The following is a 57,671-nucleotide window of genomic DNA, read 5'->3' on the forward strand; positions in this document are numbered from 1 at the left end:
GCGAGCCTGCTCGCGATCGGTTGCGCAGCGACCGCAAACAAACAACAAAGATCCACGCCAAGCGGAACGCACCTGATGAAACAACCCAAACCGAATTTCTACAACCTGGCCTGGCGCTGGCATTTTTATGCCGGGCTGTTCGTTGCGCCATTCATGGTGATGCTGGCCCTGACCGGCATCGTTTACCTGTTCAAACCGCAACTCGACCCGCTGATGTATGGCAGCCTGCTCAATGTGCCGGCCGGTCATCACACAGTCAGTGCCGACGAGTTGCTGCAGCGTGTCAAAGAGGCTTATCCACAGGGCCGGATCAAGCAGTACCTGCCACCGGTCAATGCCGAGCGCAGTGCGCAGTTTGTCGTTCAAAACGCGGGCAGCGAGTTCAACGTCTTCATCGACCCGTATCACGCCGATGTGCTCGGCGAACAGGATGCGAAGAACAACCTGCAAGCCATCGCCCGAGCGCTTCACGGCGAGTTGATGATCGGCACCGTCGGGGATCGATTGGTCGAGTTGGCTGCCGGATGGGGCATCGTCTTGGTGGTTTCCGGGGTATTCCTGTGGTGGCCACGCGGGAGAACCGGTGCGGGGATCTTGTGGCCGCGATTCAGCCGTCGCGGACGTGTGCTCTGGCGTGACCTGCACGCCGTGACCGGGTTCTGGGGCGCGGCGTTTCTGCTGGTGATGCTGCTCAGCGGTATGACCTGGACCGGCTTCTGGGGCAAGCAATACGCCGAAGTCTGGAACCGCTTCCCGGCGGCCATGTGGGACAACGTGCCCACGTCCGATCAAGAGGCCCGCAGCCTCAACACCGCTACCCGCCAGACCGTGCCCTGGGCCATGGAAAATACGCCGATGCCGATGTCCGGCGAGCACGCCGAACACATGGCCCACAACGGCGGCAGTACCGCCCCGGCCGCGCCGACCATCAGCCTGCAAGACGTGCAGGACATTGCCGCTCAACGCCAGGTCGAGCCCGGTTACAGCATCACCTTCCCGACCACCGCCAGCGGCGTATTCACCATCGCCGTGTTCGCCGATGACCCGCGCAACGACGCCACCCTGCATGTCGACCAGTACAGCGGCGAAGTCCTCGCCGACGTGCGCTGGCAGCAATACGGCAATGTCGCCCGTGCCACAGAAATGGGCGTGATGCTGCACGAGGGCAAGCTGTTCGGGCCGCTCAATCAGATTGTCGTGTTGCTGATTTGCCTGATGATCCTGCTCAGCGCCGTGAGCGGCGTGGTGATCTGGTGGAAGCGCCGCCCGCAGGGCAAGCTCGGTGTTCCGCCGTTGCGCCATGACCTGCCGACCTGGAAAACCGGGGTGGTGATCATCCTCGCATTGGCGGTGATATTCCCGTTGGTGGGTGCTTCGCTGATCGTGGTGTGGCTGCTGGACCGAGTGCTGCTGTCGCGTTTGAACCGCCAGCCTGAATCGGCCTCATCTTCATCCTGAATACAGCGAGATGCGTGCGGTGTCCGGCACTGTAGAATGCCCGGCCACCGCGTGATTGCGGCTCTCGGGTTGTTGTGGCGAGGGAGCTTGCTCCCGCCGGGGCGCGTAGCGGCCCTGAAATCAACGAGCCGGCTCAGTCAGAAAGACCGCGAGTGATGGTTTTTACGGTTGCTGCGCAACCGAGCGGGAGCAAGCTCCCTCGCCACAGGGAACGATCTTAAGGAATTGAATGACCTCGCTGAACCTCACCCACCTTGCCTGGACACCGCTGGGCCATGGCCACTGTCATCACCAGTTCCAGCTGCGTGACGCCAGCCTGCACGTGGCGGCCGGGGAGTTTGTCGGCTTGATCGGGCCTAACGGCAGCGGCAAGACCAGCCTGCTGCGTTGCGCCTACCGCTTCAGCAAACCGGAATCCGGCGAGGTTCATCTTGCCCATCACAACGTCTGGAAGCAGTCGTCGCGCTGGTGCGCACAACGCATTGCCGTGGTGTTGCAGGAGTTTCCCGATGCCTTCGGCCTGACGGTCGAAGAGGTGGTCGCCATGGGTCGCACCCCGCACAAAGGCCTGTTCGATGGCGATACCCTGGAAGACCGGCGCATCGCCGGGCAGGCACTGGAGTCGGTGGGCCTCAAAGGCTTCGAAGATCACGCTTTTGCGACGCTGTCGGGCGGCGAAAAACAACGCGTTATTCTCGCCCGCGCCCTGACGCAACAGCCCCAATTGCTGATCCTCGATGAGCCGACCAACCACCTTGATCCACGCTATCAGCTCGAACTGCTGCAACTGGTCAAGCGCTTGCAGATCGGCACCCTGGCGAGCATCCACGACCTCAACCTGGCCGCTGCATTCTGCGATCGGCTGTACGTGATCAACCACGGACGCATCGTTGCCAGCGGCACGCCAAAAGAAGTGCTGACCACCACGCTGCTGCGTGAGGTGTTCGGCGTCGAAGCGCTGATCGATGAACACCCGCTGTCCGGCTACCCCCGAATTACCTGGATAACCCAACATGACCTTGCGCACCCTGCTCCGCTCCAGCCTGTCCATCGCCCTGCTGCTGGGCAGCGCCCAGGCGCTCGCCGAAGCGACCCGTTACCCGTTGACGATTCAGAGCTGCAACCGTGAAGTGACGTTCAAGGAGGCGCCAAAACACGCCCTCAGTCACGACATCAACATGACCCAGATGATGCTCGCCCTCGGCCTCAAACCCCGGATGGTCGGCTACAGCGGCATCAGTGGCTGGAAAGCCGTGACGCCCCAGATGCAGAGCATTCTCGACGGTCTGCCGGAACTGGCGGCCAAGTACCCGTCGGTGGAAACCCTGCTCAACGCCAACGTCGACTTCTTCTTCGCCGGCTGGGATTACGGCATGCGCATTGGCGGCGACCTGACTCCGCAAACCCTCGGGCCACTGGGGATCAACGTCTATGAACTGAGCGAGTCCTGCGCCTTCGTGATGAAGCGCCCGGCGGCCAGCCTCGATGACACCTACAACGACCTGCGCAACCTCGGCAAGATCTTCGACGTGCAGGATCGCGCCAACCGGTTGATCAGCGACATGCAGGCGCAAGTGGCCGAAGTTCGCAAAGACTTGCCAACGGAAAAACCGCGCGTGTTCCTCTACGACAGCGGCGAAGACCGGGCCATGACCTCGGGCCGTCTGGGTATGCCGCAAGCACTGATCGATGCCGCCGGCGGGCGCAATATTCTCGACGATGTCGAGGCGAGCTGGACCCGGGTCAACTGGGAGAACGTCGTCGAGCGCAACCCGCAGGTGATCGTGATCGTCGACTACGGCGAAGTCAGCGCCGAGCAAAAGGAGCAATTTTTGCTCAACAACAAAGCCCTGCAATCGGTGGACGCGATCAAGAACCAGCGCTTCATCGTCATCCCTTACGTGCAAGCCACGCCAGGGATCGACAACGTGCTGGCGGTTGAAACCCTGGCCAAGGGTTTCCACGGCGAATGATCAATCGTCGCTATGCCTTGTTGCTGATTGCCCTCGGCGCGCTGTTGCTGGTGTCTTGTGTGGTATCGCTGGGCTTTGGCTCGGCACGGGTGCCGGTGGACGTGGTCTGGCAGATTCTGCTGCACAAGGCATTCGGTGCTGGCGAAGTGAACTGGAGCGCCGGACAGGAACATATCGTCTGGCTGATCCGCGTACCGCGCATGTTGCTCGGTGCGTTGGTGGGCGCCGGGCTGGCATTGATCGGTGCGGTGCTGCAAGCGGTGACACGCAATCCACTGGCTGACCCGCATTTGCTCGGGGTCACTTCCGGCGCGACGCTGGGCGCGGTGATCGTGGTGCTGCATGTGGGCGAGATTGTCGGCCTGCTGACCTTGCCGATCGCAGCATTCATCGGCGCCTTGCTGAGCATGCTGATCGTGCTGATGATCGCCAACCGCAATGGCCGACTGGACAGTGATCGCCTGCTGCTGTGCGGAGTGGCAGTGTCCTTCGTGATGATGGCGATCGCTAACCTGCTGCTGTTTCTCGGCGATCACCGCGCCAGTTCTGCAGTGATGTTCTGGATGCTCGGCGGCCTCGGGCTGGCGCGTTGGGAATTGCTGGCAGTGCCGGCCGCCAGCGTGCTGCTCGGGTTGGTGTTGCTGCTGGGCATGGCCCGGCCACTGAACGCCTTGATGGCCGGCGAGCAGACCGCTGTGACCCTCGGTCTGAACGCCCGCACCGTGCGCTTGCGGGTGTTCTTGATTGCTTCGTTGATGACCGGAGTATTGGTCTCCATCAGCGGGTCCATCGGTTTTGTCGGACTGATGGTGCCGCACATTGCCCGGCGTCTGGTGGGTGCGGAACACCGCAGATTGCTGCCGGTGTGCGTGTTGCTCGGCAGTGTTTTCCTCGTTTGGGTCGACGTAGCAGCACGAACCTTGATTGCACCGGAAGATCTGCCGATAGGTGTGGCCACCGCAGCCATCGGTGGCCTGTTCTTCATCGGCCTGATGCGCAGGCGCTGAGCCAGCACCGAACCTGTGGGAGCGAGCCTGCTCGCGATGGCGACGGCACCTCCAACATCACCGCGGCTGACACACCGCTATCGTCGGAACGCCGCCCGGAGCAGGCTCGCTCCCACATTGAGTCAGTGTTGTCTGTCAGTTCCGCGCCCTAATGTGGCGCACCTCCCCGCACCAACGCGCCAGACACGTCCCTTCATGGTGCGCCACCTTCCGACGCAACCGCTCTAACACGACATTTCCTTGCCTTTCCCCGACCGGGCACAGCCCTTGCTAAAGACCCTTCAGTCGTCCGCATCTGCCAACCAGAAAAATTAAACGTTCATGGAGATCGCACAATGAAGCGTCGCAGCTTGATCAAGGCTTTCACACTATCGGCAAGCATTGCCGCGATGGGCATGACCTGGAGTCTCCAGGCCGCCGAGACCATCAAGGTCGGGATCCTGCATTCGTTGTCAGGGACCATGGCGATCTCCGAAACCTCGCTCAAAGACATGGCGCTGATGACCATCGACGAGATCAATGCCAAGGGTGGGGTCAACGGCAAGATGTTGGAACCTGTGGTGGTCGACCCGGCGTCGAACTGGCCGCTGTTTGCGGAAAAGGGCCGGCAGTTGCTGACCCAGGACAAGGTCGCGGTGGTGTTCGGCTGCTGGACCTCGGTGTCGCGTAAATCGGTACTGCCGGTGTTCGAGGAACTCAACGGCCTGCTGTTCTACCCGGTGCAATACGAAGGCGAAGAGATGTCGCCGAACGTCTTCTACACCGGCGCCGCGCCGAACCAGCAAGCGATCCCGGCGGTGGAATACCTGATGAGCGAAGAAGGTGGCAGCGCCAAGCGCTACTTCCTGCTCGGTACCGACTACGTCTACCCACGCACCACCAACAAGATCCTGCGCTCGTTCCTGCACTCCAAAGGCGTGACCGACAAGGACATCGAAGAGGTCTACACGCCGTTCGGTCACAGCGACTATCAAACCATCGTTGCCAACATCAAAAAGTTCTCGGCTGGCGGCAAGACTGCAGTCATTTCCACCGTCAACGGCGACTCCAATGTGCCGTTCTATAAAGAACTGGCCAACCAGGGTCTGAAAGCCACCGACGTTCCGGTCGTGGCCTTCTCGGTCGGTGAAGAAGAACTGCGCGGTATCGACACCAAACCACTGGTGGGCAATCTCGCCGCGTGGAACTACTTCGAATCGGTGGATAACCCGGTGAATCAGAAGTTCGTCGCAGACTGGAAAGCCTACGCCAAGAAACACAACCTGCCGGGCGCGGATAAAGCCGTGACCAACGACCCGATGGAAGCCACCTACGTTGGTATCCACATGTGGGCGCAGGCAGCAGAAAAGGCCAAATCCACCGATGTCGACAAAGTCCGCGAAGCCCTGGCCGGCCAGACTTTCGCCGCGCCGTCGGGCTTCACGCTGACCATGGACAAGACCAACCACCACCTGCACAAACCGGTGATGATCGGCGAGATCCAGGCCGACGGTCAGTTCAACGTGGTGTGGCAGACCGAAGGGCCGATCCGCGCCGAGCCATGGAGCCCGTTCATCGCGGGTAACGACAAGAAGCCGGATTATGCGGTGAAGAGCAACTAAGCCACTGGATGCCGGGCCCGAGCACGGAGCTCAGGGCTGGCATAACTCCTGTGGGAGCGAGCCTGCTCGCGATAGCGGACTGACATTCAGCATCAATGTCGACTGTCATGCCCTCATCGCGAGCAGGCTCGCTCCCACATTTAGTCCGCGTAAGGCCAATGACATGCCCACTGCCCTTTACCGTCTGTTTCTCGCCCTGGCGCTGCTGTTGCCGATGGCCGCCCATGCCGGGGACGCCGAAGACTTCGTCGCCGCCAATCCGGTGCAGCAAGCCAAGCTATTGGAAACCTGGGCCGCGCAGCCCGTACCTGCACGCATCGAACTGATCAACGCCCTGCAACAGGGAACGCTGACCGTCGACGGAGAAACCAAAACCCTGCGCCTGAACAACCGCCTGCGGGGTCTGATCGACACCGCACTGGCCAGTCATCAACTGCTCGCCGCTGACAGCAAACTGCGTTTGAACGCCGCGCAACAACTGCAAAAAAGTGCCAAACCTGCGCAGCTTGCATTCCTCGACCAGCAACTCGCCAACGAAAAAAATGAAGCGGTTCACGCAGCCTTGAGCCTGGCGCTGGCCAACCTGCAACTGGTGGACAGTAACCCGAGCGTGCGCCTGGCGGCCGTGCGCTTGCTCGGTGAAACCGGCGACCCACTGGCCCGCACCCGTCTCGAAGGCCTGCTCCAACCCGGTGTCGAAACCGACGCCGCGGTGCACACGGCGGCCGAAACCAGCCTGGCCCAGGTCAAACGCAAACTGCTGGTCGGCGAACTGCTCGGCCAGGCCTTCAGCGGCATGTCCCTGGGTTCGATCCTGCTGTTGGCGGCCCTCGGTCTGGCGATCACCTTCGGCCTGCTCGGGGTGATCAACATGGCCCATGGCGAGATGCTGATGCTCGGTGCCTACTCCACGTATGTGGTGCAGTTGCTGTTCCAGCGCTTCCTGCCGCAGGCCATCGAGTTCTACCCGCTGGTGGCGTTGCCAGTGGCGTTTTTTGTCACCGCCGGCATCGGCATGGCGCTGGAGCGCACGGTAATTCGCCACCTCTACGGGCGGCCACTGGAAACCCTGCTGGCCACCTGGGGCATCAGCCTGATGCTGATTCAACTGGTCCGGTTGCTGTTCGGTGCACAGAACGTCGAAGTGGCGAACCCGGCCTGGCTCTCGGGCGGGATTCAGGTACTGCCCAATCTGGTGCTGCCGTACAACCGCATCGTGATCATCGCGTTCGCACTGTTTGTGGTGGTGCTGACCTGGTTGCTGCTGAACAAGACCCGCCTCGGCTTGAACGTGCGTGCGGTCACCCAGAACCGCAACATGGCCGCCTGCTGCGGCGTACCCACCGGGCGCGTCGACATGCTCGCCTTTGGGCTCGGTTCGGGTATCGCCGGGCTTGGCGGCGTGGCCCTGAGTCAGGTCGGCAACGTCGGCCCGGATCTGGGCCAGAGCTACATCATCGACTCGTTCCTGGTGGTGGTGCTCGGCGGCGTTGGCCAACTGGCCGGCAGCGTGCTCGCCGCGTTCGGCCTGGGGATCGCCAACAAGATTCTTGAACCACAAATCGGCGCCGTGCTCGGCAAGATCCTGATCCTCGCGCTGATCATTCTGTTCATTCAGAAACGCCCGCAAGGACTCTTCGCACTCAAAGGACGGGTGATCGACTGATGAACCAGCCCCTGATGCTCACGGCCACGCAAAAGGCCGGTCCAAAAATCACGATCGCAGTGGGCGCGGTGATTCTCGCGCTGCTGCTGGCGCTGCCACTACTGTCGCTGTTGTCGCCGGACAATGCGCTACACGTTTCCGCCTATACGCTGACGCTGGTCGGCAAGATCCTTTGCTACGCCATCGTCGCCCTTGCGCTGGACCTGGTCTGGGGTTACGCCGGGTTGTTGTCCCTGGGTCATGGCCTGTTCTTCGCCCTCGGTGGCTATGCCATGGGCATGTACCTGATGCGCCAGGCTTCGGGAGATGGTTTACCGGCGTTCATGACCTTCCTCTCATGGACCGAACTGCCGTGGTACTGGACCGGCACCAGCAGCTTTATCTGGGCCATGTGCCTGGTGGTGCTGGCGCCGGGTTTGCTGGCACTGGTGTTCGGCTTCTTCGCCTTCCGCTCGCGGATCAAGGGCGTGTACTTCTCGATCATGACCCAGGCCCTGACGTTCGCCGGGATGCTGCTGTTTTTCCGCAACGAGACCGGGTTTGGCGGTAACAACGGCTTCACCAATTTCCGCACGATTCTGGGCTTCGGCATCACAGAACCGGGCACTCGCGCGGTGCTGTTCGTCGCCACCGTGCTGTTGCTGGTCGCCAGCCTGTTCATCGGCTGGCGCCTGGCGCAAAGCAAGTTCGGTCGGGTATTGACCGCCCTGCGCGACGCGGAAAACCGGCTGATGTTCTGCGGCTACGACCCACGCGGTTTCAAGCTGTTTGTCTGGGTCTTGAGTGCGGTGTTGTGCGGGCTCGCCGGTGCGCTCTACGTGCCGCAAGTGGGGATCATCAACCCCAGCGAAATGTCGCCGACCAACTCCATCGAAGCCGCCGTGTGGGTCGCGCTCGGCGGGCGCGGCACCTTGATCGGGCCGCTGCTCGGCGCGGGCGTGGTCAATGGCATGAAGAGCTGGTTCACCGTGGCCTTTCCCGAATACTGGCTGTTCTTCCTCGGCGCACTGTTCATCGTCGTGACCCTATACCTGCCTAAAGGCGTGATCGGTTTGCTGAAGAAAAGGGGCGAGCAATGAGAATTACCCCTACCGCTGAATTCATGCTCGAGCCGATTCTTGAGCCAAATAAAGACCAGGGCAGCAGCCGCGATGCCATCGGTCTGGGGCAACGTGTCGAGAAAGGCCTGAACACCCGCCACGGCACCATCCTCACGCTTGAAGACATCAGCGTCAGCTTCGATGGTTTCAAGGCACTCAATGCGCTGAACCTGTACATCGGCGTTGGCGAACTGCGCTGCATCATCGGCCCCAACGGTGCTGGCAAAACCACATTGATGGACGTGATCACCGGCAAGACCCGGCCCAGCCACGGCAAGGCCTGGTTCGGTGAAACCCTGGACCTTGCTTCGATGAGTGAAGTGCAGATCGCCCAGGCCGGGATCGGCCGCAAGTTCCAGAAACCGACGGTGTTCGAGGCCTTGAGCGTGTTTGAAAACCTCGAACTGGCGCAAAAAACCGACAAGTCGGTGTGGGCCAGTCTGCGGGCGAAATTGAACGGCGAACAGAAAGACCGTATCAGCGAAGTGCTGGAGACCATTCGCCTGACCGGCTCGCTCAATCTCCCGGCTGGCCTTCTGTCGCACGGGCAGAAGCAGTTTCTGGAAATCGGCATGTTGCTGATGCAGGACCCGCAATTGCTGCTGCTCGATGAACCGGTGGCGGGCATGACCGACGCTGAAACCGAATTCACCGCCGAGCTGTTCAAAAGCCTGGCCGGCCAGCATTCGCTGATGGTGGTGGAGCACGACATGGGCTTTGTCGGCTCGATTGCCGACCACGTCACGGTGTTGCACCAGGGCAGCGTGCTGGCCGAAGGGTCGCTTGCGCAGGTGCAGGATAACGAGCGGGTGATCGAGGTGTATCTCGGTCGCTAGAGCTGCAAACACATCCCCCTGTGGGAGCGAGCCTGCTCGCGAAGACGGCGTCACATCCAACATCGATGTGGCTGATACATCGCATTCGCGAGCAGGCTCGCTCCCACAGGGAATTAAGGAGAATTCAGGAATGCTGCAAGTCGACAAACTGCACCAGTACTACGGCGGTAGCCACATCCTGCGGGGCCTGAGTTTTGAGGTGAAGGTCGGTGAAGTCACCTGCCTGCTCGGGCGCAACGGCGTCGGCAAAACCACCTTGCTCAAATGCCTGATGGGCCTGTTGCCGACCAAAGAAGGGACGGTGAACTGGGAAGGTAAAGCCATCACCGGGTTCAAGCCGCATCAACGGGTTCACACCGGCATCGCTTACGTGCCGCAGGGCCGGGAGATTTTCGGGCGGTTGACGGTGGAGGAAAATCTGCTGATGGGCCTGTCCCGCTTCCCGGGCTCCGAGGCCAGGGAAGTCCCGGCATTCATCTACGAGCTGTTCCCGGTGTTGCTGCAAATGAAGCAACGGCGCGGTGGCGATCTGTCGGGCGGCCAGCAACAACAGTTGGCCATTGGCCGAGCGCTGGCCAGTCGACCACGCTTGCTGATCCTCGATGAGCCTACCGAAGGCATTCAGCCGTCGGTGATCAAGGAGATTGGCGCAGTAATCAAAAAACTCGCAGCCCGTGGTGACATGGCGATCCTGCTGGTCGAGCAGTTCTACGATTTCGCCGCCGAGCTGGCCGATCAATACCTGGTGATGTCCCGGGGTGAGATCGTCCAGCAAGGTCGCGGAGAAAATATGGAAGCAGGGGGTGTGCGCGGGCTGGTTACGATCTAGGCTCTGTACGAAAACTGCCTGCGCGTCGACCAGACTGCGTTAAAAACAGGCTCGGACGAACGGAGTGAGAACGTCCGAAGGACGGCCCGAAGGGGCTGCGCAGCGGATAATGCTCATTTAGGACCCTAAACTCCGCTTCCTCGCCTGTTTTTGCCTTGCCTGATCGCCGCTCGGCGAGTTTTCGTACAGACCCTAGTCTGAAGCGTCCTGACGATAATTAGAATTTATGACTGCCCCTGCCCCTATTTCAATCACTGCAGCACTGTTCACCCCTAGCTGGCATGCCGAGCTGGAACTCGGCTACGCCCGATTCGGCGACAGCACCCGCCCGGTCCAGCGCCGCCACAAAGGTCCGCTGCGGGTGCAAAAGCACCTGTACGCCGAAGGCCCCGAGGTGTGCCAGCACATCATCGTCCACCCGCCCGGCGGCATTGCCGGTGGTGATCGGCTGGACATCAGCGCCCGTGTCGGTGCCGACGCCTGGGCGCAGTTGACCAGCCCCGGAGCCGCCAAGTGGTATCGCGCCGCCGCGCCGGCCTATCAGCAGCTTGAGTTGAATGTCGCGGCCGGCGCCACGCTGGAGTGGCTGCCACAAGAAACCATCGTTTTCAGCGCCGCCCAGGCTCAACTCAGTACCTCCATCGACCTTGAAGGCGATGCTCGACTGTTCTATTGGGACGTCGTGGCGCTGGGGCGCCCGGCCAGCGGCGAACGCTTCGAGCACGGGCACTTTCAGTCACAACTGGACATCCGCCGCGACGGCCAGTTGCTCTGGCACGAACGCCAGCGCATTGTCGGGGAGGACGGTTTGCTTGATTCACCGATTGGCCTGGACGGTCAGCCGGTGTTTGCAACGTTGCTGGTGACGGGTGAAGTCGACAGCGAACTGCTGGAGGCCTGCCGCTCGTTACCCAATGACGTACGCGGGGACCTGACTCAGTTGCCGGGTCTGCTGGTGGCTCGATGCCTGGCCAGTGAAGCGTTGCTGGCGCGAGGCTGGTTGATTGATTTGTGGAAACTGCTGCGCCCGGTGCTACTCGGCCGCGAAGCCGTACCACCCAGAATCTGGAGCACCTGAATGATGCTTTTCCCTGTGGGAGCGAGCCTGCTCGCGATAGCGGTGTATCAGTCACCAATGATGTCGGATGTGACGGCCTCATCGCGAGCAGGCTCGCTCCCACAAGGGATCTGCGCAAGCAACCCGATAACTTTCAATCTGCCCTGATGGACTCCAAATGGACCTGACCCCACGCGAAAAAGACAAGCTGCTGATCTTCACCGCCGGCCTCGTGGCCGAGCGGCGTTTGGCGCGCGGTGTGAAACTCAACTACCCGGAAGCCATGGCCTACATCAGCGCGGCGCTACTCGAAGGCGCGCGTGACGGCCAGACGGTGGCCGAACTGATGCACTACGGCACCACCCTGCTGAGCCGCGAACACGTGATGGAAGGCATCCCGGAAATGATTCCGGAGATCCAGGTCGAGGCGACCTTTCCCGACGGCACCAAACTGGTCACCGTCCACCAACCCATCGTCTGAGGCCGCACCATGATTTATCACATCCGTGATGCGCTGCACGCCGACCTGCCGGCGATCCGCGACATCTACAACGACGCGGTCCTTAATACGACGGCGATCTGGAACGAACAGGCCGTGGACCTCGGTAACCGCCAGGCCTGGTTCAGCGCTCGACAAGCCCAGAGCTATCCTGTTCTGGTGATCGTCGACGCCGACAACTGCGTGCTCGGCTACGCCTCGTTTGGCGACTGGCGGCCGTTCGACGGTTTCCGCCACACCGTCGAACACTCGGTGTACGTGCGCAGCGATCAACGCGGTAATGGCCTCGGCCCACAGCTGATGGACGCGCTGATCGAGCGCGCCAGGGGCTGCAACAAACACGTGATGGTCGCTGCCATCGAAAGCGCTAACGCCGCCTCGATTCGCCTGCACGAACGGGTCGGTTTCACCACCACCGGGCACATGCCGCAAGTGGGTACCAAGTTCGGTCGCTGGCTCGACCTGACCTTCATGCAGCTGATCCTCAATCCGGGCGCGGAGCCGCCTGTCGCCAACAAGGAGTGATACACCATGAACACTGCCCAACTGCGACGTGTGAACACCGAAAGCTTTGCGCACTACCGTCTGGGGTTGATTGATTTGCTGTTTGACACGGTGCAACACGGCGCCTCGATCAGCTTCATGGCCGACCTCGATGACGCCCAGGCCCGCGCCTACATCAACAGTGTCCAGGCCGGCCTTGAGGACGGCAGGCTGTTGCTATGGGTAGTGGTTCAGGATGAAAAGGTCCTGGCCAGCGTACAACTGGGCCTGTGCCAGGAAGCCAACGGTCGCAATCGTGCCGAAGTAAAAAAACTGCAGGTGCTGCACAGGGCGCGGCGACGCGGCCTTGCTCAGCAACTGATGGAGGCGCTGGAACTTACCGCGCGCCAGTACAAACGTGGTCTGCTGTACCTCGACACCGAAGCCGGGTCGCCAGCCGAAGCGTTCTATCAGTCCCTGGGCTACACCCGTCTCGGTGAGCTGCCCAACTACTGCCAAAGCCCGGACGGCCGTTACACCCCGACCGCCATTTACTTCAAGACTCTGGGACAACCCGAATGATTCCTGGCGAATATCAGATCAAGCCCGGCGACATCGAGCTCAACGCCGGCCGCCGCACCCTGAGCCTGACCGTGGCCAACAGCGGCGACCGGCCGATTCAGGTGGGCTCGCATTACCACTTTTTCGAAACCAACGACGCCCTGACCTTCGACCGTGCCGCCAGCCGTGGCATGCGCCTGAACATCCCGGCCGGCACCGCCGTGCGCTTCGAACCGGGGCAGAGGCGCGAGGTCGAGCTGGTGGACCTGGCCGGGCATCGCCGGGTGTTCGGGTTTGCCGGCAGGATCATGGGCGACCTGTAAGTAATGCACTGTCTGGACTGCCCTCATCGCGAGCAGGCTCGCTCCCACAGGGAGAATGCGATCACCTGTGGGAGCGAGCCTGCTCGCGATAGCGATCTCACATCCAATTGAATCCCAAGGCATGCCCATGAAAATATCAAGACAAGCCTACGCCGACATGTTCGGCCCCACCGTTGGTGACAAGGTCCGTCTGGCCGACACCGAGCTGTGGATCGAGGTCGAAAGAGACTTCACCACCTACGGCGAAGAAGTGAAATTCGGCGGTGGCAAGGTGATCCGCGATGGCCAGGGCCAAAGCCAGTTGCTGGCGGCCGAGGTCGTTGACACGTTGATCACCAACGCACTGATCATCGACCATTGGGGCATCGTCAAAGCCGACGTTGGCCTCAAGGATGGGCGCATCGCTGCCATCGGCAAGGCTGGCAACCCGGACATCCAGCCGAACGTGACCATCGCGGTCGGCGCCAGCACCGAAGTGATTGCCGGCGAAGGCATGATCCTCACAGCGGGCGGCATCGACACGCACATTCACTTCATCTGCCCGCAGCAGATTGAAGAAGCACTGATGAGCGGCGTCACCACCATGATCGGCGGCGGCACGGGACCGGCGACCGGCACCAACGCCACCACCTGCACCTCCGGCCCGTGGCACCTGGCGCGCATGCTCCAGGCGGCCGACGCCTTCCCGATGAACATCGGCTTCACCGGCAAAGGCAACGCCAGCCTGCCGGAGCCGTTGATCGAGCAAGTCAAGGCCGGCGCCATCGGCCTCAAACTGCATGAAGACTGGGGCACCACGCCGGCGAGCATCGATAACTGCCTGAACGTGGCCGACCAGTTCGACGTGCAGGTGGCGATCCACACTGACACCCTCAACGAGTCCGGGTTCGTCGAAACCACCCTCGCCGCCTTCAAGGGCCGGACGATTCACACCTACCACACCGAAGGCGCCGGTGGCGGCCACGCACCGGACATTATCAAGGCCTGCGGTTTCGCCAACGTGCTGCCGAGTTCGACCAACCCGACCCGGCCGTTTACCCGCAACACCATCGACGAACACCTCGACATGCTGATGGTCTGCCACCACCTGGACCCGAGCATTGCCGAAGACGTGGCCTTCGCCGAAAGCCGCATTCGCCGCGAAACCATCGCCGCCGAAGACATCCTCCACGACCTCGGCGCGTTCTCGATGATCAGCTCTGACAGCCAGGCCATGGGCCGCGTCGGTGAGGTCATCACGCGCACCTGGCAGACCGCCGACAAGATGAAAAAACAGCGCGGTCCGCTGGCAGGTGACGGCGAAGGCAACGATAACTTCCGCGCCAAACGCTACATCGCCAAGTACACCATCAACCCGGCCATCACCCACGGCATCAGTCATGAGGTGGGCTCTATCGAAGTGGGTAAATGGGCCGATCTGGTGCTCTGGCGCCCGGCGTTTTTCGGCGTCAAACCGACGCTGATCCTCAAGGGCGGCGCGATTGCCGCCAGCCTGATGGGCGACGCCAACGCTTCGATCCCGACGCCGCAACCGGTGCACTACCGGCCGATGTTTGCCAGCTATGGCGGCTCGCTGCACGCCACCAGCCTGACCTTCATCAGCCAGGCGGCTCAGGAGGCTGGCCTCGCCGAAGCGCTGGGCCTGAAAAAGAAAATTGCTGTGGTCAAAGGTTGCCGCAACGTGCAGAAAACCGATCTGATCCACAACGACTACCTGCCGAACATCGACGTTGATCCGCAGACCTATCAGGTCAAGGCCGACGGTGTGTTGCTGTGGTGCGAACCGGCGGATGTGCTGCCGATGGCGCAGCGGTATTTTCTGTTCTGAGTCTGTTAGCCGCACAAAGAAAAAGGCCTCGATGCCAGAACGCATCGAGGCCTGAGTCGCGGCTTACATCGAGAAGTCCGGGTCAATCGTGAAGGGAATTTCAACCCGTTGCAGACCGGCTCGGTCAATCGCTCGCTGAGTCAGCGTGCTCATCAGTGCCTTCATCTGCTCATCAATCAGATTCAACGCTTGCACGTATTGATCATCGCTCATGCTGCGCCCATCAGCGAATTCGTCTGGCTGCTGGCCCAGCTCTTGCGCCAGCGTGCTTATCTCTGCCTCCAGCCGGGCCTTTTGCGCCGCGGGAAGCTCAGCGCCCTCAGCTCGTCGTTGCAAGGCGTCCTGTAATTCGGTGGTCGCGTCGATTCGCCGTTTGAAGGTGTTAAGGTCCTCTGTGTACGACGCCTCCAGCCAGTCTTTCCAGAACGACTGCTTGAGGATTTGCTTGCGTAACAGATCACCTTCCTCCAGCGCCATGACCCGCTCAAAGGCCGCGTCGATCATCTCTTTCGTCACCCCGGCGATCTTGCGGAACTGCATGCCCCGCGCTTGCCACGGCAAGTCCAGGCGCTCGGCCAGGTCCGTCATATACGCCAGGTGTACTTCGACCTCGTCGATGGTCCCGGTGACATTGCCCTCGGCGTCGAGGCGCCGGAACTGCTCACCCGCCGCCAACCGCGTGGCGACTCGCTGTCGGGCGATGGCCCCTAGCTCATCGAGACGGGACTTGCCTCTGGCCAGTTCAATCAAGTGCAACTCGACCAGATCCTTGCGAAGCAAACCATAAGCTTCATGGAGCAACACCTGCACCCCCATGGCATTGAACAGCTGCGTACCGCCATCCACGCATTCGGTGGGCGTTATGGCTTCGCTGAACAATTTTGCTCGCAACTCGCTGTTCTCGGCCATGGCCTCAAGCATGCGCCAGACCTTGGCGGTCAGGTCCAATCGATATGTGCCGCCGGCCTGGAAGTCGGCCGATTGGGTCAGCCGCCAGATCAAATTGAAGAACGCTTCGGAATGGAACTCATCCTCTACCACGTCCCAGACCTCCTGCCTGACCTGCCATTGCGGCTCCGACATGCCCTGCGCCCAATTGACACTGTCCAGCGTCCCCCGGGGTGGATACGGGCGCTCGGGGTCCATGCCCACTGACTCGATGTAGCGCCTGAGGGTGTTCAAACTATCGGCCGGCATCCACGTCGGCTCTCGGCTGATCCAGGTGCGTGCCAGCAGTTCAGCGCGAAATGAACCCGGAGCAACCTCCGGGATTGCAAAGATCGGATTGTTTCGCAGGTCGAGAAAAAAATTGCGTGGCCGCGGCTGGGAAAACAGCCCGACCGGCCAGCTTTCGATACCCGTTGCGCAAAGATCCAGCACCTGCAACCTCGGCATCCGGCTGATATCCGGAGCCAGCCGCAATGGATTTCCACGCAACCCCAGTGACCTGAGACCGGTGAGTGTCTTCAAGCGGGCCACCGCAACGTCATCCAATTGAATCTTGTTGAGGCTCAGCGACAAGTCGGTGAGAAATCGCATGTCGCTGAGCACTGCAGGGACACGCGTCAACAGATTTCCCTCCAGATTCAGTAAACGCACCCGGCGAAACGGTTCCAGAAAACGCTCCTGCCCCGGCAAGAGATCGGCGTTGCGCAGACTCAGTCGGGTGACATGATCGAAATTGGCCGCAAGCCTGGGCAGTGACGCCAGGTGTCGGTTCAACGGCAGGTTATCCAGAATCAGCGCCTGCGGCCGCAGCACACCCGGTACAGGAATCCCCTCTGGCCCGGTTCTCTGCCAGCACTGGCGCAGCACCTTGCACAGTTGCTCACGCGACTTCCACTCCAGCAGGCCTGCGGGGCTGAAACGATTAGAAACCGTCGGTGTGCTCTGCCAGTTGCGCAACGTCAGGTTCAACTGGTCGAACTCCGTCTCCAGTGCGCGGACGCGCAGTTCTGCCGTGCCTCCACCCTGACTGAACTCTGTGAGCAGCGTGTCGATCTGTTCTTCGCTCAATAAGCAATACAGCGACCCCAGGCGGCGACGCAACTGCGGCCAGTCCGACGTGTGCTGCACATACCCTTGCATGCCGCCACGCAGGCGCATGATCTGCGGATCGTATGCGGGTTTGCGGATGGGGTTTTCCAGCAAAATCGGCTTAAGCAGGTGATGGGCCAACGGCTGTGCCTGTACCGCCTTTTCCAGCCGTGTTGCGTCATGGATGCCAAACCCCAGCGCCGCACGTTGTGTGTCGGGCAAGGCATGCAGTACAGCGGCATACAGATTGTCCGCGCCATGCAGCTGCTGATCGAGGTCATCACGAGCCTGGTATTGCCCGCCCTCGCCGACAATCAGCACTTTGCGGATCGGCGCGTCGAGCGGCCCGATGCTGTCGTGTAACGTGCCTTCAAATGAATACTCACGAATCTCTATACGCACATCCACTGGCCAGCCCGCCAGAGTTTCCAGCGAGTGCAGTGCCAGCCGAGGGGTGTCGGCGTTATGGATGTCTTCGAGGTAAAGCCCTTCATAGGCGCGTGTCAGCCGCACCTGCTGTTCGGCCTCCTCGGCTCGTCGAGCCATGGTCAACGGCACGCGTTTTTTCTCGGTCATGTGTTGCAAATCCGCAGGCTCGGCAGGGTGCAGCAGCTCTTCGGCCATGCGGGTCGACAGCGCGGAATAGTCACGCTTGAGCAGATTCACCAACGGGTTCGCCGAGCGTTCACGAGCCGAGTACAACTTGTCGAATATCCACCGATTGCGTTTTTGCGCCTGCAGGGCCAATTGCGTTCGCAAGGCCTCGACACGCGCCCGTCGATCACCTGACATCCACTGGCCGATCACCTCGCGCAAATCCTGTTCATCAAGAAACTGCACGACACGCTCGGGCAGTATCCCTGCGACGAGTTGCTCCTGAGTCATCCTCAACGTGTGCGCGGGTGAAGCCTGCACATAGCCCTCCTTGATCGACGGCCCCGAGAAATCTGCTCGCTCAAAGACCTCAATAGCCTTGCCGTCGGGCCATCCCCGCAACTCGGTCATGAACCGGGGTAAAAAGCCGGCCCACTCTTCGCTGACCTGACCGGCGAGGATCCGCTCAGCGCACCCCTGGGCATCGGCATACGCCTTGAAACGCCTGACAGTATCGGCCAGTGCGGCGGGCGGCGTTCCATGCTCCACCTGCATCCTGCGTAGAACGCCCTCGTGCACACCGCTCACCGTATGGATCTGCATCAGCGTCTCATCGGAAAACCCATCCACCGATGGCCCGAGTCGCCGTAGAAGCCTGCGTGTCTCCCATTCCAGCGGACGATCAAGTTCGGTCTTCCAACTGCCGGCGCCGTTATGCTCCAACCGAGGTTGATAAGCCTGCGGTCGGCGAGGGTGCACGAGGCGATGCTCACCGGTGTTCGGGTCCTGAGTGACCCCATAGTGCTTGTCGTCAAGAAGCAACAGGGCGCGCCCTTCATGCTGGTAAACGCCGATGGCGTCGGCTTGTGCATCTGCCGGCAGAATGGTCGGTTGCTCATAAGGCCCAAGGTCCGGGCGCCAGAGTCGCTCCTTGCCGTTGACCTCCACCGGTTTGAGGCTATCGATCAACGGTGAACGCGTGAGCGGTGTCACCGCCCCCTTAGGCAACACATGCCCTGCCCCCATCAACGTCAGTTGCGCGAAGTTGAGCAGCACCCCGGTGAAATGGGCTGACGCCTGTTCTCTATCCCCCAGGCTCCAGTCTTCAATACCCTCCACCACCTCCGCCAGCATCTGCGCGACCATCACCCCCAGCATGGCTTCGCCCAATCCGGGCACCAGCATCGCCGCGAAGTTGAAGACGTTCCAGCCGATGTCCAGATAGCTGGTCAGGCGCTTGAAACGGGTGGTCGCGTCTTCATCGCCCGTCGGCACCGCAATGCGTCGGGCATCGGCGATGGCCTTGGCGAGTCGCTCACGGTACAGCGTGTTCCACAGATCACCCGCGATGATATTGGTGACCGGTTCGGCGTTCGGGTTCTCGATCGCCGTTTCCCGCCACCAGGGCCCCATGTCCAAGGGCTCGCGTTGCTGCCAGGTAAAGGTCTTGAGTCGCTCATTGACCCGCGCAAAAAAAACGCCCTTGTCTTTCTGAGCGACAAAACGACTGAAGAACGCCTGGTACTCGGTTGAGCGCAGCTGACTGATCAGCGCATTCATGAAATCGCTGAAGGAGTCGTATTCTTTGAGAGGGTGTTGCGGATCATCGGGAATATAAACAATCAACTTGCCGCTTAAACGGCTCTGTCGATAGATGTCGTCCTTGCGCAGCATCTGCTCGGTGACCGCTTGCGAGCCGTTTTCGAAAAATGCCTTGATCAACTGATACTGTTCATACACCTGTCCGGGCAAGAACGGTACGCGCTGCGAGAGGTCGAGCCAGGGTTTCAATGCTTCGGGGGTCAGCTCATCGACCGCGCGCTTGAGCGCTGTTGGATCAGCCAGCGCACTGAACAGCACAACACCCGTCAACCGGAACCCCATCAGCGACAATCGGTGACTGAGCAGCGGCCGGCCATAAAAATCGATGCCCTGCCTATCGTCACGTATGTGCAGCAGGCGACCATAACCATAACTCGTGATATCACCCTTGAGCAGTGCCGTCAGTGCCGCCACACTGAACGCCGCTTTTTCACTGGCCAGTGCCTGTCGCGCCAGCGTTTCACGGGCTGACCGCTCGGCTGGCGCCAGGACGGATTCGAGGTGACTCTGGTAGCGACTCCCGAGGTCCAGTTTGCGGCACAGGGCAGCGAACTCGCCAACCGTCACCCGTTCCTGACGCAGCCCACCTTGCGCATCCGTGGTGTACAGACCGGAGCCAGTGCGAAAGGCGTCTTCATGGGTTTCCGGCGCTTCGAAGTTATGCAAGGCGGCCTCCAGCAACGTGGAGTGCCGCAAGTGGCTGGCCCCTGTGTCGATGCCGAAGCTCAGGGGGGCGGGCACATAGAGGTGCAACCGGGTGGCGTGGACATCGAACTCACTACCGCACTCATCCTTAAGGGCTTGTTTGAGCAAGGGCTCGGCAAAGGCGTTGATGTCCTGTTGCAGGTTACCCAGTGTCTGATCCAGCGATCCTTGCAAACGCCAACGCTCGTCGATGAGTGCCTTGAGAAACTGACGGTCTGTTTCCCTGGCATTCAAATACCAGCTCGGCACAGAGGGTTGCATGGACGTCAGGGTTGCCAGCCGTGACGCGGGAGCCGTGCGAATAGCCGATGGGATGGCTTGGGTTATACGCTCGAAATGCGGCCCTTTATTAGGGGTGACTGGTCCATCAGCCTTTATATCTATTCCTTGATCATCCAACATAGTTCAACAGCCTTTAGAACAACAATAAGTTCTACCAGCCTAACCAATCACTTAGAAAATTAAAGAGCAAAAACTTGCTTATATATGCATTAAAAACCCAAACAAATATTCATTATCAAAGCGTTATAACTATATAAATACCACCATACTGAAAAACAAACGCCTGCGTCTGGATCAGCTGTCGTCTTGACCCGATCACTCTGACGCCACGCGACGACACACCGCCTCCATCGTTCGGGATCCACGGTCATGCGCCTCGCCGAATTCATCGTGATACACGTCGACCGCATCGTTGATGAATGGGAACAGTTCGCTCAATCCATTGCCCCTGAGCCTGAATCCATGGACCGGGCACTCTTGCGCGACCACGCCACCTCGATCCTGTTGGCCGCTTCCCGTGACATGCAGACCGCCCAGACCGCCCGTGAGCAAGCGGCCAAGGCCAGGGGCGAAGGCCCGGAAAAAACCCCAAGCCTGGACAAGGCTGCGGCCAGCCATGGCGAGCTTCGGCATAACGTGGGGTTTGATCTGGTACAGATGACCTCTGAATTCCGCCACTTGCGGGCCAGCGTGATTCGCCTGTGGGTCAACAGCCTGGAGTCGCCGGACATGGCGTACTTGCAGGACATGATTCGCTTCAACGAAGCCATCGACGAAGCCCTGGCCGAGTCCACCGCGGCCTACGCCGAGCGGGTCAATCGCTCACGAGACATCTTCCTGGCCATTCTGGGCCACGACCTGCGCACGCCTTTGCAGGCGGTGAACATGTCGGCCGAGAGGCTGCTGCGCAAGGCCAGGCTGGACACCGACGCCCACCTCTACGTGACAAGCATCAAGAGCAGCACCCGGCACATGGCGGCGATGGTGAGCGACTTGCTGGAACTGGTGCGCAGCCGCTTGGGCAGCAGCCTACCGATAGAACCGGCACCGATGGACCTGGCCGCCGCTGCAAAAGCGGCGCTGAACGAAGCTGGCGCCGGGCAACCGGACTGCCCTTCACAACTGAAAATCGAAGGCGACACCCACGGTGTCTGGGACCGGACTCGCCTCGACCAACTGCTGCAAAACCTCGTCGGTAACGCCTTGCAGCACGGTACCAATCACCGCCCGGTGACCCTGAGCATCATCGGTGACAAAGACCAGGTCACACTGACCATGCACAACCACGGCGCCCCGATTCCCGCCGGCGCACTGCCAACGATTTTCGACCCGCTGGTACGCAGCGCCAACGAAGAACTCGCCAGCCCTTCCACCAGCCTTGGGCTCGGCTTGTTCATCGTCAAACAGGTGGTGGACGCCCACCAGGGCACTATCGAGGTCAGCTCCAGCGAGGCCGAAGGCACGACGTTCAGCGTGGTGTTGCCGAGGGTGTCGCGGGCGGTTTCGTAGCGACGGTCGGCGATGTTTAAAAATTTAGCTAAAACCGGGAATAGTCCGACGCGTTTTGACGGTTGCGGGTCGGAAGGTCGATCACTAACCTCCAAGGGTCGCTACCAATTCAGCGAACGGGCGTCGCGGCCCGGATCAATCAAGGCGCACAGCGCCATCATATCCTTCCAGTTGGCGCTTTTTTATCGTCTACTGTTTTGCGTTATGGCAGCTGTGCGCGGGATACCTTCGGGTATGCCGGGTTCCTTGATTCCCGGTCCGCGAACCTGCGTACAGCTGCCACCTCCCATCGCGTCGCGGCGATCAGTGGCGGCTCCACTTATCAAGGAGCGTCACCATGCACAAAATCACCCCCAATCCCCCTGAAACCCCAAGCACCTCGCCCTACGCCACCACTGACTCAAAAAAACTCCACGACGCCGCCGAGCGGGCGCTGGATCATTACCTGCGACCCGCCTTCCCCCAAGCCAACCTGCCCGACAAACGTCCGTCCAACATTTTTACGGTGCTCCCCGACCTGGACAACGAAACCCTGTTGGCTCACGCCTCGGAAACCCTGGCGGCGGTCAATGTGATGGCCAGCGACCTGGCGTTCGAACTCGAAGGCACGCGCCGGCATGTGGCGCTGGCGATTCAGCAGATGATTTCGTTGGGGCTGTTGTTGGTGGATCGGGCGCTGGACAACCTCGACCCGCCCGAATAGCGGTAACACCGCAGGTTAGGCGCTGCACACTCTTCGTAGCAGCTGGCGTAGCCTGCGTTCGGCTGCGAAGCGGCCGTAAATCCTGCCTCCGCGGTTAACCTGAAAAAACGTGGTGCCTGATTTTACGACTGCTGCGCAGCCGAACGCAGGCTACGCCAGCTGCTACGGGGAGTGTTGCGCATGTGCTGGCTGCGTGACGACGGCTACTCGACCACCAACCGCCCCAACCGCTGCCGGAGCATCCGGTTCTCGGCGCGCAATTGCTGCACTTCTTCAAGCAGGTCGAGCGCCAGGGCGACGCCTTCCCATTCCAGTTCCAGGTCACGGCGCAACTTCGCGGCGCGCTTGGCGACCGTCAGTTCATAGTCGTTGAAACGCCAATCCTTGGGCAGCGCGCCCTGAGGTTCGAGGATGCCGTGTTCGACGATTTCGATCACGTAGGCCGCCGACAGGTCGGTGACCTCACAGAACTCTGCCATGTCCAGTTGAACGATCAGGGGACTGCTCATTGTCAGTTACTCCATAGCTCCGGAACTAAAGTGTTCCAGGATCAAAAGTGCTCCCGCGGATTGAAAGCGGCTTTCTTCGCCAGTTCCTGCCACAACGCTTTGACTTCATCGTCGCTGTGTTTGGGCATCACGGCCTTGAGTTGCACGAACAAGTAACCGCGCTGGCCCGCCTTGTTCAGCAGGCCATGGCCTTTGGCGCGCATGCGCTGGCCGTTCTGGCTGCCGGCCGGAACTTTCAGGTTGATCTTGCCGGTCAGGGTCGGCACCGCGACTTCCGCGCCCAGCGCCAGCTCCCACGGGGCCAGCGGTAAGGTGATGATCAGGTTTTCACCTTCAACATCGAATTTGGGGTGCGGCGCAAAGCGAATGGTCAGGTACAGGTCGCCATTGGCGCCGCCACCGACACCCGGTGCTCCCTGGCCCTTGAGACGAATGCGCTCGCCATCGGTGACTCCCGCCGGAATCTTCACGTTCAGGCTTTTGCTGGTATTGCTGACGTGCTGACCGGCCGCGTTGTACTGCGGCACCTGAAAGCTGATCTTCTTCGATTCGTTCGACAGGGTTTCTTCCAGAAAAACCGCGAGTTCCATTTCCACGTCTTGCCCTCGACGACCAGCACTGCGGCCAGACTGTCCACCCCCGAAACCCGGGCCACGGTTACCGAAGATCGAACTGAAGAAGTCCGAAAAGTCGCCGCCATCCTGTCCGCCACCAAAATCACCGGCACCACCACGCCGCTGCCAACCCGGCGGGCCCTGGAACGGTTGGCCGTGCTGGCCGTATTTGCGCAAATCGTCATATTCGGCGCGCTTGTCGGCACTTTTCAGCGCTTCGTAGGCTTCCGAGGCGTCCTTGAACTTGGCCTCGGCGTCTTTTTCCTTGCTGACGTCAGGGTGGTATTTGCGCGCCAGCTTGCGATAGGCGGCCTTGATCGCCTTATCGTCAGCGGTCGGCTCCACACCGAGAATCTTGTAATAGTCTTTGAAGTCCATCGAGGGAATCACCATCCGTTATCGATATCGCGCCGCCTGCACAGCCTGCACAGCCTGCGCCGACTGGCGGTCGCGGGCTTGACCGATCTCAAGGTTGGGACCGGGCAGCGCATCAGAAGTTTATCGGCAGCCGGGGCGGATCACTTGATCGCAGAGTGGCTGCCAGGCCATGCCTGTAAGTTTGGGTAACAAGGATAGTCTTTCAAGGCGCTTAAAGCTGCGAATTAGCAGATAGTCGGCCTTCGATTCTGCGCCGCTGTGACATACACTGCGCGGCCGTTTTTTAACCGGAACTCGAAAGACATGAAAAACGCATCTCCAGCCCGTGCCTGCGGTATCGACTTCGGCACGTCCAACTCCACTGTCGGCTGGCTGCGCCCTGGCATGGAAACGCTAATTGCGCTGGAGGACGACAAGATCACCCTGCCGTCGGTGGTCTTCTTCAATATGGAAGAACGCCGCCCGGTGTACGGCCGGCTGGCGCTGCACGAGTACCTGGAAGGCTACGAAGGCCGCTTGATGCGCTCGCTCAAAAGCCTGCTGGGCTCCAAGCTGATCAAGCACGACACCAGCGTTCTGGGCACGGCGATGCCGTTCAAGGACCTGCTCGGGCTGTTTATCGGCCAGTTGAAGCAGCGGGCCGAGACCGCCGCCGGTCGAGAATTCGAAGAAGTGGTGCTGGGTCGTCCGGTGTTTTTCGTCGATGACGATGAAATGGCCGACCAGGAAGCCGAAAACACCCTGGTGGATGTGGCCCGCGCCATCGGTTTCAAGGATGTCTCGTTCCAGTACGAACCGATTGCAGCGGCGTTCGACTACGAGTCGACCATCGAAAAGGAAGAGTTGGTGCTGATCGTCGACATCGGCGGGGGTACGTCGGACTTCTCGCTGGTGCGCCTGTCCCCGGAACGCCGCAACCATGACAACCGCCACGACGACATCCTCGCCACCGGCGGCGTGCACATCGGCGGGACCGATTTCGACAAGCAGTTGAGCCTGCAGGGCCTGATGCCGCTGTTCGGCTATGGCAGCCGGATGAAGAGCGGCGCCTACATGCCCACCAGCCACCACATGAACCTGGCGACCTGGCACACCATCAACTCGGTGTACTCCCAGAAGTCGACCTTGGCCTTGGGCAGCATGCGTTACGACATCGAAGACACCGGCGGCATCGATCGCCTGTTCAAGTTGATCGACCAGCGCGCCGGGCATTGGCTGGCGATGATCGTTGAAGAAACCAAGATCCAGCTGACCCATGCCGACAGCCGCCATGTGCCGCTGGACCGCATCGAGCCGGGCTTGAGCGTGGAGCTGAGCCGGGCGCTGTTCGAATCGGCCATCCACAACCTGCTGGAGCGGGTGCGCAACAGCGTGACCCAATTGCTGAACGACGCCAATGTACGGGTCGATCAGGTGGATACGGTGTTCTTCACCGGTGGTTCGAGCGGGATTCCGGCGCTGCGTAACAGCGTGTCGGCGATGCTGCCGAATGCGCAGCATGTGGAAGGGAACATCTTCGGCAGCATCGGCAGCGGGTTGGCGATTGAAGCGATGAAGCGTTACGGCACTATGGGCTGATCCAGAACCGAGGAGCCCCCATCGCGAGCAGGCTCGCTCCCACATTTGCCCTGCGAACACAGGTCCATTGTGGGAGCGAGCCTGCTCGCGATGGCGTCAGACCGGGCAATACATCTCCCGGGTCAAACCATCCCGATCTGCTTCAACTCGCTCTTCAAATACGCGTAATAAATCGGCCCCGCCACCACACCCGGCAGGCCGAACGCGGCCTCGAACACCAGCATGGCCAGCAGCAACTCCCAGGACTTGGCACTGATCTGCCCGCCGACGATCCGCGCGTTGAGGAAGTATTCCAGCTTGTGGATAAAAATCAGGTAACCCAGCGCCGCCACGGCCACCCAGATCGACAGTGACAACCCGACGATGGTGATCAGCGTGTTGGACATCAGATTGCCGATCACCGGCAGCAAGCCCAGCAGGAAGGTCAGCACGATCAGGGTTTTGGTCAGCGGCAGCTTGATCCCGAACAGCGGCAGGATCACCGCCAGGAAGATCCCGGTGAAGAAGGTGTTGAGCAGGGAAATCTTGATCTGTGCAAAAACGATATTGCGAAACGCCTGAACCAGCAGGTGCAAGCGATCGAACAGCGCGGCCGCCAAGGGTTTGCGTTGGGTCAGATCGGGGACGCGCTGCAAGGCGATGATCGCCCCCAGCACCATGCCGATCAGCAACGTAACGAACATGTGCGCCGCGTCTTTTCCGACCAGTTGCAGGTCACTCAGGTGCTTGCTCAGCCATTCGCCGATGGCTACGCGAAATTCAGCGGCACTGGCGGGCAGATAAGCGTCGATGAACGGTGGTAACTGGCTGCGCGCCTTGTCGACCACCAGCATGAACTTGTCGAGGGAAGCCCCGGGGTTTTCCGCTTCGTGCAGCAGAAAACTGATAGCGCCGGCAAAAATCAGGGCCAGCACGCTGACCACCAGGGTGCCGAGCAAGGCCACGGCGAGCCAGCGTGCACGCCGTCCTTCGATCAGCCGTTGCAGCTGTGGGGTGAGCATGTTGACCAGTTCGAATACCAGCAACCCGGCGAGCAGACTGGGCAATAGCCGCAGTGGAATTACCAGCAGCAACCCACCAAAAATGATCACCCAACTGACCAACAGCAACACGTGACGCTGAGAAAACGTTGGCATACAGCCTCAAAACAAACGGCGTTAAAGGATTGGCAGTCTGCCAGCCTTCGGGCATTGATGCGAGCAAACACACTCCCGATGGAGCAGCCATTCTCCTGTGGGAGCGAGCCTGCTCACGATTCAGGCAACACGGTATGACTGCCAATCGCGGTGATGCCATCGCGAGCAGGCTCGCTCCCACACATGACCGTGCTTTACCCGGACCGCTTATTTTTTCTTCAGGCAATCGCTCATGAAGGTTTTACGCGCATCGCCTGTAAGCGCCTGGGTGCTGGCGGTGGCGTTGCAGGTTTTCATCTTCTCTTGTTGAGGCGTCATGGGTTTGGCTGCTTCTGCTGCCGGCGCGGCTTTCAGGCAGGTACTCATAAAGGTTTTACGCTCATCACCCTTGAGGGCTTTCGCGGTGGCGTCGGCGTTGCAGGTGGTCATTTTGTTCTGCTGGGCAGTGGCGGCAAAGCCTTGGGAACAGAGCAGCAAACCGATCATCAACAAAGGGATACGCAACATCTTCATGGAGTTTTCTCCTTGTTACCGCGCCGATGGGTGCGGCCTCGAATGGAGTGTAGACAAAGCCTGTTACACGTTCCCCCAGGTATCCAGACGGGTCCTTCGATACTGCTCGGGTGTGCAACCGGCCTGACGCTGAAACATCGCGATAAACGCCGACGACGTGCTGTAGCCCATGTCGAAGGCGATCTCCTGAATGCTGCGCGGGCTGTCCAGTGCTTCGATCGAGGCCAGGAAACGCAAGCGCTGACGCCACTCGCCGAAGCTCATGCCCAGCTCTCGAACACACTGCCGGGCCAGGGTTCGTTCACTGACGTGGATCTGCTCCGCCCACTGAGCCAGTGGCCGGTTGTCGCCCGGCGAAGCCTGCAAGGCTTCGAGTATGCCGAGCAATCCGGCGCTGCTGGCGTAGGGCAGATAACAGTTGTGTATAGGGGCTTGTTGCAGCTGGTCGACCAACACCTCGACCAAGCGTTTGTCGGCCGGGTGCTCGGGAATTTTCACGTCGCGGGCGGCGAAGTCCTTGAGGATTGCCTTGAGGATGTCGCTGATTGCCAGGGTGCAGGCCTGCTGCGGCAGGTCGCGGCACAGCTCCGGAGCCAGGCAGACCGCGCGGTAGATGATCGGCTGGGGGCTGTAGAAACTGTGCTCGGTGTGCGGCGGCACCCAGACCGCGTACTGCGGCGGCGACATGAAGCGGCTGCCGGCGATGTCCATGTGCATCACACCGTGAGCCGAATACTCAAGGGTGCCCCATGGATGGCGGTGGGCCAAGGCGTGGCTATGGGCGTCGAAATCGGCGTAGCGAAAGTACACCGGCGCAGGCAGGCCGCTGAAATCCAGCAAGTCGATGTGCTTTTTGCTCATGCTGTCCGTATTCAGAGGCAGGTTGTCTGGATCGCAGTATAGGCTTTGATCCAGACAGGCGGATAATTGCGCTTCATTAACGTTCTGGTTTCCCCCATGCAATACGCTTATCCCCTGCTGGCCATTTTCATCTGGGCCGGCAACACCGTGATCAACAAACTCGCAGTCGGGGCGATCTTCCCCGCCGAGATCGGTTTCTATCGCTGGCTGCTCGCCGGGATTCTGTTCACGCCGTTCATGCTCAAACCGGTGATGAGCCATTGGGCGGTGATTCGCCCGAACCTGGGCAAGATTTTCGTCCTCGGCGTGCTCGGCATGGCGGTCTACCAAAGCCTGGCCTACTTCGCCGCAACGATGACCTCGGCCACCAACATGGGCATCATCCTGTCGCTGATGCCGTTGATGTCGCTGGCCATGGCGATTATCAGCCTCGGCCAACGGCTGACCGCAGGTGCCTTGGCGGGTGCGGTGCTGTCGTTTGCCGGCGTGCTGGTGGTGGTTTCGTCCGGCAGCCTGGGTGCGCTGCTGGAACACGGGGTCAACCTGGGCGATGCGATGATGCTGATCGCGACCCTGGCCTATGCGATTTACAGCACCCTGCTGAAAAAATGGCAACTGCGGTTGCCGCCGCTGGTGCTGTTGTATTTGCAGGTACTGGTGGCGGTGGTGGTGCTGTTTCCGCTGTTCATGGCCTCGCCAAAAGTCGGCCCGACTTTGCAGAACATTCCGTTGGTGCTCTATGCCTGCCTGCTGGCCTCGATGCTTGCGCCATTGGCGTGGATGCAAGCGGTGGTGCGCCTGGGACCGAGCCGAACCACGCTGTTCTTCAACCTGCTGCCGCTGATTACCGCATTGATTGCGGCGGCGGTGCTGCATGAGCAATTGGCGCTGTATCACTTGGTCGGAGGCGTGCTGACGTTGGGTGGGGTGATTCTTTCGGAGCGTTGGACCACGGTGCTTGGCCGCAAGCTCGTTGCCGCCTGACCTATCGCTATCGCGAGCAGGCTCGCTCCCACAGTTGACCGCGTTCTTACTTAAAGACTCGGTCTAATGTGGGAGCGAGCCTGCTCGCGATGAACGATACGCGGTCTAAACTCCTGCCGCCTTCAACCGCTGCGCATGTTCGACGAACAACCGCACCGGGTCGGCCCCCTTGCCCACCAGTCCCAGCGATTGGTTGACGATGTCGAAGTGATCGAGCGGATACTCATCGCCAATCACCATGCCCAGGTGCGAGCTGTAGCGCCCGACCATGCCGTCACAGTGCCCGGCCTCGCGGACGAAGGTAGTGGCGAACAACCGACAACTGCGGTTGGTGCCATCGAACAAGTTGCCGCCACGGTCGGTCTTGCCCGGTTGCAAGGTCCCGGACCACGAGTAATAGCGCACGCCGTTGACCAATTCCGGCCCTTGCCCGCCCCAGGTCTGGGGCAAGCCCTGTGGATAACGCTGATTGAACAGCGCGACCCCTTCGCTGGTCAGCGAGTTGTGCGAGGCATCGATATCCACCGGCCATTTCGGCCCGCGATAACCGGTTTCCAGCAGGCTCATCAACCACGCGACCAGCCGCAACAAGGCGCTCAGCACACGGCCCTTCGCACAGTCGGGCGGATAGTGTTTGTGCAGGTAGTCTGCCAACTCCGAGCCGTGGTTGGGTCCGGCCACCGAGGTCACCGAGGCCACCCAGTCCGGGCGCTTCGCGGCCGCATAACGGGCGGTCAATGAGCCCTGGCTATGGCCGAACAGGTTGACCTTCTGCGCACCGGTTTCGCGCAGAATCTCTTCGATTCGGGCCAGCAACTGCTCGCCACGCACTTCGCTGGAGTTAAGCGGTGATACCTGCACGGCAAATACCGTCGCCCCACCCCGGCGCAGTGCCGAGATGATCCCGAACCAGTAGGGATAGAGCAGCAGGCGAATAAACCCGAGCATTCCCGGAACCAGCACCAAGGGGTAGCGCGTGGCGGTCTCTTGCGACATGGGCAGACATCCTTGTAATCGATAAGAAGGCCCAAGGCGGGAGGCAAGACGTCGGCCACGAGCATCGCCACCGAAGATGACACCTTCACGACCAGTCTATGACATTCCAGGCCCCTGGCTTCAACCTCGGATCCGGCAGGCGGGGTAGGCGCTGCCCTGACCGTGAACCTCCAATCAAAATAAAAACCTACACCTCGCTCATCACCCATAATTCAGGTAGCGACCATGCCTGCCGAGCTTGACGCCAATCGGATTAGCCCGAGGAGATTGAGATGAGCGACATTCAGTTATCTGATGTAAGCACCTTGCGCAAACGTGCCCGCCGGAACGTCGAGAATGGTGCCGTGACCGAAGGTTACAGCGCCAATCGCAAAGAAATCCTGCGCTTGCTCAACGAATCGCTGGCCACTGAACTGGTGTGTGTATTGCGCTACAAACGCCATTACTTCATGGCCAACGGTTTGAAAGCCGCCGTTGCCGCCGATGAGTTCCTCGAACACGCCACGCAAGAAGCGCAACACGCTGACAAACTGGCCGAGCGCATTGTACAACTGGGCGGCGAACCGGAGTTCAACCCCGACCTGCTGTCGAAAAACGCCCACGCCCAGTACGTGGCCGGCAACTCCCTCAGAGATATGGTCTACGAGGACCTGGTAGCCGAGCGGATCGCCATCGACAGCTACCGCGAGATCATCCAGTACATCGGCGAAAAAGACCCAACCACCCGACGGATCTTCGAAGACATCCTGGCCCAGGAAGAGGAACACGCCGACGACATGGCGGATATTCTGAAAGATTTGTAGGGGCTACCGGACCGCTATCCGACGATGGGCCCCTTGCAGACAGCCGACTATTTTGTGGGCTTGACCGTCGCCGGCGCCTTGCCTTCCTTCATTTGCGCCAGCAACGGCGCGCACTGATTCGGTTCGCCACCGCTCGGCGCCACCAGCGCCAGCAGTCCCGCTGCTGGAGCTGCAATCACGCCCAGCGCCACCATTCCCGCCCCCCGCAACATCAACGGCACGCCCTTCACGCCGGCATCCGGCTTGATGAATTTGCCACGCACGTACAACGGCGAACGCAACGAGATCAGCCGCCAACCTTTGGATTCTGGCGAGATGGTCAAGTCGAGTTGTTCGTTGGCCATGTTCGCCGTGCCATCGATGTAGACAATCGCGTTCTCGGTGTCGAACACAAACAACCGGGAAGTCGCCAAGCCGCTCTTGATGCCGAAGTCGGCGGCGGCGCAGTTGATCTTCACCTCCTTGTCGCCAAAGACTTTCCCGACCACGTAATTGCCGACGTTCAGCCCCGCCAACTCCATCAGTTGACGACTGATCGCACCGTCGTTCATCAACATCTTCAGATCGCCATTGGCGCTGCCCAGCAGCGCCGCCACCGAATTGCCTTTGCCTGTGATGTCGGCGTCACCATTGAGTTCACCGAAGCTGGTTTGCATCGTCTCGAAGGTCGGGAACAGTTGCTTGAGCTTGAAGCCGCGCGCGGTCAGTTTCGCCCGCCCTTCCAGCGGCGTGGTACGACCGTTGAGACGAATCTGTGCATCCAGATTGCCGCCTGCCACACCGAAACGCAGCGGTTCCAGGCTGAGCTGACCATCGTTGAGTATCAGGTGGGTGTAGAGGTCGGTGAAGGGCAACTTCTGGCTGTGAACGATGCGCTTGCCGGTGAACTCGACGTCGGCGTCCATATCGCGCCAGCGCTCGGTACGGAACGCCTCGACCGGCAACACCTTGTCCGCCGGCTGCTGGCTTTCACCGCCCCGGGCCTTTTGCTTGGCGTTGGAGTCGGCACCGATCAACGGCGCGAGGTCGGCGAACAGCAATTGATTGGAGACCAGCGTGCCACTGAGCTTGGGCCGTGGCTGGCTGGCGACGTAAGTCAGGTTGCCGTGAATATCGCTGCCGCCAATGGTGCCGTTGAAGGCTTCGTAGCGGAACGTCGCACCGTCCGACTCACGCAGCTTGGCGATCAGGTGACCGTCGGTGCTGTAAGGCGGCGAAGCCGGCAGGGTGACGCCGGTCAAGGGATAGAGGTTGCCCAGGCTGGTGCCAGCCAGTTTCAGCCGCAGGTCCAGTGCGCCAAGGTTAAGCGGATCGGTCAAGGTCCCGGCCAGCTCGACACTGGTGTCAGCGATCTTCACCTGCACCTGCAGCGGGAATGGCTTGGCCGCATCCTGCAACGCCAGCAAGCCGCCAACCTTGCCTTCGCCTGCTAGATTCTGCCCGTGATACTGGCCTTTGACCTTCAGCGCGAATGCATAGTCCTGCGGCGCCGAGCCCTTCTCAAGGGCTTTTTTCGCCGCGTTATCACCGACGATGTCGCTGAACGGTATCGGCTTGCCCAACAGCTCGATCACTAAATCGAGCTGAGTTTTCAGACTCTGGTCGTCAAGGGTGACATGACCCTTGTCGAAACCAATCGCGCCGATATCCACCCCCCAATTGGACGGTGCGGCGTTCGGGTCTTTCGGGTCGAACGTGAACGTCCAGTTCGCGCGACCGTCGGCCAGACGTTGCAGGTCGGCATTGGGTTCCGTGAGGTCGATGCGTGGAATCACCACTCGCTGCGCCAACAGGGCTAAAGGCGAGATCCGCAGCTCGACGCGTTTGAGGCTGACCATTTGCGGCTTTTTCGACCACTGCGGATTGCCCAGGCTCAATTCCTCGGCCACCACATGCGGCCATGGCACCCAGGCGCGCCATCCGCCTTCATCGACTTCACGTTTCCAGACCACCGTCAGGTTGCCGTTAATGGCGAAGGGGCGGTGCAGCTCTTCAGAGACCTTGGTGTTGAGCGGTGGTTTGATCCGGTTCCAATCGAAGAACGCGATGATCAGAACCAGGACGGCCAGTAGCACAACGAGGCTGCCGACTGTCCAGGCAAAAATTTTACGGGTGCGCGTCATTGCACGGGGCTCCTGATTACGACTGAGCGCCCCAACTGCGACGCCTGTATGAAACGGTAGGCCAGAAATCGGCCGTTTATAGGAACTACGACTGGCAAATGGCCCGCAGGTTTAACCGAAATGCTGGTTAGAGCGAAAAAGCGACTACTTCCTGACCTAACAGTCAGCTTTATGCTACCCGAGTGCACTTTTACGACGCGAAAGTGAGTCGAAAATACCCACCTCGGTGCAAAAGTGTTCCCCGGAAACGCCCGTTCTAGAGGCTTTTCGCGGAACAATCAATTCCGTTGATTATTACCATTGCCTTTATGAACTTTTATATCGACTTATCGAGAGTAGCATTAGCTTCGTACCCACTTTTCCGCCCTCCCAAGGAGCAACCCATCATGAAACGCCAATTACTGCTTAGCCTGAGCCTCTCGATGTTAGCCAGCACCGCTTTTGCCTTGCCTGCTGCCGATCAGGCAACTCCGCAAGTCAAATTAAGCCATTCGGCTTATAGCCAAACGGTTGCCGACGGTGCAAACGGTAACGAACGCTTGAAAGAAAAAGGCCTGATGACTCAGGACGGCTACGACAAGACACCACAAGGCCAGGCCCTTGCTTCCGACGGTTCCGATCGCACCCCACAAGGCCAGACCCTGGCTTCCGACGGATCCGACCGCACCCCACAAGGTCAAACCCTGGCTTCTGACGGTTCCGATCGCACTCCACAAGGCCAGACCCTGGCTTCCGACGGTTCCGACCGCACCCCACAAGGTCAAACCCTGGCTTCCGACGGTTCCGATCGCACTCCACAAGGTCAAACCCTGGCTTCCGACGGTTCCGATCGCACTCCACAAGGTCAAACCCTGGCTGCTGACGGTTCCGACCACACCCCACAAGGCCAAACCCTTGCTGAAGGTGGTGGTGACCGCGTGATCGAACGCAACGGCTCTGTGAGCTAAGCCATGTTGGCCCGGAAAAAAGCCCGATCGCCTGGATCGGGCTTTGACTTTATGCACCTCGCACCTCCCCGCCTCACCGTCCTTTACTCAAGTTCGACGCCAGCAAAGCTGATTTGCTAGAGTGCACCGCTGTCCTTGATTAGAAGTCAGCCGCCTGATGCTGCCCCGCGCCGAACAGAAACAACAAACCCGTAACGCCTTGATGGACGCTGCCCGCCACCTGATGGAATGCGGCCGAGGATTCGGCAGCCTGAGCCTGCGTGAAGTAGCGAAAACCGCCGGCATTGTCCCGACCGGTTTCTACCGGCACTTTACCGATATGGATCAGCTGGGACTGGAACTGGTCAGCGAAGTCGGCCAGACCTTCCGCGAAACCATCCGCCTGGTGCGCCACAACGAATTCGTCATGGGCGGGATCATCGACGCCTCGGTGCGAATCTTTCTCGACGTCGTGGCGGCCAACCGCTCGCAGTTCCTGTTTCTGGCCCGCGAGCAATACGGCGGCTCGCTGCCGGTGCGCCTGGCCATCGGCAAACTGCGCGAGAACATCAGTTCGGACCTGGCCGCCGACCTGTCATTGATGCCCAAGCTGCAACACCTCGACTTCGCCGGGTTGTCGGTGATGGCCGACCTGATCGTCAAAAGTGTGTTTGCCACCCTCCCCGACATCATCGACCCACCCGCCCAGGCATTGCCCGAGCACCTGACGCCGCAGGCGAAGATCACTCAGCAGCTGCGCTTTATCTTTATCGGCCTCAAGCACTGGCAAGGGTTGGGCAGTACCGAGTAATCCCATCAAAGATCGCAGCCTGCGATCTTTTTTATGCGCCATAAATAGGTGCACACAAAAACCATCACGCACCAAATTCGCCCAGCTCACCTTCAAATCACGCAACATTCAGAAACATCTTCTACGCTCTGACAGGGATTTCCTACGCCTCGGCCGATTGGCAAGCCCCTTGCTCTAGCCTGAGCATTGTCCTTTGCTGGAAGCCTTCCAATGCTGGTGATTCATCGCAGAATCGACCCTCAACCCGCCTGGGCCGCCGAGTTGCACCTGAACTTCGAGGCGCGCAGTAAAAGTCGCCTGCGCTGTTTCAGTGCCGAAGGTGAGGACGTCGGGTTGTTTCTGGAGCGCGGACAGCCGCCACTGTACGACGGCGAATGCCTGAAGGCCGAAGACGGCCGCATCGTTCGCGTCTGCGCCCGCCCCGAACAATTGCTGCACGTCACCTGTGCCAACGCCTTCGAACTGACCCGCGCCGCCTATCACCTGGGCAACCGCCACGTTGCCCTGCAAGTCGGTGACGGCTGGCTGCGCCTGCTCGACGACTACGTGCTCAAAGCCATGCTCGAACAATTGGGCGCGCAGACCGAAAACATCGAGGCAGCGTTCCAGCCGGAGCACGGCGCCTACGGCGGTGGTCATCATCATTCACGTCACGGTGATGAGGATTTCAACTACCCGCCGAAACTGCACCAGTTCGGCGTACGCACATGAACCCAGCCTGGGCGCTGCTGCGTCTGGCCAGCCCGCAATTGCCGATTGGCGGCTACAGCTATTCCCAAGGTCTGGAAATGGCTGTGGACAATGGCCGCGTGACCGATCCGCTCTCGGCCAAACGCTGGATCAGCGATCAGTTGCTGCTCAACCTGGCGCGTTTCGAAGCGCCGCTGTTGCTCGCCCATTGCACCGCAGCGGCCAATGAAGACTGGCCGCAGTTGCTGCAACGTTGCGAGGAACACCGCGCCAGCCGGGAAACCCGCGAGCTGCATCAGGAGAGCCGGCAAATGGGCTATTCCCTGCAGCAACTGCTCAACGGTTTGCCAGAACTGGATGACGCCGCCCGCGACTTTCTCGCACAACGCAGCGAGCCGCACCTGGCCCTCGGCTGGGCACTGGCCGCCCGCGCCTGGCAGATCAGTCCGCAAGACGCATTGGCCGCCTGGCTCTGGAGCTGGCTGGAGAATCAATTGGCGGTATTGATGAAGACCCTGCCGCTGGGCCAGCAAGCCGCGCAACGGCTCACCAGCGAGCTGCTGCCGCTGCTGCAACAGGCGCAGCAGAACGCCTCAAACATTGACCCTCAACACTACGGCAGCGCCGCTTTCGGCCTGTCCCTGGCGTGCATGGCCCATGAGCGCCAGTACAGCCGTCTGTTTCGTTCCTAGGGCCTGTCATTTTGGCCCTGTTATTTTGGAGAAGCACATGAACACACAACCTCTGCGCGTCGGTATCGGCGGCCCGGTCGGGTCCGGCAAAACCGCACTGACCCTGGCCCTGTGCCTGGCGCTGCGTGATCGCTACAACCTGGCGGTGGTCACCAACGACATCTACACCCGCGAAGACGCTGACTTTCTGGTGCGCAACGAAGCCCTGGCGCCAGAGCGGATCATCGGCGTGGAAACCGGTGGCTGCCCGCACACGGCCATCCGCGAAGATGCATCGATCAACCTCGAAGCCGTGGATCAACTGAACCGGCGCTTTCCCGGCCTGGACCTGATTCTGGTGGAGTCCGGTGGGGACAACCTGTCGGCAACCTTCAGCCCGGAGCTCTCGGACCTGACCATCTACGTGATCGATGTCTCGGCCGGTGACAAGCTGCCGCGCAAGGGCGGGCCGGGGATCTGCAAATCCGACCTGCTGGTGATCAACAAGATCGACCTGGCGCCGCTGGTGGGCGCGTCGCTTTCGATGATGGACAGCGACACCCAACGCATGCGCGGCGGCAAGCCGTTCGTTTTCAGCAATCAGAAAACCGGCCAGGGGCTTGAAGAAATCATCGCCTTCATCGAGCGCCAGGGGCTGCTGAGCGCGGCTTGAAACTTATCCACAGGACACTCAACAAGGAAGCTTATTCATGACACTCAACCGGATGTTTGCCGCCGCAGCCCTTCTGCTCACGCCCGCGCTGGCCTTCGCCCACCCAGGCCATGGCGACAACGGCTTGCTGGCCGGCATCAGCCACCCGATCGGTGGTCTCGACCATTTGCTGGCGATGCTGGCCGTCGGGTTGTGGGCCGCGCAACAACAAGGCGCGGCGCGCTGGGCGCTGCCGTGCACCTTCGTCGGTACGATGCTGATGGGTGGAATGCTCGGGTTTGAAGGCTTGAACCTGCCGGCGCTGGAGAGCGGGATTGCCGTTTCGGTACTGGCACTGGGTCTGGCCGTTGCGCTGGCGGTGCGTCCGCCGTTGAGCCTGGCCATCGGCGCCACCGTACTGTTTGCCTTGTTCCATGGCGTGGCTCATGGTTTGGAACTGCCGGCCATGTCCAGCCCTTGGGCATATGCCGCCGGTTTCGTGGCGGCGACCGCAGCGCTGCATGCCGCCGGTTACGCGCTGGTGCGCGTGTTGCCTCAGGTTGCTGCGCCGCTGGTTCGGGTGGCGGGTGCTGCTTCGGCGGCGGCCGGGGTTTGGTTGCTCGCGGGCTGAGTTTTCCATCGTCTGTTCCGGCCTCATCGCGAGCAGGCTCGCTCCCACAATTGTCCTGCGAACACAGGTCCACTGTGGGAGCGAGCCTGCTCGCGATAGCGGTCTGACAGACACAGCGTCTCTCAAGCCAACCTCTCTGCTACCATGTCGCGCAAACACTCCTGCCGTGACGACGCCAGCCAATGCCCCATGCTCCCCGCTCTGCCTCCCAGCCTGAATTGATCGCCCTGTTTGCCACCGTGCAGCAGCATTTCCAGGACGTGATCGTGCCGCTCTGGCAAGGGCCCGGCTGGAACGCAGACATGGCGCTGCCGTATGAAGCGCTGGACGCCGAGCATCGGCCACTGCCGCCACAGCGCTATCGGGCCATGGCCTGCGCACGGCAGCTGTACCTGTTCGCCAGCCTGATCGGTGAAGTGCCGGCCGCCGAAGAGCGCGCCGCTGCGCTGTTCCGTTCCTTGCAACGGCATTTCCATGACGCTGAGCACGGCGGCTGGTTCTACAGCATCGACGCCTACGGCGCGCCGCTGGATCAGCGTAAAGACCTCTACACCCACGCGTTCATTCTGTTTGCCTGCGCTCATTATTGGGCCAAGGTCCGTGAGCCGTTGGTGGAATCGGTGCTCAATGCCGCGCTGGAAGTGGTCGCTCAGCGTTTCGCCACAGGCGACGGTCTGTACGAAGCCAGCCTCGACCGCGACTGGTCGTCGCTCAACACCGGACCATTGCAGAACCCGCTGATGCATCTGGCCGAAGCGTTCCTCGCCACACTGTCGGTGCGCGACGATGCCCCGGTCGAGGCCGCGCTCAATGCGCTCTGCAAGGCCATGCAAAAGCACTTCATCGACCCGCAGCACGGGGTGATGATGGAAAAACCGCTGGGGGCTGTGGATAACTGGTTTGAGCCAGGACATCAGTTCGAATGGTTCTTTTTGCTGGAATCATCGACGACGCTGCGCGGATCAACACTGCACGCCTCGCTGACCCGCGCATTCACCTTTACCGAACAGTTGGGTGTCGACCAGCAGAGCGGCGCAGTGCGAGCGATGCTCGATCTTGAGCTGGACGGCAGACCTCGCGATGAAACCCAACGCATCTGGGCCCAGGCCGAATACCTGCGAGCCCTGACCTTGCGTCCGGGCAGCGAAACCTTGCTTGAGCGCCAACTGCACGCCTTGCAACAGCGCTTCCTGCATACGGGGGGCTGGTACGAGTGCCTGGACAGGGATGGCACGGTCAGCCGTCGGGACATGCCATCGACCACGCCTTACCATTTGGCGACCTGTTATCGCGGGCTGACCGAGTATTTTGGCTGACAGAAAGACCGCTATCGCGAGCAGGCTCGCTCCCACAGGTTCAACGGTGCCCTTGTGGGAGCGAGCCTGCTCGCGATGGCAGCGACGCGGTCTTCAGCCAGCAATCCACTTGCGATCACCGGTAAAGCTGATGGTCAGCCAACGCGCCGCATCAGGTTTGCCGAGCTTCGCCGAAATCTGGTCACGCAGTTCATCCAGTGTGGCCACGCCATCGAGCCGGTAATCCGCCGGCAACACCACGTGAATCTCGATAAACCGCGCCCGCCCGTGCTTCTGCACATACGAGATGTAGTCGGCAAAACCATGCTCGGCCTTGGCCTCGTCCATCACTTGGCGAACCTTGTCATCTAACTGATCCGGGACAATCCCCAGCACATCGCGTAACGCTGGCTTGAGGATTTTTAAGGCCGGCGCGAGCATGCTCAGGGCCAGCATGATCAGGATCGACGGGTCGACGTAAGCGGCCCACGCGCCATAGCCGTACGACTTGAGCAGCAACGCGGTGAGGAAGCTCACCAGCAAGCCGATCGAGAGCATCGCATCCACCAGCCAACTGATGTTGTCGAACTGGATCAGCGAGGACTTCAACGTACGATTACGATAACGAACGTAGAAGAAATAACCGAAGCAGACGACGCTAAGCACCGCCGCAAAAGGGATCACCAGGCTCAGTTCGATCTCGCGGCCACCGTTGATGATGCCGAACATACCGCTGAGAAAGGCATAGATCGCAATCAGCAACAGAAAGCTGCCTTCGATCAACAACACCATTGGTTCCAGGTGCCAGAAGCCGAACTGGAAGCGCTGGTTACTTTCCTTGGCGATCAGCTTGGCGGTGATCAACATCAAGACCTTGATGAAGGTCGCGATCAGAGAAAAAAACCCATCGAACAGAATCGATTGGGAGCCAGAAAAAAAACCCGTGACGATCGCGGCGATCGCCACGGCGAACATCAGGATGGTCGATTGTTTGAGCAGTACCTGCTCACCTCGGTTACTCACATTTCCTCCTTCTGAAACCCTTGAAACCGCGGTTTGCGGTGGGGGTTTCGAGGAGGAGTGTACCTTATGCCATGTTTTGGCCGATTTGACGCCATCGCGAGCAGGCTCGCTCCCACATTTGATCTCTGGTGTTAGCAGATCCCCTGTGGGAGCGAGCCTGCTCGCGATTGGCCGCTACTCGGTCTTACGCCTTGCTACTGCGGTCGATCGCAAACCCACCCCAGGTCTGGCTCACCGGCATCAATTCCAGACGGTTGATGTTGATGTGCGCGGGAGCGTTGAGGACCCAGAAGATCGTCTCGGCGATGTCCTGCGGCTGGATCGGCTCGGCGCCCGCGTAAGTGGCGTCGTAGCGAGCCTGGTCGCCGGCAAAACGCACCAGCGAGAACTCGCTTTCACACAGGCCCGGCTCGATGTTGCTCACGCGCACACCGGTACCTTGCAGGTCGCAGCGCAGGTTCAGCGAGAACTGTTTGACGAAGGCTTTGGTCGCGCCATACACGTGGCTGCCCGGGTACGGGTAGTTGCCGGCGATGGAACCGAGGTTGATGATCCCGGCACCGCGACCGTGGGCGATCAAGCGTGGCAGCAGCAGGCGAGTGCTGTACATCAGGCCTTTGATGTTAGTGTCGACCATGGTGTCCCAGTCATCCAGATCGCACTTGGGCGCCGGGTCTACGCCCAAGGCCAGGCCTGCGTTGTTGATCAGCCCGCGCAACGTGGCAAACGACGGCGGCAGGTTGGCAATCGCCGCCTCCATGGCCTTGCGGTCACGCACGTCGAGCACCAGGCCATGGACCTCGGTCTGCTTCGACAATTCGGCGCACAGGGCATTCAGACGCTCTTCACGACGACCTGTCAGCACCAGTTTCCAGCCGGCCTCGGCAAAACGACGGGCACAGGCTTCACCAAAACCGGAGGTCGCGCCGGTAATAAACAGTGTGTTGGACATCGTGTTCTCCTCACTTGGGCTCAAACGCAGCCATTGGAATATGAAATCAACAGGCAGCATGCCCGGCGCGGAGCACAGCGGCAACCGGGTCATCGACGCTCAGGTCACGGGCTGCGCGTGCACTGGATCTGCGAGAAGCTGCCGCCATTGAGGGTGACGACCGTGGGACTGGTTTTTTCGATCTCGCTGGGGGGCGTCAGGTGCAGCTCCTTGAGGGCGCTCTGCGGATTCTGCCAGAGGATTTTCTTGTACCTCACGTAACCGGTGGCTTCACCGCCGCCCGTGACAAGCCGGATCGTGCTGCCACCGGGCCGATAGTAAACAGTAGTGCTGGCCCCAGTGCAGACATACACATAATCCTTTTGCGGCGCAGGAAGCAAACCACCCGACAAACCGCCCACCAGGCTATACAACACCGCACTGACCGCGAAAATGCCAACCAGCCCCGCCAATACCGTCACCCAGCCACTGTAGCCACCAAACCACCGAGCCAGACGCCGAGGCGACTCATCACCGGTCGCCTCAATCGCAGGCGCAGCAGTCAGTTGGACCTCGGGCGTCACCACAGGCAACACAACCGGGGGGCTGACCTGCGTTTGAAACGCAACAACTGGCATAACCCGCTGCCTGACGGCCGGCTTGGGCAACCGCGCACGCTGTCGACGAATGATACGGGCCTGAAGGACCACAAACACCGCGCACAACAGCGGCACCACCTGATTGAGCGCTGGCGACTGGCTGTTGACCCAACCCACCACCACCGGATCAGAGACCGCAATGTCCCCCGCGATATAACCCAACAGCGCCGCGCCAATCACCACCAGCAACGGCTGACGCTGCAACAGCCGGCTGATTTGCAGGCTGCCGAACATCAGCAGCGGCACGCTCAACACCAGCCCCAGCACCAGATAAAAGACGCTGCCCTGAGCCACTGCCGCCAACCCGATCACGTTGTCCATGCTCATGATCAGGTCGGCGGTCAGCACCGTGACCACTGCGCCGCCCAAGGTCTGCGGCGAACTGCCGGACAGATTGCCCTCTTCGTCGGCCTCTTCCTCAGTCAACAGCCGTACTGCAATCACCAACAACAGCACCGCACCGATCAACTTGAGCCACGGCACCAGCAACAACCAGCCGGTCAGGGTGGTCAGCAACACCCGCAGGACGATGGCGCCGCTGGTGCCGATCAACACGGCCCGCTTGAGTTGATCCGGCGGCAGCCCGCGACAGGCCATGGCAATCACCAACGCGTTATCACCGGACAGCACCAGGTCCAGCAGGAACACCTGAAAGACCATGCTCAGCGCGTGCAGCGCACCTTCAAATAACATCGAGCGGTTTCCCGGCAAGAGAATGCGTCATGGGAGCATCACCCCAGCGCCCCGCTCAGCCCGGCATACAGCCCAAGCCCCGAGGTCAGCGTGAAGATGACAGCGACTGTCAGCGCATAACGTCCGCGCAAGCGATGTGCCGGCGGCAGCACACTGCGCGCCAGCAAGAACAAAAACAGCAATATCAAGGGGATCAACAGTGCATTGAGCACCCCGACCGCGATCGACAAGCGGATCAGGTTCACACCGGAACCCACCAGCAATGCCCCGACGACCAGCAGCAGCGCAAAGGGACCGTAGAACCACGGTGCATCCAGCGGATGTTGCTCCAGCGAATGACGCACACCCAGCGCCTCACCCACCGCCCAAACCGCACTCAGACACACCACGATGGTTGCCACCAGGGCACCGCCGGCCAGTCCGATGGCGAACACCAGTTTTCCCCAGGTCGGGCCGATCAAGGCGCCAAAAGCCTCGCCGATCTGAGCGATGCTTTCCAGTCCTTCCCCATGCCCGCCCAGCGTCGCCGCAGCAGCAATCACGATGGATGCCGTCAGCACCTGGCAAAACACCGCGCCGACCAGCGTATCGATTCGCGCCAGTGGCAGATGCTCGGCACCAAGGCCTTTATCGATCAGCGCCGATTGCTGATAGAACACCGTCCACGGCATCACGCTGGTGCCAAGGTTAGCCGCCAGCAAGTACAGATAGTCAGGATTGTTGAGTGGCATCCGGACAATGTCGTGCAGCATCTGCTGAGCGTCAGGCTTTGCCTTGAGCGCCATCACCAGAAACGCCAGGCCGAACAACCCCACTGCGAGGGTCACACGCTCGACCGAATGATATGAACCGGTCAGCACCATGCCGAGAATGAACACCACCAGCGTAAGCAAAATCAGCCAGCCCGGAATACCGAACAGGCTGCCGGCGCCTACCAGACCGCTCATCTGCGTCACCAGCGCACCAAAACAACTGATCAGCAAGACGATGGCCGTGATCATTGCCAGCGCCCGGCCGAATCGCTGGCGAACCAATTCCACATAGCCTTTGCCGGTGCACAAGCCCAGTCGCACCGTCAGCTCCTGGGCCATAAACATCAACGGCACCAGCAGAAACTGCAACAGCAACAAGCGATAGCCCCACTGCGCGCCACTTTGCGCAGCAGTGATCACGCTGCCGGCTTCGGTGTCGGCCATCATCACCACCAGCCCCGGGCCCATGGTCGCGAACAAGCGCGTCAGACGCTGCCTGAACGCCCGGTGGTCTGCTGGAAGGTCGCTCATGGCGCAGGCTACCTGCCGCTGCTCGTTGCCGGCCCGGTCCGGAACTGCTTGAGAAACTCCGCATCCGGCGTCAGCACCAGCATCGGCTGACTGTCAGACAGCGCCTGACGGTAGGTCTGCAACGAGCGGTACAACTTGTAGAACTCAGGGTCCTTGCTGAACGCCGCGGAGAGGATCTGGTTGGCCGCCGCATCCGCTTCACCATGGGTGATTGCCGCCTGGCGCTGAACCTCGGACAACAGCACCGTGCGATCACGGTCGGCCTTGGCCTGGATCTGCTGGGCCCATTCAAACCCTTGTGCGCGCAGCTCCTTGGCTTCGCGTTGGCGCTCGGACTTCATCCGGTCGTAAATCGCCTGACTGGCCTCCAGCGGCAGGTCGGCGCGGTGCAAACGCACTTCTGTCACGTCGATACCCAGTGCCCTGGCCTTGTCGGCAACGTCCTTCTCGATGATCGCGACTTCCTGCTGACGGTCCGTGGACAACAACGAACGCAGCGATATCTCGCCCAGCTTTCGGCGCAGCGAGGAGCTGACCATTTGTGTCAGTTGCGCATTGGCCTGATCCAGCGTTCCGACCGTCTGATAGAAACGCAGCGGGTCGTTGATGCGAAAACGCGTATAGGTCTCGACCTCGATACGTTTCTGATCGCCGAGGATGACTTGTTCGACCGGTGACGACAAAGTCTGCAAGCGACTGTCGTAGAACACGATGGAATCACTGAACGGCACCTTGAACTTGAGCCCCGGCTCCCCGGCCACGCCCATCGGCGCACCAAAACGGATGATCAGTGCCTGTTGCGACTCATCGACTACATACGCCGAAGCCGCCAACGCCCAGAGCGCGACGGCCCCCAGTGCCACCACCAGCCATTTGAGTTTTACGGTCATGGTCGGGCGTCCTTCTGCACCGGTTTGCCCGGCTCGTTCAGCGGCATGTAAGGCACCACGCCGGACATGCCCTTGCCGGAAGAGTCGATGATGACTTTGGAAGCTTTTTTCAGCACTTCATCCATGCTTTCCATGTACAGGCGCCAGGCGGTGACGTCTTTGGATTGCACGTAGCTGTTGTAGACCGAGAGAAACCGCTTGGCCTCGCCCTCGGCCAGGTTGCCGACCTGAGTCTGGTAGGCCTCGGCTTCCTGGGTGATGCGTGATGCGTCACCGCGGGCACGGGGAATCACGTCATTGGCATAGGCTTCGGCTTCGTTGCGTGCGCGCTCCTGGTCGGCGCGGGCACGCTGCACATCGTTGAACGCATCGATCACCTGTGGTGGCGGATCGACCCGTTGCAATTGCACCTGAGTGATGAGAATCCCGGCCTGTTCGTGGTCCAGCAATTGCTGCAGCAAGTCTCGGGTTTCATCGGCAATCTGCGCGCGCTTATCCGACATCACCGACTGAATGGGCGTACGCCCGATGACCTCGCGCAGCGCGCTTTCGGCCGCAAGCTTCACCGAGCGCTCCGGGTCGCTGATTTTGAACAGGTAGAGCCGCGCGTCCTTGATCCGCCAGAACACCGTGCAATCGGCTTCAACGATGTTCTCGTCCCCGGTGAGCATCTGCTTGTCGCGCGCGCCATTGCTCGCCGCGCTCTGCACACTGGTACTGGTGCCCAGTTGCAGCTGATTGACCTGAGTGATTTTGGGTAACAGGACGGTTTCGACAGGATAGGGCAAGTGATAGTGCAGCCCGGATTCGGCGGTCTGCTGCCAGCGCCCGAACCGCAGCACGATGCCCTGCTCATCCGGCTGAACCTTGTAGATACCGGAACTGATCCAGGCCAGCAATAGCAGCCCGCCGATCAATACCAGCCCCCGTCCACCGAGATCCATCACTGCCAGGTGGTAGCGAATTCGTTGGTGCAGCCGGCGCATCGGGGCGACGGGCTCGGCAGGAGCAAAGGCGGGACTATCGGTCATGCAATTGCTCCATGTCGTCAAATGACGAGCGCCCATTCGGGGGCGCCAAGGCGCGCAGAGTACCTGAACCCAAAACCGCGAAAATGAAAATTCTGTCATGTACGCTGTGCAAAAAACGATCAACCTCGCCAGCGCCATGGCCTCTGTGGCTTGCAGCCAACTGCACGCACCTTATCCACAGCCCCGTCCACAGTCTTTGGGGGCAAGTACAAACCTTGAGGCGCGCTATCCACAAGGCTTTGCGGGCTGATTTGAAAGTTTTTTGCTTGACCTGGGCACTGACAAGTGTAGCCAGCATCCGCCTGTGCGACCGTTCAGTCACAGAGGCGATGGCTCCACGCCAGTCATTACGGCCCTTTGCCGAGTCTTTCCAGAGTTTAACCACAGACTTATCCACAGGCTGCGCAATGACTTTTCAGCCGGTGGGCGCCGGCAACAAAAAGGTTGACAAGGCTCACTCAAGGCCACGAAAAAACGCCTGATCAAAAAACAACCACAGCCATGAAAGCCACGCCGTTAAAGGCCTTCAGACAGTTGCACCCATGTTACCCACAGCCAGCTCCACAGCAAACGGGGACAAGTCAAAACTGTGGAAAAACAGCCATTTGCAGCGGCTTTATGTCGCGCTTTAACAGGTTGAGAATATTGTTTTCCACATTTTTCGCAAACACCTGTGGATACCTGAAAACATCGACTTCCGTAGCAGCTGCCGAGCCTGCGAGGCTGCGTTCGAGGACGAAGTCCTCGCAAATCCTGCGTACGCGGATTGCCTGAAAGAGCGCGCTACCAGCTTCAACGACTGCTTCGCAGCCGAACGCAGCCTCGCAGGCTCGGCAGCTGCTACGGGCCGCTATCGCGAGCAGGCTCGCTCCCACAGGGGATAGGTGGCGTTTTGGATATATAAAAAAACCCCGGCGATTGCTCGTCGGGGCTGGAGGCTTCAGCAGAGAACTCAGTGACCGCCGAGATAGGCGTTACGCACCTCTTCGTTCACCAGCAGTTCCTTGCCTGTGCCGCTCAGGCGGATTTGACCGTTGACCATCACGTAGGCTCGATCCGATAGCTTGAGCGCGTGGTTGGCGTTCTGCTCGACCAGGAAGATGGTCATGCCGGTGCCCGCCAGTTCGCGCAGGGTGGCGAAGATCTGTTTCACCACGATCGGTGCCAATCCCAGACTCGGCTCGTCGAGCAGCAGCAATTTAGGCCGGCTCATCAACGCCCGGGCAATGGCGAGCATTTGCTGCTCGCCACCGGACATCGTCATCGCCCGCTGATTGCGCCGTTCCTTGAGCCGTGGAAACAGCTCGAACATGCGCTGCATGTCCTCGGTGGCGAACTTATCGCCAATCGGGATCGTGCCCATCAGCAGGTTTTCCTCGACCGTCATGTCGGGGAACACCCGCCGCCCTTCCGGCGACTGCGCGATGCCGTTGGAGGCGATGTAGTGGGACGACTTGTGGGTGATGTCCACGCCGCGGTAGACGATCTGTCCGTCGGCGGCCCGTGGCTGGCCGAAGATTGACATCAGCAGCGTGGATTTGCCGGCACCGTTGGAGCCGATCAGGCTGACGGTTTCCCCTTCGTTGATGTGCAATGAGACCTTTTTCAGGGCCTGGATCGGTCCGTAGAACACGTCGATCTCTTTCAGTTCGAGGATCGGTTGAGTCATACCAGCTCCTCTTCGTCAGCACCCAGGTAGGCGGCAATCACTTTCGGATCGTTGCGGATCGCTTGAGGGTCACCCTCGGCGATCACGTTGCCGTGGTCCAGCACCACGATGTGGTCGGAAATACTCATTACCATGCCCATGTCGTGTTCAATCAGCACCACCGTAATGTCGTGGTCGTCGCGCAGATGTCGAATCATCGCGCTGAGCGCCTCGGTTTCCTGCGGGTTGAGGCCCGCCGCCGGTTCGTCCAGGCAAATGATCTTGGGCCGGGTGCACATGGCCCGGGCGATTTCCAGACGCCGTTGCTGGCCGTAGGAAAGCTCACCGGCCAGGCGGTTGGCGCAGTCCACCAGATCGACCACCTCCAGCCAATAGAAGGCATGGTCCAGGGCATCGCTTTCGGCCTTGCGGTAGCCTTTGGTGTTGAGAATGCCGGACAGCAAATTGCTGTTGACCCACATGTGCTGGGCCACCAGCAGGTTCTCGATCACCGACATTTCCCGGAACAGGCGAATGTTCTGGAAGGTCCGCGCCAGGCCGGCGCGGTTGATCAGGTGAGTACCACCGAACATCTTGTAGTGGAGCCGGTTGATGAAGCTTTTCGGCGAAACGAAATCGGTCGCCTTGAACGGTTCCCCGAGCATCTTGATGACGTTGGTCTTCACACCACGGGTGTTGAGTTCGATACGCCCGCCAGAGGCCTTGTAGAAACCGGTCAGGCAGTTGAACACCGTGGTCTTGCCCGCACCGTTGGGGCCGATCAACGCGAAGATCGAGTTGCGTTTGACCTCCAGGCTGACGTCACTCAAGGCCTTGATGCCGCCGAAGTGCATCATCAGGTTCTCGACCTTCAGCACGATTTCTTCGCTCATGGCGCGCTCCTCTCAGTCAAGGCACCTTTACGCGGAGTCACACCGGTACGGCTGATCCGAATCAGGCCACGCGGTTTCCAGATCATCATCAGTACCATGAGGATGCCGAACAGCAACACGCGGTATTCCGCGAAGCTGCGCAACAGTTCCGGGGCGACAGTCAGCACGAACGCCGCGATCACCACCCCGACGGTCGAACCCATGCCGCCGAGCACGACGATGGCAAGGATCAAGGCCGACTCGAAGAACGAGAATGAGGTCGGGTTGACGAAGCCTTGATAACTGGCGAAAAACACACCGGCCAGACCGGCGGTGGAAGCCCCCAGAGTAAAGGCCGAGAGCTTGACCAGTACGTGATTCAGGCCCATGGCACGGCAGGCGATTTCATCTTCGCGCAAAGCTTCCCAGGCACGACCGACCGGCATGCGCGTCAGACGATGCTTGATGTACAGCACCAGCATCACCACGAGGAACAGCACGCCATAGATGAGCATGAACTTTACGTTCGGGTTGTATTCAGTCCCGAAGAATTCATGGAAGGGTATCCCGCCATCCTTCGCCACACGCGTGAACTCGATACCGAAAACCGAAGGTGATGGCACCGGCATACCGTTAGGCCCGCCCGTGAAGGACAGCCAGTTGGTCAGTATCAGGCGAATGATTTCACCGAAGCCCAGGGTCACGATGGCCAGGTAGTCGCCATGCATGCGCAAGACCGGAAAGCCGAGTATGCATCCGGCCATCGCCGCCATGAGTGCCGACAGCGGCAACATGGTCCAGAAGCCCAGGCCAAGGTAGTGATAACCCAGCGCCAGGCCATAGGCGCCGATGGCATAGAACGCCACATAACCCAGGTCGAGCAGACCAGCCAGACCGACCACGATGTTCAGGCCAAGGCCCAGCAACACGTAGATCAAGCCCAGGATCACCACCGTCAGCAGGTACTTGTCGGCGAAGATCGGAAACACGATAGCGATCACGATCAAAGCCGGAATGATCAAGCGCAGCCGCGACTTGAAATCAGGCGGCAACACATGCACGCCTGAGCCGACGACCTCGAAGCTTTGCTGGACCTTCACGCCCCTGGCGGTCTGCATGAACAGGCTCAAGACAAGACGCCCGATCATCACCGCCCCGACCATCCAGGCCACACGTGTCGGCTGCAGGTTGTAGCTATAACCTTCAAGCACTACGCCCACGATCGGGCCGAAGACAATCAGGGCAATCAACCCGGCCAGAACCGTGTCGATCAGGCTTTTTTTGACATCGATAGTGTTTTTATTAGCGTCGGACATACTTATACCTTCGCCACGAGTGGGCGACCCAACAGGCCTTGAGGACGGAAAATCAGGATCAGTACCAGCAGCGAGAAGCTGAAGACGTCCTTGTAGTCAGAGTTGATCACGCCGGAAAACAGCGACTCGGAAACGCCAAGAATGATCCCGCCGAGCATGGCGCCAGGCAGCGAACCAATCCCGCCGAGCACCGCAGCGGTGAAGGCCTTTATACCGATCACGAAGCCTGCGTAGAAATCGAAGGTGCCGTAGTTCACCGTGATCAGGACACCCGCCAGCGCAGCCATGGCGGCACCGATAATGAACACGTAGGAGATCACCCGATCGGTGTTGATCCCGAGGATCGAGGCCATCTTGCGGTCTTGTTGGGTCGCACGACACATGCGCCCCAACTTGGTGTATTTGATGACGTAGGTCAGCAGGGCCATCCCGACAAACGCCGCGATCAGAATGAAGATCTTGGTGTAGGTGATCTGCACAAACCCGGTGCCGATTTCGAATCTCAGCCCACCGCTCAGCAGCGTGGGAATACCCTGTTGCCGTGAGCCCTGAGCGATCTGTGCGTAGTTCTGCAGGATCAGGGAAACACCGATAGCACTGATCAGCGGTGCCAGTCGGGTGGAGTTGCGTAGCGGTTTGTAAGCGATGCGTTCAATGACCCAGCCATACACGCCGGTCACGAAGACCGTGAACAGCAGGGTGCCCAGGATCAACAACGGAAAGGATTCGACACCGAACCAGGACAGCAGGGCCAGGCTGATCGCCGCGAGGTACGCGGAAATCATATAAACCTCGCCATGGGCGAAGTTGATCATGCCGATGATGCCGTAGACCATTGTGTAGCCGATGGCGATCAGGCCGTAGACCGATCCGAGAGTCAGACCGTTGATAACTTGTTGCAGGAAAATACCGTCCATCATGCACTCTCACTAACTTGAGAGGCCACCGCGAACCCGGTGTCGATGAGCCCTTGTGAGGCGCACCTGGCCAGGTTCATGTGGCTCAGAAGAAAATACCGGGTCGGCACGATTGCAGAACCCATGACCAACGCCGGGCCTGCGCCCCTGGATTTATGTCGAGAGACCCAGGCCTGGCGATGCGCTTATCTCACTTCTGTTTTTCCAGCTGGTGGTATTTGCCCGCAGCATCCCACTGGTAAACCACGTAGTCGGAGATTTTCAGGTCGCCCTTGGTATCCCATTCCTTCTTGCCCATCACGGTCTCCACCGGATGCGCTTTCAGCCATTTAGCAGCGTCTTCGCCTTTGTTTGTCTTGGCACCGTTGAAGCCGGCAGCCAGGGCCTGTACCGAAGCGTAGGCGTACAGGGTGTAGCCTTCAGGCTCGTAACCGGACTTGCGGAAGGTTTCCACGACAGCCTTGCTGTCTGGAATCAGACGCGGGTCAGCGCCAAAGGTCATGTACACGCCGTCGACGTAAGGAGCACCACCGGCAGTCGTGACCATTTCGTCAGTCACGATGCCGTCATCGGACATGAACTTGACGTCTTTCAGACCTTGCTCACGCAATTGATGGACCAGTGGGCCAGCTTCCGGATGCAGGCCGCCGAAGTAAAGGACGTCGGCCCCTACCGAACGGACCTTGGTGATCACGGCACTGAAATCTTTCTCGCCACGGGTCAGGCCTTCCTCAAGCACCGGTTTCACGCCACGCGCGGTCAACTGCTTGGCAGTCGCGTCCGCCAGGCCTTTACCGTAGGTGTCTTTGTCGTTGATGACGGCAACTTTCTTGCCTTTCAGGACGTCGACGATGTAGTTACCCGCGACGATACCTTGCTGGTCATCACGCCCGCACATACGCATCATGGCGGGCAGGCCGCGCTCGGTGACTGCCGGGTTGGTAGAACCCGGAGTGATTGCGATGATGCCTGCGTCGGAGTAGACCTCAGAAGCCGGGATGGTCGACGACGAGCAGAAGTGCCCGACAACGCCGATAACCTTGTCCTGTACCATTTTGTTCGCGACAGCCACAGCCTGTTTCGGTTCGCAGGCGTCATCGCCCTGGACCAGTACGATTTTTTCGCCGTTGATGCCGCCCTTGGCGTTGATGGCATCCGCCGCAGCTTGCGCACCTTTCATGTATTGCAAGCCAAAGGAAGCGCTAGGACCGGTCATCGGACCTGCCACACCAATTTTGACATCAGCCTGAGCAAACGAAGAAACACCCAATGCAGTAGCGACTGCGAGTGCCAGAAAACCTTTCTTGTAAAACATCTGCGACATGTGAGGTGCTCCTGAGGTTTTTTAGTTAGCACAGCAACTTCAGCGGAAGCTTTGATTCAGCTACAAGCGCAGAGCAAGTGGCGTGCCATCGGTTTTTTATTCTTCAAAAAGTCGCTGCTTTATTGTTATTTCGACTGTTTCGGGCCCTTTTTTATTGGGCGTGCAACCGTCTAAACCGCGGAAGGTGAAACCATTATTTTTAAAAGGCGCAACCTCCGCGCGCCATCATTGCAACCGCTACCCGAAACGACGTGCAACCAGCCTGTAACAGCGTGCGTCACCGAACTGCACACTGCCGGTGCGCAACTGCTACAACACGCACCATTACAGGCTAGTCGCTGCGCGCAAAAGCGCCGCTCCCAGCAACAATTTCATTCTCTTAAATGACAATCCGCAGGCACTGGCCCGCGTGATAGAGGGAAAACCCGGCCTCGTATAAACAGCTGCGCAAGCCCACCCCGGCCAATGGCTGCATGGGGGCGAAGGGAATCGGTAGCGCCTGAGGATTTCCGTTACACAAGTAATCGGCGAAGGCTTTACCGACCACCGTGCCGGTGGTCACGCCACGGCCGTTGTAACCGGTCACTGCCACTAAACCGGGCGCCGGTTCGAACAAACGCATCAAGTGATCGGGGGTAAACGCGATGCAACCGGTCCAGGTGCACTCCCAATCCACCGGTTTGAGATAAGGGAAGTAATGCTGCTGAACCCGATCGGCCCAGGCCTTGAGGAACCACGTCGGTTTCTGATTGCCATTGCCCAGGCTGCCGAGCAACAGGCGACCGTCTTTGTCCCGGCGAATACTGCTGAGCACCTGACGGGTGTCCCAGGAACCCTGGCCACCGGGCAATATCTGCTGCGCGGCGTCTTCGGTCAGCGGCGCGGAAGCTACCTGGTAGTAGTAACCGGGGAAGAAATTGCGCCGCAACTCGGTCCAGTCGCCTTCGGTGTAGGCGTTGGAGGCGATCACCACTTGCTCGGCCATGACCGAGCCGGCGTCGGTTTGCACCGACCAGCGTTGGCCCTGACGTTCAAGTCGGGTCACCGGAGAATGATCGAACAGCTGACCACCCAGGTCTGCGGCAGCCTTGGCCAGACCACTGGTATAGGCCATTGGATTAAGTGTGCCGGCGCGGCGGTCAAGCAATGCGGCGGCAATCTTTTTGGTCCCGGTGGCTTGTTCGCAAACGGCACCGGTCAACAACTCCACGGGCGCACCGCGGCGTTTCCATTGTTCTTCACGACTGCGCAGATCGGCTTCGCCACGGGCGTTGTGGGCCATGTGCAACGTGCCTTCGCGGCGTAGCTGGCAATCGATGTTGTACTTGTCGATCAGGCTGAACACCAAAGCGGGTGCCGCTCCGAGCATGCGGTTGAGTTGGCTGCCGATCGCTTCGCCGAACCCGGCTTCGATTTCGTCCGGGGGAATCCACATCCCGGCGTTCACCAACCCGACGTTACGCCCCGAGCCACCCTGCCCGCAGCGCTTGGCCTCCAGCACGCAGACACTTTTGCCCTGCTCCAGCAAATGCACGGCCGCTGATAAACCCGTGAAACCGGCGCCGATCACACAAACGTCCGCCGTCACCTCGCCCTTGAGCGCCGCCCGATCAGGCCGTTGCGGCGTCAGTTTTTCCCATAAGCATTCTTCGCGTAACGGCATTGCCAGACTCCGATCAGAAACCTAACCACCACACACATTCCCAATGTGGGAGCGAGCCTGCTCGCGATTGCTATCTGTCAGTCGACGACGATGTTGGCTGACAAGACGCTATCGCGAGCAGGCTCGCTCCCACAGGGGACTTTCACAGGCTCACGAGACGTGTTCAGTCGAACGTGATGCCCTGGGCCAACGGCAACTCCAGCGAGTAGTTGACGGTGTTGGTCTGGCGGCGCATGTAACCGCGCCACGCATCGGAGCCGGACTCGCGACCGCCGCCGGTTTCTTTCTCGCCACCAAAGGCCCCACCGATTTCCGCACCGCTCGGGCCGATGTTGACGTTGGCGATGCCGCAGTCGCTGCCCACCGCCGACATGAACTGCTCGGCTTCACGCACGTCAGTGGTGAAGATGCACGATGACAGGCCTTGTGGCACAGCGTTGTTCAGGCGCAGCGCTTCGGCGAAGTCACTGTAGCCAACCACGTACAGAATCGGGGCGAAGGTTTCGCTGCGCACCACATCGCTCTGCTCTGGCATTTCGACGATGGCCGGCGAAACGTAGTAGGCGTTCGGGAATTTGTCTTCGAGCTGACGCTTGCCGCCAAACACCCGGCCGCCTTCGCTCAAGGCTTGTTCCAGCGCGTCCTGCATGTTTTCAAAGCTGTGTTTGTCGATCAGCGGGCCGACCAGGTTGCCTTCCAGCGGGTGACCGATGCGCACCTTGGAATAGGCAGCCTTGAGGCGGGTGACGATCTCTTCCTTGACCGACTCGTGGGCGATCAAGCGACGCAGGGTGGTACAACGCTGACCGGCGGTGCCCACCGCACTGAACAGAATCGCCCGCACGGCCATGTCGAGGTCGGCGCTTGGGCCGAGGATCATGGCGTTGTTGCCGCCCAGCTCCAGAATACTGCGGGCGAAACGCGCGGCGATTTTCGGCGCCACTTCACGGCCCATGCGGGTGCTGCCGGTGGCGCTGATCAAGGCCACACGCGGGTCGTCCACCAACGCTTCACCGGCATCGCGGCCACCGATGATGACCTGGCTGAGGTACTGCGGCGCATCGCTGAAATTCTTCAATACGCGCTCGAACAGCGCCTGGCAGGCCAGTGCGGTGAGTGGAGTCTTCTCTGACGGTTTCCAGATCACCGCGTTGCCGCACACCAGCGCCAGCGTGGTGTTCCAGGCCCAGACCGCGACCGGGAAATTGAATGCACTGATCACCCCGACCACGCCCAGCGGATGCCAGGACTCACGCATGTGGTGGCCCGGACGTTCGGAGGCGATGGTCAAACCGTAGAGCTGACGGGACAGGCCGACGGCGAAGTCGCAGATGTCGATCATTTCCTGAACTTCACCCAGGCCTTCCTGAGTGATCTTGCCGGCTTCCCAGGACACCAGCTCACCCAGATCAGCCTTGTACTCACGCAAAATGTCGCCCAATTGGCGCACCAACTCACCGCGACGCGGCGCCGGGACCTTGCGCCACAGGTCGAACGCATGCTCTGCGCGACTGACCTGCTGCTCGACTTGCGCGGCACCTTCCCAGTTCACGGAGGCAATCAGGCTGCCGTCGATCGGTGAATGTACGGGCTGTTTGCCGTTCTGGTACAGGGCCGGGTTCACACCCAAACGATCAAGCAATGCGGCAACCATGGGTCACTCCTTCAACGTGAAAAGCAGAAAATTCACAGCCCGCTGACGCGGCGCTTCAGGCCTATAGTTGTAGCCGCCCCGAGACTTGCCAACAAACGACGATTAAGCGAGATATCATTCCGTTTATTCATGCAAAGCGTTGTAACAAGAACAAGGGCCCACCCATGCTGAATAAACGCCACTTGCCATCGATCACCGCGCTGCAGTGTTTCGAGGCGGTCACTCGTCACCTGAGCTTCACCCGCGCCGCCGAAGAGCTGAACCTGACCCAGAGCGCCGTGAGCAAGCAGGTCGCGCAACTCGAAGAATTGCTGCAGCACCTGCTGTTTCGCCGGGTGCGCCGACGCTTGCAAATGACCCCGGCCGGGGATTTGTACCTGGTTGAAGTGCGAAAAATCCTCACGCAAGTCGAGATGTCGACCCACTACCTGCGCTCCTATGGCGGCGAAACCGAAGTATTGCGCGTGTCCACGCCGTCAACCTTCGGTGCTCGTTGGCTGGTGCCACGCCTCAAAGGCTGGCGCCTGCGCCATCCCCATATCCATCTGGACCTGTGTACCGAACAGGAAGCTGACGACCTGCTGCAAGGGCGCAGCGATCTGGCGTTCTATTTCGGCCAGGGTTCGCGGCCCGGCACCGAATGCCTGAAACTGTTCGGTGAAGAGCTGGTGCCGGTTTGCGCGCCGGGCAGCCTGCCGGAGCAGCCCTTCACCGACCCGACCCAACTCAGCGATCTGGTGCTGCTGCAAAGCGCCTCGCGGCCCCAGGCCTGGCACGACTGGTTCGACAGTCAGGGTTACCAGACCGAGCACAGCTATCACGGCCCGCGCTTCGAAACCTTTTATATGTGCATTCGCGCAGCGCAAGTCGGTTGCGGCGTCGCCCTGTTGCCACGGTTTCTGGTGGAAGAAGAATTGGCCGACGGCAAACTGGTCATTCCCTGGCAACACGCGATGCCCAGCAGCGATGCGTATTACCTGGCCTACCCCGAACACTCGGCGGAAGTGCCCAAGGTGCGGGATTTTGTGACATGGATGCTGGAGCAAATAGACAGCCCGGACGCCCCCTAGAATTGAAGGCATGCACAAAACCTATGGCGAGGGAGCTTGCTCCCGCTCGGCGGCGAAGCCGTCGCAAAACAGTGCATGCATTCCTCCTGAGAAAACGCCACGGCCGAATTCAGGGCCGCTTCGCGCCCCAACGGGAGCAAGCTCCCTCGCCACAGAGACCTCCAGCGTTAAAAAACACTGGCAATACCCACTACTGATATGCGCCACTAGCCCCATTCATTGAAACAGCTGAAACGTCGCGGCCATCAGCGGCGACCAGCATGGAGATTCCCGTTATGAGCGAGAGTGTGTTTGCCGATCGCATCGTGCAGAACTTGCTCGACACCGACTTCTACAAACTGACCATGATGCAGGCGGTGCTGCACAACTACCCCAACGTTGAAGTCGAATGGGAGTTCCGCTGCCGTAACAGTGAGGATCTGCGCCCGTACCTGGCGGAGATTCGTTTTCAGATCGAGCGTCTGGCTGAATTGAGCCTGAGCGCCGATCAGCTGAGCTTTCTGGAACGCATCAGCTTCCTGAAACCGGACTTCCTGCGTTTTCTCGGGTTGTTCCGCTTCAATCTGCGTTACATCCACACCGGCATCGAGAACGGCGAACTGTTCATCCGTCTGCGCGGGCCGTGGTTACACGTGATTCTGTTCGAAGTGCCACTGCTGGCGGTCGTCAGCGAAGTGCGCAACCGCTATCGCTACCGTGAAATCGTCATGGAGCAGGCCCGCGAGCAGCTCTATCGCAAGTTCGACTGGTTGAGCGCCAATGCCAGCGCCGATGAACTCTCGCACCTGCAAGTCGCGGACTTCGGCACCCGTCGGCGCTTTTCCTACCGAGTGCAGGAAGAAGTGGTGAACGTGCTCAAGCACGATTTCCCCGGACGTTTTGTCGGCACCAGCAACGTGCACCTGTCCCGCGAGCTGGACATGAAGCCGCTCGGCACCATGGCTCACGAATGGATCATGGCCCACCAGCAACTCGGCCCGCGCCTGATCGACAGCCAGAGCGCCGCCCTCGATTGCTGGGTTCGCGAATACCGTGGCCTGCTGGGGATCGCCCTGACCGATTGCATCACCACCGATGCCTTCCTCAACGATTTCGATCTGTACTTCGCCAAGCTCTTCGACGGTTTGCGCCATGACTCCGGGGACCCGATTGCCTGGGCCGAAAAAGCCATTGCCCACTACCATAAGCTCGGGATCGAGCCGATGAGCAAGACGCTGGTGTTCTCCGACAGCCTGACGCTGCCCAAGTCGCTGGAGATATTCCGGGCGCTGCGTGGTCGAATCAACGTCAGCTTCGGTATTGGCACCAACCTGACCTGCGATATTCCAGGTGTCGAGCCGATGAGCATCGTGCTTAAAATGGCGGCCTGCAATGGTCAACCCGTCGCCAAGATTTCCGATGAAGCAGGCAAGACGCACTGCAAAGACCCGAATTTCGTCGCTTATTTGCGACATGTGTTTCAAGTACCTGCCGCCCTCTCTGGCAACCCTAGCAAGGAGTGAATTCATGCAAGCCGTACAGCGTGAGATTGCTGAACAGCTCAACGTCCAACCGCCCTTCGCCGATCATTCAGCCCTGGAGGCTGAAGTCGCGCGGCGGATTACCTTCATCCAGGATTGCCTGGTCAATTCCGGGCTCAAGACGCTGGTGCTGGGCATCAGCGGCGGCGTCGACTCGTTGACTGCCGGCCTGTTGGCCCAGCGTGCCGTGCGCGAATTGCGCGAGCGCACGGGCGATACGAGCTACAAGTTCATCGCCGTACGCTTGCCGTACGAAACCCAGTTCGATGAACACGATGCGCAAGCCTCAGTGGATTTCATCGCCCCGGATGAGCGCCACACCGTGAACATCGGCCCGGCGGTCAAATCGCTGG

General features: G+C 60.2%; 50 protein-coding genes and 1 pseudogene (1 of these 51 running past the window's edge). 30 read left to right on the forward strand and 21 right to left on the reverse strand.

Annotated features, from left to right (window positions below; genetic code table 11):
• Positions 1 to 75 precede the first annotated feature (75 nt).
• The 15 genes and pseudogenes from NTD87_RS06590 (at position 76) to ureC (ending at position 15,221) form a co-directional block, all read left to right on the forward strand.
• A complete protein-coding gene (locus NTD87_RS06590; protein ID WP_262112726.1) occupies positions 76 to 1,458 on the forward strand; it encodes a PepSY-associated TM helix domain-containing protein in 1,383 nt (460 codons plus the stop codon).
• A 229-nt stretch (positions 1,459 to 1,687) separates the two neighbouring features.
• Positions 1,688 to 2,470, forward strand: a pseudogene (locus tag NTD87_RS06595) (ABC transporter ATP-binding protein); the annotation flags it as partial.
• A 1-nt stretch (position 2,471) separates the two neighbouring features.
• A complete protein-coding gene (locus tag NTD87_RS06600) occupies positions 2,472 to 3,431 on the forward strand; it encodes an ABC transporter substrate-binding protein (RefSeq protein WP_262112727.1) in 960 nt (319 codons plus the stop codon).
• On the forward strand, positions 3,428 to 4,438 hold the full coding sequence (locus NTD87_RS06605; protein ID WP_262112728.1) for a FecCD family ABC transporter permease: 1,011 nt from the start codon (positions 3,428 to 3,430) through the stop codon (positions 4,436 to 4,438). Before NTD87_RS06600 ends, NTD87_RS06605 begins: the two co-directional genes overlap by 4 nt.
• Before the next feature lie 335 nt (positions 4,439 to 4,773).
• Positions 4,774 to 6,039: an urea ABC transporter substrate-binding protein gene (gene urtA, locus NTD87_RS06610; protein ID WP_262112729.1), complete on the forward strand. Its 1,266-nt coding sequence runs from the start codon at positions 4,774 to 4,776 to the stop codon at positions 6,037 to 6,039.
• Between the two features lie 163 nt (positions 6,040 to 6,202).
• Complete coding sequence (gene urtB / locus NTD87_RS06615) at positions 6,203 to 7,705, forward strand: urea ABC transporter permease subunit UrtB (RefSeq protein WP_262112730.1); 1,503 nt, start codon at positions 6,203 to 6,205, stop codon at positions 7,703 to 7,705.
• The gene (gene urtC / locus NTD87_RS06620) at positions 7,705 to 8,784 is read left to right on the forward strand and encodes an urea ABC transporter permease subunit UrtC (RefSeq protein WP_262112731.1); all 1,080 of its coding nucleotides are present in this window, start codon (positions 7,705 to 7,707) and stop codon (positions 8,782 to 8,784) included. Before urtB ends, urtC begins: the two co-directional genes overlap by 1 nt.
• The gene (urtD, locus tag NTD87_RS06625) at positions 8,781 to 9,641 is read left to right on the forward strand and encodes an urea ABC transporter ATP-binding protein UrtD (protein WP_262112732.1); all 861 of its coding nucleotides are present in this window, start codon (positions 8,781 to 8,783) and stop codon (positions 9,639 to 9,641) included. Before urtC ends, urtD begins: the two co-directional genes overlap by 4 nt.
• 130 nt (positions 9,642 to 9,771) lie before the next feature.
• The gene (gene urtE, locus NTD87_RS06630) at positions 9,772 to 10,470 is read left to right on the forward strand and encodes an urea ABC transporter ATP-binding subunit UrtE (RefSeq protein WP_262112733.1); all 699 of its coding nucleotides are present in this window, start codon (positions 9,772 to 9,774) and stop codon (positions 10,468 to 10,470) included.
• Positions 10,471 to 10,720: 250 nt separating this feature from the next.
• A complete protein-coding gene (locus NTD87_RS06635; protein WP_410017474.1) occupies positions 10,721 to 11,548 on the forward strand; it encodes an urease accessory protein UreD in 828 nt (275 codons plus the stop codon).
• Between the two features lie 157 nt (positions 11,549 to 11,705).
• The gene (ureA, locus tag NTD87_RS06640) at positions 11,706 to 12,008 is read left to right on the forward strand and encodes an urease subunit gamma (RefSeq protein ID WP_262112735.1); all 303 of its coding nucleotides are present in this window, start codon (positions 11,706 to 11,708) and stop codon (positions 12,006 to 12,008) included.
• A gap of 9 nt (positions 12,009 to 12,017) precedes the next feature.
• Positions 12,018 to 12,551 carry a GNAT family N-acetyltransferase gene (locus tag NTD87_RS06645; protein WP_262112748.1) on the forward strand — a complete coding sequence of 178 codons (534 nt, stop codon included), beginning with the start codon at positions 12,018 to 12,020 and terminating at the stop codon, positions 12,549 to 12,551.
• A 6-nt stretch (positions 12,552 to 12,557) separates the two neighbouring features.
• Positions 12,558 to 13,091: a GNAT family N-acetyltransferase gene (locus NTD87_RS06650; RefSeq protein WP_262112749.1), complete on the forward strand. Its 534-nt coding sequence runs from the start codon at positions 12,558 to 12,560 to the stop codon at positions 13,089 to 13,091.
• Positions 13,088 to 13,393 carry an urease subunit beta gene (locus tag NTD87_RS06655; RefSeq protein WP_262112751.1) on the forward strand — a complete coding sequence of 102 codons (306 nt, stop codon included), beginning with the start codon at positions 13,088 to 13,090 and terminating at the stop codon, positions 13,391 to 13,393. Before NTD87_RS06650 ends, NTD87_RS06655 begins: the two co-directional genes overlap by 4 nt.
• 127 nt (positions 13,394 to 13,520) lie before the next feature.
• Positions 13,521 to 15,221, forward strand: coding sequence for an urease subunit alpha (ureC, locus tag NTD87_RS06660; RefSeq protein ID WP_262112753.1), 1,701 nt, complete (start codon positions 13,521 to 13,523; stop codon positions 15,219 to 15,221).
• Positions 15,222 to 15,284: 63 nt separating this feature from the next.
• Here the strand turns inward: ureC and NTD87_RS06665 are convergent, their stop codons facing one another.
• Positions 15,285 to 20,420: an NEL-type E3 ubiquitin ligase domain-containing protein gene (locus tag NTD87_RS06665; protein ID WP_262112754.1), complete on the reverse strand. Its 5,136-nt coding sequence runs from the start codon at positions 20,418 to 20,420 to the stop codon at positions 15,285 to 15,287.
• Between the two features lie 390 nt (positions 20,421 to 20,810).
• Between NTD87_RS06665 and NTD87_RS06670 the strand changes: the two genes are divergently transcribed.
• Both NTD87_RS06670 and NTD87_RS06675 read left to right on the forward strand, forming a co-directional pair.
• The gene (locus NTD87_RS06670) at positions 20,811 to 21,950 is read left to right on the forward strand and encodes a sensor histidine kinase (protein WP_262112755.1); all 1,140 of its coding nucleotides are present in this window, start codon (positions 20,811 to 20,813) and stop codon (positions 21,948 to 21,950) included.
• A gap of 337 nt (positions 21,951 to 22,287) precedes the next feature.
• Entirely contained in the window at positions 22,288 to 22,653 is a 366-nt protein-coding gene (locus NTD87_RS06675) for a DUF6124 family protein (RefSeq protein ID WP_262112756.1), read from the forward strand.
• Between the two features lie 203 nt (positions 22,654 to 22,856).
• Here NTD87_RS06675 and NTD87_RS06680 read toward each other — a convergent pair whose 3' ends face one another.
• Both NTD87_RS06680 and NTD87_RS06685 read right to left on the reverse strand, forming a co-directional pair.
• Positions 22,857 to 23,162 (reverse strand): chaperone modulator CbpM, encoded by a 306-nt coding sequence (locus tag NTD87_RS06680; protein ID WP_262112757.1) that lies wholly within the window; start codon positions 23,160 to 23,162, stop codon positions 22,857 to 22,859.
• Positions 23,163 to 23,203: 41 nt separating this feature from the next.
• Positions 23,204 to 24,154 (reverse strand): DnaJ C-terminal domain-containing protein, encoded by a 951-nt coding sequence (locus NTD87_RS06685; RefSeq protein ID WP_262112758.1) that lies wholly within the window; start codon positions 24,152 to 24,154, stop codon positions 23,204 to 23,206.
• 303 nt (positions 24,155 to 24,457) lie between these two features.
• Between NTD87_RS06685 and NTD87_RS06690 the strand changes: the two genes are divergently transcribed.
• On the forward strand, positions 24,458 to 25,732 hold the full coding sequence (locus NTD87_RS06690; RefSeq protein ID WP_262112760.1) for an Hsp70 family protein: 1,275 nt from the start codon (positions 24,458 to 24,460) through the stop codon (positions 25,730 to 25,732).
• 122 nt (positions 25,733 to 25,854) lie between these two features.
• Here NTD87_RS06690 and NTD87_RS06695 read toward each other — a convergent pair whose 3' ends face one another.
• The 3 genes from NTD87_RS06695 to NTD87_RS06705 form a co-directional block, all read right to left on the reverse strand.
• Positions 25,855 to 26,868, reverse strand: a complete 1,014-nt coding sequence (locus NTD87_RS06695) for an AI-2E family transporter (protein ID WP_262112761.1) — start codon at positions 26,866 to 26,868, stop codon at positions 25,855 to 25,857.
• A gap of 207 nt (positions 26,869 to 27,075) precedes the next feature.
• Positions 27,076 to 27,381, reverse strand: coding sequence for a PsiF family protein (locus NTD87_RS06700; protein WP_262112763.1), 306 nt, complete (start codon positions 27,379 to 27,381; stop codon positions 27,076 to 27,078).
• Between the two features lie 63 nt (positions 27,382 to 27,444).
• On the reverse strand, positions 27,445 to 28,242 hold the full coding sequence (locus NTD87_RS06705) for an AraC family transcriptional regulator (RefSeq protein WP_262112764.1): 798 nt from the start codon (positions 28,240 to 28,242) through the stop codon (positions 27,445 to 27,447).
• A gap of 96 nt (positions 28,243 to 28,338) precedes the next feature.
• On the opposite strand from NTD87_RS06705, the gene NTD87_RS06710 reads away from it, so the two are divergent.
• Entirely contained in the window at positions 28,339 to 29,226 is an 888-nt protein-coding gene (locus tag NTD87_RS06710) for a DMT family transporter (RefSeq protein WP_262112765.1), read from the forward strand.
• A 105-nt stretch (positions 29,227 to 29,331) separates the two neighbouring features.
• Here the strand turns inward: NTD87_RS06710 and NTD87_RS06715 are convergent, their stop codons facing one another.
• Positions 29,332 to 30,222 (reverse strand): esterase/lipase family protein, encoded by an 891-nt coding sequence (locus NTD87_RS06715; protein WP_262112766.1) that lies wholly within the window; start codon positions 30,220 to 30,222, stop codon positions 29,332 to 29,334.
• A gap of 272 nt (positions 30,223 to 30,494) precedes the next feature.
• Between NTD87_RS06715 and NTD87_RS06720 the strand changes: the two genes are divergently transcribed.
• Positions 30,495 to 31,025, forward strand: a complete 531-nt coding sequence (locus tag NTD87_RS06720; RefSeq protein ID WP_262112767.1) for a bacterioferritin — start codon at positions 30,495 to 30,497, stop codon at positions 31,023 to 31,025.
• 47 nt (positions 31,026 to 31,072) lie between these two features.
• Here the strand turns inward: NTD87_RS06720 and NTD87_RS06725 are convergent, their stop codons facing one another.
• A complete protein-coding gene (locus tag NTD87_RS06725) occupies positions 31,073 to 33,148 on the reverse strand; it encodes an AsmA family protein (RefSeq protein ID WP_262112768.1) in 2,076 nt (691 codons plus the stop codon).
• Between the two features lie 386 nt (positions 33,149 to 33,534).
• Between NTD87_RS06725 and NTD87_RS06730 the strand changes: the two genes are divergently transcribed.
• From NTD87_RS06730 to NTD87_RS06760, 7 genes are all read left to right on the forward strand, one after another.
• Positions 33,535 to 34,095 (forward strand): hypothetical protein, encoded by a 561-nt coding sequence (locus NTD87_RS06730; protein ID WP_262112769.1) that lies wholly within the window; start codon positions 33,535 to 33,537, stop codon positions 34,093 to 34,095.
• A 157-nt stretch (positions 34,096 to 34,252) separates the two neighbouring features.
• Positions 34,253 to 34,885, forward strand: coding sequence for a TetR family transcriptional regulator (locus NTD87_RS06735; protein ID WP_262112770.1), 633 nt, complete (start codon positions 34,253 to 34,255; stop codon positions 34,883 to 34,885).
• Between the two features lie 210 nt (positions 34,886 to 35,095).
• The gene (gene ureE / locus NTD87_RS06740) at positions 35,096 to 35,596 is read left to right on the forward strand and encodes an urease accessory protein UreE (RefSeq protein ID WP_262112772.1); all 501 of its coding nucleotides are present in this window, start codon (positions 35,096 to 35,098) and stop codon (positions 35,594 to 35,596) included.
• Positions 35,593 to 36,267, forward strand: coding sequence for an urease accessory protein UreF (locus NTD87_RS06745; protein ID WP_262112774.1), 675 nt, complete (start codon positions 35,593 to 35,595; stop codon positions 36,265 to 36,267). Before ureE ends, NTD87_RS06745 begins: the two co-directional genes overlap by 4 nt.
• Positions 36,268 to 36,304: 37 nt before the next feature.
• On the forward strand, positions 36,305 to 36,919 hold the full coding sequence (ureG, locus tag NTD87_RS06750; RefSeq protein WP_262112775.1) for an urease accessory protein UreG: 615 nt from the start codon (positions 36,305 to 36,307) through the stop codon (positions 36,917 to 36,919).
• 37 nt (positions 36,920 to 36,956) lie between these two features.
• A complete protein-coding gene (locus NTD87_RS06755; RefSeq protein WP_262112777.1) occupies positions 36,957 to 37,529 on the forward strand; it encodes a HupE/UreJ family protein in 573 nt (190 codons plus the stop codon).
• Between the two features lie 182 nt (positions 37,530 to 37,711).
• Positions 37,712 to 38,845, forward strand: a complete 1,134-nt coding sequence (locus NTD87_RS06760; RefSeq protein WP_262112779.1) for an AGE family epimerase/isomerase — start codon at positions 37,712 to 37,714, stop codon at positions 38,843 to 38,845.
• Positions 38,846 to 38,938: 93 nt separating this feature from the next.
• Here NTD87_RS06760 and NTD87_RS06765 read toward each other — a convergent pair whose 3' ends face one another.
• The 13 genes from NTD87_RS06765 to NTD87_RS06825 form a co-directional block, all read right to left on the reverse strand.
• Positions 38,939 to 39,847: a cation diffusion facilitator family transporter gene (locus tag NTD87_RS06765; RefSeq protein WP_262112780.1), complete on the reverse strand. Its 909-nt coding sequence runs from the start codon at positions 39,845 to 39,847 to the stop codon at positions 38,939 to 38,941.
• Positions 39,848 to 40,031: 184 nt separating this feature from the next.
• On the reverse strand, positions 40,032 to 40,799 hold the full coding sequence (locus tag NTD87_RS06770; RefSeq protein WP_262112781.1) for an SDR family oxidoreductase: 768 nt from the start codon (positions 40,797 to 40,799) through the stop codon (positions 40,032 to 40,034).
• Positions 40,800 to 40,903: 104 nt separating this feature from the next.
• Entirely contained in the window at positions 40,904 to 42,130 is a 1,227-nt protein-coding gene (locus NTD87_RS06775; RefSeq protein ID WP_262112782.1) for a TerC family protein, read from the reverse strand.
• 38 nt (positions 42,131 to 42,168) lie between these two features.
• Positions 42,169 to 43,413 (reverse strand): NRAMP family divalent metal transporter, encoded by a 1,245-nt coding sequence (locus tag NTD87_RS06780; protein ID WP_262112785.1) that lies wholly within the window; start codon positions 43,411 to 43,413, stop codon positions 42,169 to 42,171.
• Positions 43,414 to 43,421: 8 nt separating this feature from the next.
• Complete coding sequence (hflC, locus tag NTD87_RS06785) at positions 43,422 to 44,303, reverse strand: protease modulator HflC (RefSeq protein ID WP_262112786.1); 882 nt, start codon at positions 44,301 to 44,303, stop codon at positions 43,422 to 43,424.
• Positions 44,300 to 45,334 carry an FtsH protease activity modulator HflK gene (gene hflK, locus NTD87_RS06790; RefSeq protein ID WP_262112788.1) on the reverse strand — a complete coding sequence of 345 codons (1,035 nt, stop codon included), beginning with the start codon at positions 45,332 to 45,334 and terminating at the stop codon, positions 44,300 to 44,302. The genes hflC and hflK overlap by 4 nt, the downstream gene beginning before the upstream one ends.
• Positions 45,335 to 46,286: 952 nt before the next feature.
• Positions 46,287 to 47,003, reverse strand: coding sequence for an ABC transporter ATP-binding protein (locus tag NTD87_RS06795; RefSeq protein WP_262112790.1), 717 nt, complete (start codon positions 47,001 to 47,003; stop codon positions 46,287 to 46,289).
• Complete coding sequence (locus tag NTD87_RS06800) at positions 47,000 to 47,875, reverse strand: ABC transporter ATP-binding protein (protein WP_262112791.1); 876 nt, start codon at positions 47,873 to 47,875, stop codon at positions 47,000 to 47,002. Before NTD87_RS06800 ends, NTD87_RS06795 begins: the two co-directional genes overlap by 4 nt.
• A complete protein-coding gene (gene livM / locus NTD87_RS06805; RefSeq protein WP_262112792.1) occupies positions 47,872 to 49,170 on the reverse strand; it encodes a high-affinity branched-chain amino acid ABC transporter permease LivM in 1,299 nt (432 codons plus the stop codon). The genes NTD87_RS06800 and livM overlap by 4 nt, the downstream gene beginning before the upstream one ends.
• 2 nt (positions 49,171 to 49,172) lie before the next feature.
• Positions 49,173 to 50,087, reverse strand: coding sequence for an ABC transporter permease subunit (locus NTD87_RS06810; RefSeq protein ID WP_262112806.1), 915 nt, complete (start codon positions 50,085 to 50,087; stop codon positions 49,173 to 49,175).
• Positions 50,088 to 50,277: 190 nt separating this feature from the next.
• Positions 50,278 to 51,411 carry an ABC transporter substrate-binding protein gene (locus NTD87_RS06815; RefSeq protein ID WP_262112793.1) on the reverse strand — a complete coding sequence of 378 codons (1,134 nt, stop codon included), beginning with the start codon at positions 51,409 to 51,411 and terminating at the stop codon, positions 50,278 to 50,280.
• 379 nt (positions 51,412 to 51,790) lie between these two features.
• Positions 51,791 to 53,074 (reverse strand): NAD(P)/FAD-dependent oxidoreductase, encoded by a 1,284-nt coding sequence (locus NTD87_RS06820; RefSeq protein WP_262112794.1) that lies wholly within the window; start codon positions 53,072 to 53,074, stop codon positions 51,791 to 51,793.
• A gap of 163 nt (positions 53,075 to 53,237) precedes the next feature.
• Positions 53,238 to 54,728, reverse strand: coding sequence for an aldehyde dehydrogenase family protein (locus NTD87_RS06825; RefSeq protein ID WP_262112795.1), 1,491 nt, complete (start codon positions 54,726 to 54,728; stop codon positions 53,238 to 53,240).
• A gap of 164 nt (positions 54,729 to 54,892) precedes the next feature.
• Between NTD87_RS06825 and NTD87_RS06830 the strand changes: the two genes are divergently transcribed.
• The 3 genes from NTD87_RS06830 to nadE all read left to right on the forward strand — a co-directional run.
• Positions 54,893 to 55,798, forward strand: a complete 906-nt coding sequence (locus NTD87_RS06830) for a LysR family transcriptional regulator (protein WP_262112796.1) — start codon at positions 54,893 to 54,895, stop codon at positions 55,796 to 55,798.
• A gap of 275 nt (positions 55,799 to 56,073) precedes the next feature.
• Positions 56,074 to 57,300 (forward strand): nicotinate phosphoribosyltransferase, encoded by a 1,227-nt coding sequence (gene pncB / locus NTD87_RS06835; protein WP_262112797.1) that lies wholly within the window; start codon positions 56,074 to 56,076, stop codon positions 57,298 to 57,300.
• Positions 57,301 to 57,304: 4 nt separating this feature from the next.
• A protein-coding gene (nadE, locus tag NTD87_RS06840; protein WP_262112798.1) for an ammonia-dependent NAD(+) synthetase crosses the window boundary here: on the forward strand, positions 57,305 to 57,671 show its 5' end (the start). 461 nt of this gene lie beyond the right edge of the window; 367 of the gene's 828 nt are visible here — the first part of the coding sequence; the start codon lies at positions 57,305 to 57,307; its stop codon lies off the right edge, out of view.

Source organism: Pseudomonas sp. 6D_7.1_Bac1 (assembly GCF_025465945.1).
Taxonomy (GTDB): domain Bacteria; phylum Pseudomonadota; class Gammaproteobacteria; order Pseudomonadales; family Pseudomonadaceae; genus Aquipseudomonas.

What these genes read in the sequence shown, in the direction of transcription:
- pncB (WP_262112797.1), top strand. Translation starts at nt 56,074, where the DNA reads ATGAGCGAGAGTGTGTTTGCCGATCGCATCGTGCAGAACTTGCTCGAC.
- livM (WP_262112792.1), bottom strand. Translation starts at nt 49,170, where the DNA reads ATGTCCGACGCTAATAAAAACACTATCGATGTCAAAAAAAGCCTGATC.
- NTD87_RS06715 (WP_262112766.1), bottom strand. Translation starts at nt 30,222, where the DNA reads ATGTCGCAAGAGACCGCCACGCGCTACCCCTTGGTGCTGGTTCCGGGA.
- NTD87_RS06605 (WP_262112728.1), top strand. Translation starts at nt 3,428, where the DNA reads ATGATCAATCGTCGCTATGCCTTGTTGCTGATTGCCCTCGGCGCGCTG.
- NTD87_RS06795 (WP_262112790.1), bottom strand. Translation starts at nt 47,003, where the DNA reads ATGACTCAACCGATCCTCGAACTGAAAGAGATCGACGTGTTCTACGGA.
- NTD87_RS06645 (WP_262112748.1), top strand. Translation starts at nt 12,018, where the DNA reads ATGATTTATCACATCCGTGATGCGCTGCACGCCGACCTGCCGGCGATC.
- NTD87_RS06700 (WP_262112763.1), bottom strand. Translation starts at nt 27,381, where the DNA reads ATGAAGATGTTGCGTATCCCTTTGTTGATGATCGGTTTGCTGCTCTGT.
- NTD87_RS06655 (WP_262112751.1), top strand. Translation starts at nt 13,088, where the DNA reads ATGATTCCTGGCGAATATCAGATCAAGCCCGGCGACATCGAGCTCAAC.
- NTD87_RS06830 (WP_262112796.1), top strand. Translation starts at nt 54,893, where the DNA reads ATGCTGAATAAACGCCACTTGCCATCGATCACCGCGCTGCAGTGTTTC.
- NTD87_RS06800 (WP_262112791.1), bottom strand. Translation starts at nt 47,875, where the DNA reads ATGAGCGAAGAAATCGTGCTGAAGGTCGAGAACCTGATGATGCACTTC.
- NTD87_RS06780 (WP_262112785.1), bottom strand. Translation starts at nt 43,413, where the DNA reads ATGAGCGACCTTCCAGCAGACCACCGGGCGTTCAGGCAGCGTCTGACG.
- NTD87_RS06590 (WP_262112726.1), top strand. Translation starts at nt 76, where the DNA reads ATGAAACAACCCAAACCGAATTTCTACAACCTGGCCTGGCGCTGGCAT.
- NTD87_RS06745 (WP_262112774.1), top strand. Translation starts at nt 35,593, where the DNA reads ATGAACCCAGCCTGGGCGCTGCTGCGTCTGGCCAGCCCGCAATTGCCG.
- NTD87_RS06725 (WP_262112768.1), bottom strand. Translation starts at nt 33,148, where the DNA reads ATGACGCGCACCCGTAAAATTTTTGCCTGGACAGTCGGCAGCCTCGTT.
- NTD87_RS06755 (WP_262112777.1), top strand. Translation starts at nt 36,957, where the DNA reads ATGACACTCAACCGGATGTTTGCCGCCGCAGCCCTTCTGCTCACGCCC.
- urtB (WP_262112730.1), top strand. Translation starts at nt 6,203, where the DNA reads ATGCCCACTGCCCTTTACCGTCTGTTTCTCGCCCTGGCGCTGCTGTTG.
- ureG (WP_262112775.1), top strand. Translation starts at nt 36,305, where the DNA reads ATGAACACACAACCTCTGCGCGTCGGTATCGGCGGCCCGGTCGGGTCC.
- urtA (WP_262112729.1), top strand. Translation starts at nt 4,774, where the DNA reads ATGAAGCGTCGCAGCTTGATCAAGGCTTTCACACTATCGGCAAGCATT.
- ureA (WP_262112735.1), top strand. Translation starts at nt 11,706, where the DNA reads ATGGACCTGACCCCACGCGAAAAAGACAAGCTGCTGATCTTCACCGCC.
- NTD87_RS06705 (WP_262112764.1), bottom strand. Translation starts at nt 28,242, where the DNA reads ATGAGCAAAAAGCACATCGACTTGCTGGATTTCAGCGGCCTGCCTGCG.
- NTD87_RS06690 (WP_262112760.1), top strand. Translation starts at nt 24,458, where the DNA reads ATGAAAAACGCATCTCCAGCCCGTGCCTGCGGTATCGACTTCGGCACG.
- NTD87_RS06730 (WP_262112769.1), top strand. Translation starts at nt 33,535, where the DNA reads ATGAAACGCCAATTACTGCTTAGCCTGAGCCTCTCGATGTTAGCCAGC.
- NTD87_RS06665 (WP_262112754.1), bottom strand. Translation starts at nt 20,420, where the DNA reads ATGCAACCCTCTGTGCCGAGCTGGTATTTGAATGCCAGGGAAACAGAC.
- NTD87_RS06815 (WP_262112793.1), bottom strand. Translation starts at nt 51,411, where the DNA reads ATGTCGCAGATGTTTTACAAGAAAGGTTTTCTGGCACTCGCAGTCGCT.
- NTD87_RS06720 (WP_262112767.1), top strand. Translation starts at nt 30,495, where the DNA reads ATGAGCGACATTCAGTTATCTGATGTAAGCACCTTGCGCAAACGTGCC.
- urtE (WP_262112733.1), top strand. Translation starts at nt 9,772, where the DNA reads ATGCTGCAAGTCGACAAACTGCACCAGTACTACGGCGGTAGCCACATC.
- NTD87_RS06680 (WP_262112757.1), bottom strand. Translation starts at nt 23,162, where the DNA reads ATGAGCAGTCCCCTGATCGTTCAACTGGACATGGCAGAGTTCTGTGAG.
- hflC (WP_262112786.1), bottom strand. Translation starts at nt 44,303, where the DNA reads ATGACCGTAAAACTCAAATGGCTGGTGGTGGCACTGGGGGCCGTCGCG.
- NTD87_RS06650 (WP_262112749.1), top strand. Translation starts at nt 12,558, where the DNA reads ATGAACACTGCCCAACTGCGACGTGTGAACACCGAAAGCTTTGCGCAC.
- NTD87_RS06710 (WP_262112765.1), top strand. Translation starts at nt 28,339, where the DNA reads ATGCAATACGCTTATCCCCTGCTGGCCATTTTCATCTGGGCCGGCAAC.
- ureC (WP_262112753.1), top strand. Translation starts at nt 13,521, where the DNA reads ATGAAAATATCAAGACAAGCCTACGCCGACATGTTCGGCCCCACCGTT.
- ureE (WP_262112772.1), top strand. Translation starts at nt 35,096, where the DNA reads ATGCTGGTGATTCATCGCAGAATCGACCCTCAACCCGCCTGGGCCGCC.
- NTD87_RS06820 (WP_262112794.1), bottom strand. Translation starts at nt 53,074, where the DNA reads ATGCCGTTACGCGAAGAATGCTTATGGGAAAAACTGACGCCGCAACGG.
- urtD (WP_262112732.1), top strand. Translation starts at nt 8,781, where the DNA reads ATGAGAATTACCCCTACCGCTGAATTCATGCTCGAGCCGATTCTTGAG.
- NTD87_RS06600 (WP_262112727.1), top strand. Translation starts at nt 2,472, where the DNA reads ATGACCTTGCGCACCCTGCTCCGCTCCAGCCTGTCCATCGCCCTGCTG.
- NTD87_RS06685 (WP_262112758.1), bottom strand. Translation starts at nt 24,154, where the DNA reads ATGGACTTCAAAGACTATTACAAGATTCTCGGTGTGGAGCCGACCGCT.
- hflK (WP_262112788.1), bottom strand. Translation starts at nt 45,334, where the DNA reads ATGACCGATAGTCCCGCCTTTGCTCCTGCCGAGCCCGTCGCCCCGATG.
- NTD87_RS06760 (WP_262112779.1), top strand. Translation starts at nt 37,712, where the DNA reads ATGCCCCATGCTCCCCGCTCTGCCTCCCAGCCTGAATTGATCGCCCTG.
- NTD87_RS06695 (WP_262112761.1), bottom strand. Translation starts at nt 26,868, where the DNA reads ATGCCAACGTTTTCTCAGCGTCACGTGTTGCTGTTGGTCAGTTGGGTG.
- NTD87_RS06810 (WP_262112806.1), bottom strand. Translation starts at nt 50,087, where the DNA reads ATGGACGGTATTTTCCTGCAACAAGTTATCAACGGTCTGACTCTCGGA.
- NTD87_RS06770 (WP_262112781.1), bottom strand. Translation starts at nt 40,799, where the DNA reads ATGTCCAACACACTGTTTATTACCGGCGCGACCTCCGGTTTTGGTGAA.
- urtC (WP_262112731.1), top strand. Translation starts at nt 7,705, where the DNA reads ATGAACCAGCCCCTGATGCTCACGGCCACGCAAAAGGCCGGTCCAAAA.
- NTD87_RS06735 (WP_262112770.1), top strand. Translation starts at nt 34,253, where the DNA reads ATGCTGCCCCGCGCCGAACAGAAACAACAAACCCGTAACGCCTTGATG.
- NTD87_RS06825 (WP_262112795.1), bottom strand. Translation starts at nt 54,728, where the DNA reads ATGGTTGCCGCATTGCTTGATCGTTTGGGTGTGAACCCGGCCCTGTAC.
- NTD87_RS06775 (WP_262112782.1), bottom strand. Translation starts at nt 42,130, where the DNA reads ATGTTATTTGAAGGTGCGCTGCACGCGCTGAGCATGGTCTTTCAGGTG.
- NTD87_RS06670 (WP_262112755.1), top strand. Translation starts at nt 20,811, where the DNA reads ATGCGCCTCGCCGAATTCATCGTGATACACGTCGACCGCATCGTTGAT.
- NTD87_RS06675 (WP_262112756.1), top strand. Translation starts at nt 22,288, where the DNA reads ATGCACAAAATCACCCCCAATCCCCCTGAAACCCCAAGCACCTCGCCC.